Consider the following 57,157-nt stretch of genomic DNA (forward strand, 5'->3'; position numbering starts at 1 on the left):
CCCGCATGATCACTCCCGGGAACGCCCACGCCGACCTGTCCGCCGCATCCGCGGTTCCGCACCGCCTCGTGAGCCCGCCGGGTTCCGCCCGGTCCGCGAGCAGCAGATGCTGGACGCCGCCGTGCGCATCTTCGGGCAGCGCGGGTACATGGCGGCGTCGATGGACGAGATCGCCGAACTCGCGGGCGTGTCCAAGCCGCTGGTGTATCTCTACCTGAACTCGAAGGAAGACCTCTTCACCGCCTGCATCCGCCGGGAGGCGCGAGCGCTGACCGAGGCCGTGCGGGCCGGGGTGCGGCCGGGGCTGCCGGCCGACGGGCAACTGTGGTCGGGGCTGCGGGCGTTCTTCAGCCACACCGCCCGCCACCCCGACGCCTGGGCGGTGCTCCGCCTGCAGGCCCGCACCCACGGCGAGCGGTTCGCCGCGGAGGCCGCGGCGATGCGGGCGGAGATCGTCGCGTTCGTGACGCAGCTGATCGCCGCCGCCGCGCGGGACGCCCACCGGGATCCGGACCTGCCCGAGCGGGAGGTCGCCGGGCTCGCCGAGGCCCTGGTCGGGGCCGCCGAGTCGCTGGCCGACTGGGCGGGCGCCACCGAGGGCGTCAGCGCGAAGCAGGCGGCGGCGACCCTGATGAACTTCGCCTGGGCGGGCCTCGGCGGCCTGATGGCGGACCGGCCCTGGTCGCCCCCGGAAGAGGCGGAGGCGGTGGCTCAGGCCGCTGGGTAGGGAGTGACCTCGCCGGACAGGTGCAGTCGTCGGCCGTCGCCGCCGCGCAGCTCGAACCGTCCGCCGGCGGCCCCGTAGGTCACCGTCCCCGGCAGCAGCACGGGCGCCCGGAAGGCGGCCCGCACCGTGACCGCGTCCGGTGTGCCGTGTGCGGCGAGGCAGCGGGCGACGGTCCACATGCCGTGCGCGATGGCGCGGGGGAAGCCGAACAGGCGGGCGGTGAGCGGGTGGAGGTGGATCGGGTTGCGGTCGCCGGAGGCGGCGCCGTAACGCCGTCCGAGGTCGCCGGGCAGCCGCCACTCGGCCTGCGCGGGCAGCGGTGCCTCCTCCTCGCGCGGGGCGTCGGGGGAGGGGCGCTGTGCCCGGGTGCGGTGCCGGGCCAGGTAGGTGCTGCGGGAGTCCCACACCAGGGCGTCGCCGGCCCGCAGTTCGGTCACGACCACGGCCTCGGTGCCGCGCCGGTGCGGGTGCAGGGCGTCGATGCGCACGGCGAGGTCGTAGGTTCCGTCCGCCGGGAGCGGTGCGCGGCGGGTGAGGTCGATGGTCGTGTGGACGAGTCCGAGCAGCGGCAGCGGGAAGGCGCGGTCGCTCATCAGGCGCATGGCGAGGGGGAAGCCGAGGACGTGCGGGTATGCCGGCGGGAGTGTGTCCGTTCCCGCCGGGAAGCCGCACACCCGCTCGTAGGCGGCCGTGCGGGACGGGTCGACGCGCAGGCCGGGGACCGTCAGCCGGGTGCGGGGGAAGGCGGCGTCCGGGCGAGGACGTTTGAGGGGGGAGAGCAGGGCCCCGCGCGCGAGGAGCGGCGGGAGGGCGGGGAGGGCGGTGAGTGCCGTCGTGGGGGTGTCGGTGGTCATCACGCCCCCAGCAGGCTCTGGCCGCAGACGCGGACGACCTGGCCGTTGACGGTGCCCGAGGCCGGATGGGCCAGCCAGGCGGTGGTCTCTGCGACGTCGACGGGGAGGCCGCCCTGGGCGAGGGAGTTCATGCGGCGGCCGGCCTCGCGGATGAGGAGGGGGACGGCGGCGGTCATCCTCGTCTCGATGAAGCCCGGCGCGACCGCGTTCACCGTCACCCCGTGCTCGGCGAGGGCCCGGGGCGCGAGGGCGCGCACCAGACCGACGATGCCGGCCTTGCTCGCGCCGTAGTTGGTCTGCCCGGCGTTTCCGGCGATGCCGGCGATGGAGGCGGTGGCCACGATCGCGCCGCCCCGGTGGAGGGCGCCGGCGGCGAGGAGCGCGTCGGTGGTGCGCAGGACGCTCGCGAGGTTGACGTCGAGGACGGAACTCCACCGGTCGGCGGGCATGTTGACCAGGCGCCGGTCGCGGGTGACGCCGGCGTTGTGGACGAGGACGTCGAGGCCGCCGGGCAGGGCGGCGGCGATGCGGTCGCCCGCGTCGGCGGCGGTGATGTCGAGGGCGAGGGCGGTGCCGCCGAGGCGTTCGGCGACGTCGCGGGCGTCCTTCTCGGCCTGGGGCACGTCGAGGACGACGACGTGGGCGCCCTGTCCGGCGAGGGTCTCGGCGACGGACGCGCCGATCCCGCGGGCGGCGCCGGTGATCAGGGCGGTGCGTCCGGTGAGCGGGCGGTCCCAGTCGTCGGGGGCGGTGACCTCGCCCGGCCCGACCTCGATCACCTGGCCGCTGACGTAGGCGGAGCCGGGGGAGAGGAGGAAGCGGAGGGTCGATGCGGCGGCGTGGGCGTCGGTGAGCCGGACCAGGTTGACCGTCCTGCCCTGCCCGGTCTCCTTGCCGAGCGAGCGGGTGAAGCCCTCCAACGCCTGCTGGGCGGCGGCCTGGTGGTGGTCGGCGGCGTCGAGCGGGGCGCCGAGCACCAGGATCCGGCCGCTCGGGATGACGGACCGGACGACCGGGTGCAGGGCGGCGTGCACCTCGGCGAGCGCGTCGACGTCCCGTACGCCGGTGGCGTCGAGGACGACGGCGGCGGGGCGGCCGGTGTCGTCGGGGCCGAGGCCCGTGCCGGCGAGGACGGGCGCGAGGTCGAGGCCGGTCCTGCCGGCGGTCAGGTGCAGCAGGCCGCCGACGAGGCGCGGGGTGCCGGGCGTGCGGCGGATCAGCTCCGCGGGCCGGGGCAGGCCGAGCCTGCGGGTCAGGAAGCGGCCGGGCGCGGTGCCGGTGAAGGTCAGATAGCGGTCGGCCATGAATGGCTCCCAGCTTGCGTGAGGGACTCCGACAAATGCTTACTCTGGAGTAAGGTTACCGAAGGTAAGTCCTTGTCGTGCAGTCTTCCCGGGTGAGGAGCGGAACGAGATGAGCCCCCTGAAGCCGCCGTCGGTCCGGCGCGTCGCGGTCATCGGCGGTGCGCGTGTCCCCTTCGCCCGCTCGGACGGCCCGTACGCCACGGCCTCCAACCAGGAGATGCTCACCGCCGCGCTGGACGCGCTCGTCGAGCGGTACGGCCTGGAAGGGCCCGGCGCGGTGGGCGAGTTCGTCGCCGGCGCGGTGCTCAAGCACAGCCGCGACTTCAACCTCGCCCGCGAGACGGTCCTCGGCTCGGCGCTGGACGCCCGCACGCCCGCCTACGACGTCCAGCAGGCCTGCGGCACCGGGCTCCAGGCCGTGATCGCCGCCGCCAACAAGATCGCCCTCGGTCAGACGGAGTCGGCGGTCGCGGGTGGCGCCGACACCGCGAGCGACGCGCCGCTCGGCGTGAACGACCGGCTGCGCCGCATCCTGCTGGAGGCCCGCCGGGCGAAGTCGGCCGGCGCCCGCCTGAAGGCGCTGGCGAAGGTCCGTCCGGCGCATCTGGTCCCGGACATCCCGCGCAACGCCGAGCCGCGCACCGGCCTGTCGATGGGCGAGCACGCCGCGGTCACCGCCCGCGCCTGGGGCATCACCCGCGAGGCCCAGGACGAACTGGCGGCGACGAGCCACCGGCGCCTGGCGGCGGCGTACGAGCGCGGCTTCTTCGAGGACCTGGTGGTGCCCTTCCGGGGCCTGGAGCGCGACCAGAACCTGCGCCCCGGCTCCACGACGGAGAAACTGGCGGCGCTCAAGCCGGTGTTCGGTCTGTCCGGCCCCGGACCCACCATGACCGCGGGCAACTCGACGCCCCTGACGGACGGCGCGGCGACGGTGCTGCTGGCGAGCGAGGAGTGGGCGAGGGTACGGGGCCTGGAGCCGCTCGCATACCTGACGGCGTACGAGACGGCGGCCGTGGACTTCGCCGGCGGTGATGTCGCGGGCGGCGAGGACGGGCTGCTGATGGCGCCGGCGTACGCGGTGCCGCGCATGCTGGAGCGGGCCGGGCTCGGCATCGAGGACTTCGACCTGGTCGAGATCCACGAGGCGTTCGCGTCGCAGGTGCTGGCCACGCTGGCGGCGTGGGAGAAGCGGGGGCTGGCCCCGGTGGACCGCGCCCGGCTGAACGTGGCCGGGTCCTCCCTGGCCACCGGTCACCCCTTCGCGGCGACCGGTGCCCGGATCGTCGCGACGCTGGCCAGGCTGCTCGCCGAGCGGGAGGGACCGGGGCGCGGCCTCGTCTCCGTGTGCGCGGCGGGTGGGCAGGGGGTGACGGCCGTTCTGGAACGAACGTGACTTACCCGCCGGTAACCCCCGAGGCTGCACACGCCCGGCCCCGGACCGTCCCCGAACCCGCACCGACTCCCCACGCGAGGCCCGTACGATCCGGAGCCTGACCGCCGGTAACCCCTCGTCAGGGCCGCGTCCCCCCAGGGGCCGGCGATGAACGCCTCGGCGCGCGAGGCACGTACGTCATGCAGCTGAGCAAAGTCGCCGCTGCACGTCCCAGGAGCCGCCCGTGTCCACCCCGCTTCCCTCCTTCGCCCCCTCCGCCGCGTTCGCCGACTCGCCCGGCCCCACCCTGGTGGCGCCCGAGACGCGGCGCCTGGACGGGGCCGTGCGGGAGGCGTACGTACCGCCGTTCGCCCCGCCGGTGCGGCACGGCTCCCTCGCCGACCTGCCCTTCGAGAACGCGGCCGCGGTCCCCGACAAGGTGGTCCTCAGCCGCAGGTCCGCGGACGGGCGCTGGAGCGACGTGACGGCGGCCGCCTTCGCCGCGCAGGTGCTGGCGGTGGCCAAGGGCCTGATCTCCGAGGGCCTGATGCCGGGCGACCGGATCGCGATCATGGCCCGGACGACGTACGAGTGGACGCTGCTGGACTTCGCCGCCTGGGCCGCGGGCCTCGTCACGGTCCCCGTCTACCCGACCTCCTCGCTCTTCCAGGTCCGCTGGATCCTCCAGGACTCGGGTGCGGTCACCCTGGTCACCGAGACGGCCGCGCAGGCGGCGGCCCTCGGGCCGGAGCTGGAGCGCCTCCCGGACCTGCGGCACCTGTGGATCACGGAGAAGGGCCATGTGGACCAGCTCGCCGAGCTGGGCGCCCGGGTGCCGGACACGGAGGTGGACGTCCGCCGGGGCATGCTGAGCCCGAGCACCCTCGCCACCCTGATCTACACCTCCGGCACCACCGGCCGCCCCAAGGGCTGCGTGCTGACCCACGGCAACTTCTTCGCCGAGGTGGACAACGCCATCGAACTGCTCTACCCCGTCTTCAAGGCGCAGTCGGAGGAACCGTCGGTCCTGCTCTTCCTCCCCATGTCGCACGTCTTCGGCCGGATGGTCGCCGTGGCCTGCGTCCGCGCCCGGGTCCGCCTCGGGCACGCGCCGAGCCTGGCGCCCGAGGACCTGCTCCCGGACCTGGCCGCCTTCCGGCCGACCTGTCTGCTGACCATTCCGTACATGCTGGAGAAGGTCTTCAACGGGGCGCGCGCCAAGGCCGAGTCGGGCGGCCGGGCCACGGTCTTCGACCGCGCGGTCTCGGTGGCGGTGCGCTACGGCGAGGCCATGGAGGCCCGCCAGACCGGCGCGGGAGGCGGTCCGGGCCGTGCCCTGAGGACCGCCCGCTCCTTCTACGACCCCCTCGTCTACCGCAAGATCCGTAACGCGATGGGCGGCCGGGTCCGGCACGTCATCTGCGGCGGCTCCCCGCTCGGCCGCCGCCTGGCCGCCTTCTACGCCGGTGCCGGCATCGAGGTCTTCGAGGGCTACGGCCTCACCGAGACGACGGCCGCGGCGACCGTGACGCCTCCGCTGAAGCCGCGCCTGGGCACGGTGGGCTGGCCGCTGCCCGGCACCCGGATCCGGATCGCCGCCGACGGCGAGATCCTCGTCGCCGGCGACCAGGTCCTGCACGGCTACTGGGACCCCCAGGCGGGCGGCGTCGTCCCGGCCGCCCCCGACGGCTGGTTCCCCACCGGCGACCTCGGCAGCCTGGACGACGAGGGCTATCTGACGATCACCGGCCGCAAGAAGGAGCTGCTGATCACGGCGGGCGGCAAGAGCGTGGCCCCGGCCCCGCTGGAGAACTGGCTGCGCTCCCACCCCCTGATCTCCCAGTGCATCGTCCTGGGCGACCGCCGCCCCTACGTCAGCGCCCTGTTCACCCTCGACCTCGACGGCATCACGCACTGGCGGCGCATGAACGGCAAACACCCCGTGCCGGTGGAGCTGCTGACCGACGACGAGGAGGTCCGCGCGGTGCTCCAGCGGGCGGTCGACGAGGCCAACAAGCTGGTCTCCCGCCCGGAGTCGATCCGCCGCTTCGCCGTCCTGCCGAGGGACTTCACGGAGTGGGAGGGCCATCTGACCCCCTCGCTGAAGCTCCGGCGCGAGGCGATCATGCGCGACTTCGCCGAGGTCGTGGAGGGGCTCTACGCGGGATAGGCGGACGGCTCTACGAGGGGTAGGCGGACGCCGGCCTCAGCGGCGGGCGATCAGACACGCCTGCGGGACCTTCGCGGAGGTGTCCGCCTCCTGCACGCGCACCGTCCGCGACAGCACGGTGAACCCGGCCGCCTCCAGCAGCCCGGCCATCGCCTCCGGCCGCCGCCGCTCGAAGTCCAGGGCGACCGGGTGGCCGAAGGGCCGGTCGAGGCGGCTCGGCTCGTCGCCGACCTGGAAGGCGAGGAGCAGATGCCCGCCCGGGACCAGCACGCGCCGCACCTCCGTGAAGAGGTCCGGCAGCCGGTCCCACGGCGTGTGGATCGACGAGTACCAGGAGACCGCGCCCGCGAGCGCGCCGTCGGGCAGGTCCAGCTCCAGCATGGAGCCCTGCTCGAAGCGCAGGCCGGGGTTCTCGCGGCGGGCGATCGCGAGCATGGCGGCGGACAGGTCGAGGCCGAAGACCTTCAGGCCGAGCGAGGCGAGGTGGGCGGTGACCACACCGGGCCCGCAGCCGAGGTCGGCGACCTCTCCGTCCGGCCCCACCAGTTCGGCGAAGGCGCCCATCAGCGCCCGGTCCAGCGGAGAGTCGGCGAGCACGGAGCGGAAGCGCTCGGAGTAGTCCTCGGCGATGGCGTCGTAGAAGGTGCGGGCGGTGTCCAGGAAGCCGGTGTCGTGGGTCATGGCGGGACCCTAGGGGCCGGCACTGACAGCCGGGGCCGGCCGGCGTCCGGTTCCCGCCGCCTTCCGCGGCGGCCGGAATTCACGGGGAATTCACAGCGGGCTCCGGAAAGGGCAGGAGCCCCGTCGCCACAACGGCGCGGGGCTCCTTGGGTACTGCTGTCAATCAGACAGGAGTGACATTCTCCGCCTGCGGACCCTTGGGGCCCTGCGTGACGTCGAAAGACACCTGCTGGTTCTCCTCGAGGGACCGGAAGCCGGTCGCGTTGATCGCGGAGTAGTGGACGAAGACGTCGGGGCCGCCGCCTTCCTGGGCGATGAAACCAAAGCCCTTTTCGGCGTTGAACCACTTCACGGTTCCGGTAGCCATAAGCCCTCCTTGGGCTCAAAGGGTTGCCCTGCTCCAGAACCAGCAAGTGTGAAGACCACAACTGCTTATGTCTGAGAATGACGAGAGCCCGCGGTCACATGCTCCGCAGGCTCTGTACTGCAAGGGAAACCAAACTGCAACTTGCTGTGAGCCTAGCACGCAGCCCCCCGAGCGCAACAGAGGCCAAGATCACTTCACCCGGATGTTTGAACGGACGTGCCATTCGGCTGACGGCGGGGGGTGCCGCCGGGCGCCCGCCGGGGGAGGGCTAGCCTCGCGATGTGGACAATTCTCGCACCCGGCCGCGCGTCGGCCACATCCAGTTCCTGAACTGCATGCCTCTGTACTGGGGGCTCGCGAGAACGGGAACGCTCCTCGATTTCGAGCTGACGAAGGACACCCCGGAGAAGCTCAGCGAGCAGCTGGTGCGCGGCGATCTCGATGTCGCGCCGGTCACCCTGGTCGAGTTCCTCAAGCACGCCGACGAACTCGTCGCCTTCCCCGACATCGCCGTCGGCTGCGACGGCCCGGTCATGTCCTGCGTGATCGTCTCGCAGGTTCCGCTGGACCGGCTGGACGGCGCCCGGGTCGCCCTCGGCTCGACCTCGCGCACCTCGGTCCGGCTCGCCCAGCTGCTGCTGGCCGAGCGCTTCGGCGTCCGCCCCGACTACTACACCTGCCCGCCGGACCTGAGCGTGATGATGCAGGAGGCCGACGCGGCCGTCCTCATCGGCGACGCGGCGCTGCGCGCCAACATGATCGACGGTCCGCGCTTCGGCCTGGACGTCCACGACCTGGGCGCCCTGTGGAAGGAGTGGACGGGCCTGCCGTTCGTCTTCGCCGTCTGGGCGGCCCGCCGCGACTACGTGGACCGCGAGCCGGTCATCGCCCGCAAGGTGCACGAGGCCTTCCTCGCCTCCCGCAACCTCTCCCTGGAGGAGGTCGACAAGGTCGCCGAGCAGGCGGCGCGCTGGGAGGACTTCGACGAGAAGACCCTCGCGCAGTACTTCACGACCCTGGACTTCCGCTTCGGTACCCCGCAGCTGGAGGCCGTCGCGGAGTTCGCCCGCCGGGTCGGCCCGACGACCGGTTTCCCGGCCGACGTGAAGGTCGAACTGCTCGGGCCCTGATCGCCGCCGCGTCGGCCCACTACCCTGCTGGAAGGTTCCGGCGTACGGGGGAGGGGTGGACCGATGCGGCCGCTCGATGTCGACGAACCCACCGTCGTGGGGCCCTACCGGCTGCTCGGCCGGCTGGGCTCCGGCGGCATGGGCAGGGTCTACCTGGGCCGCAGCGCCGGCGGCCGCACGGTCGCCGTGAAGATCGTGCACCCGCACTTCGCGCTGGACGAGGAGTTCCGGGCCCGGTTCCGCCGTGAGGTCGAGGCCGCCCGCCGGGTGGGCGGTGCCTGGACCGCGCCCGTGCTCGACGCCGACCCGGAGGCGCGCGTGCCCTGGGTCGCCACCGCGTACGCGGCCGGACCCTCCCTGACCGCGGCCGTCGCGGACGGCGGCCCGCTGCCCGCCCACTCCGTACGGGCGCTCGGCGCGGGGCTCGGCGAGGCGCTGACCGCGGTGCACGAGCTGGGCCTGGTGCACCGTGACGTGAAGCCGTCCAACGTGCTGCTCACCCTCGACGGACCCCTCCTGATCGACTTCGGCATCGCCCGCGCGACCGGGGGCACCTCCCGGACGGAGTCCGGGGGAGGCACCGCCTCCCTGACCTCGACGGGCGTCTCGATCGGCTCGCCCGGCTACATGTCGCCCGAGCAGATCCTCGGCAAGGGCGTCACCGGCGCCGCCGACGTCTTCTCCCTCGGCGCGGTCCTCGCCTTCGCGGCGACCGGCCGGCCGCCCTTCCCCGGCGACTCCTCGGCCGCTCTGCTCTACCGGGTCGTCCACGAGGAGCCGGAGCTCGGCGCCCTGGACGGCGAGGTGGGCGACCTGGTCCGCGCGTGCCTGGCCAAGGACCCCGGCGGCCGGCCCGCCCCCGCCGAGGTGGCCCGACGGCTCGCCCCGGACGGCGCGGCCCGGCTGGTCGCGGGCGGCTGGCTGCCGGGGACGCTGGTGGAACAGGTCAGCCGGAGCGCCGTACAGCTGCTCAACCTGGAGGCGGCGGGGGAGGGCGGTCCGGCGTCCGAGCAGGGGTCGGGGCCGGTGGGCTTCAGCCGGCCCTCGGTGCCGGCGGACGCCGCGGGTGCGTACCCGGGCGGTGCCTTCGGGCCGCCGCCGGTCATGCCGGGGCCCTGGGCGCCGGCCGGGGCTCCCGCCTCTGCGCCCACGCCCCCGCCACCGAGCACACCCCCGTCCCCCACCGCGGTGCCAGGGCCGCGGGACGGTGACCGGAGTCCCGGAAAGCTGTCCGTCCAGGTGGCGGCGACCTCCACACGGGGGGACGGCGGGCGCGGGCGCCGGCTCAGCTGCACGGTGGCCCTCGCCGTGGCCGGTGCGCTGGCCGCGGTGACCGTCGGCTCGGTGTTCGTGTTCGACCTGCTGCCGGGCGAGCACCGGGACAGCGCCGGCGGCGGCGCCGACCACGGTTCCCACGCGCCGTCCGCCTCCGCCACGGCCCCGGGAAGCACCCAGGGCACCGTCCCGGCCGCCTACCTCGGCACCTGGGAGGGCCAGGGCCTCGCCCTCGGGGGCACCCTGCCGGCGGGCACCTTCCGCGTCACCATCAAGCGGGCCGGCGTCGGCCAGGAGCTGGGGCGGCTGAGCCAGACCGACCAGCTGGGCGGCGTCTGCGTGGACGTCCTGACGCTCAAGCAGGTGACGGACAAGCAGATCGTCGCCGCCTCGGTCGGCGCGAAGGGCAACCACAGCGGCTGCAACCAGGAGGCCACGACCGTCCGCTTCACCCCCGTCGGCGACGACCTCCGATACGCCTCCGAGAGCGCCGCGTCGGGCAGGCCCCAGGCCCGGATGTCCAAGGTCGGGTAGGAGTTCGGACGGAAGGCCGGACCGGCGGGAAGCACCACCGGCCGTGCGCCCGGCCCCCATAGGGTGTCCGCGTGCTGAGCGTCGATGTGCTGGTCCTCCTCGTCGCCGTGCTCTGGGGCGCCGCGGCGGGCGCGCTGCTGCCGCGGGCGGCCTACCGTTTCTCCGCGCCCCCGGGGGAGGCGTGGCGCGACGCGTGCCCGGCCGCGCACCCGGTGCGGGGATGGCTCGGGCCGGCCCGGTGCGGGCAGTGTGCGTCCGCGGTGCGGGAGGGGCCGGTCGCGGCGGCGTACGGCCCCGGTGCCGCCGTTCCCGCCGTCCTCACCGCCCTGGCCTGCGTCTCCCTCGCCGCCGCCACCGGGACCCGGCCCGAGCTGGCCGTCTGGCTGCTGCTGGCGCCGGCCGGCGTGCTGCTGGCCGTCGTCGACGTGCGGGTGCGGCGGCTGCCCGACCCCCTGACCCTCCCGCTCGCCGGCACCGCGCTCGCCCTGCTCGGCGTCACCGCGCTCGTGCCCGAGCACGCCGGCAGGTGGACCACCGCCCTGCTGGGCAGCCTCGCGCTGGGCGCCGGCTACTTCGTGCTCCATCTCATCAACCCCGCCGGCATGGCCTTCGGCGACGTCAAGCTCGCGCTGGGCGCCGGTGCCGTCCTCGGCTGGTACGGCTGGCCCACGCTGATGCTGGGCACCTTCGCCGGGTTCCTGCTCGGCGCGCTGTACGGGGGCGTCCTCGTCGTCGCCGGGCGGGCCGGGCGCGGGACGGCCATCGCCTTCGGCCCGTTCCTGCTCGCGGGCGCCTTCCTCGGCGTCCTCGCGGGCGCGTACGCGGCCTGAGCGCGGCCGGGGAAAAGGGCTGGCGTAGGCTGGTCAAGTCCGTCCACAACCCTGCCGAAAGGGACGCCGGTGACCGAGAAGGCCGACCTTCAGATCGTCCTCGACCGTGCCGCCGCCGGTGGGCGGATCACCCCCGAAGAGGCCCTCGTCCTCTACCGCGACGCCCCCCTGCACGCGCTGGGCGCCGCCGCCGACGCCGTCCGCAGGCGCCGGTACGCGGGCACCGAGCACATCGCGACGTACATCATCGAGCGGAACATCAACTACACGAACGTGTGCGTCACGGCGTGCAAGTTCTGCGCGTTCTACGCGGCCCCCAAGGACACGAAGAAGGGCTGGACCCGCGACCTCGACGACATCCTGCGCCGCTGCGCGGAGACCGTCGAGCTGGGCGGCACGCAGATCATGTTCCAGGGCGGCCACCACCCGGACTACGGCGTGGAGTACTACGAGAAGCACTTCGCCGCCATCAAGAAGGAGTTCCCCGAGCTCGTCATCCACAGCCTGGGGGCGAGCGAGGTCGAGCACATGGCGCGGATCTCGAAGGTGTCGGTCGAGGAGGCCATCACCCGGATCCACGCGGCCGGGCTCGACTCCTTCGCCGGCGCCGGCGCCGAGCTGCTGCCCGAGCGGCCGCGCAAGGCGATCGCCCCGCTGAAGGAGTCCGGCGAACGCTGGCTGGAGATCATGGAGATCGCGCACGGGCTGGGCGTCGAGTCGACGTCCACCATGCTGATGGGCACCGGCGAGACCAACGCCGAGCGCATCGAGCACCTGCGCATGATCCGGGACGTGCAGGACCGCACCGGCGGCTTCCGCGCCTTCATCCCGTACACCTACCAGCCCGAGAACAACCACCTGAAGGGCCGCACGCAGGCCACGCTCTTCGAGTACCTGCGGATGATCGCCATCGCCCGGGTGTTCCTCGACAACGTCGCCCACATCCAGGGCTCATGGCTGACCACCGGCAAGGAGGTCGGCCAGCTCTCCCTGCACTACGGCGCCGACGACCTCGGCTCGATCATGCTCGAGGAGAACGTGGTGTCGTCGGCCGGCGCCAAGCACCGCTCCAACCGGCTCGAGATCATCGACCTGATCCGCAAGGCGGGGCGCGTCCCGGCGCAGCGCGCCACGACGTACGAGCACCTCGTCGTGCACGACGACCCGGCGAACGACCCCGTCGACGAGCGGGTCGTCTCCCACATCTCGTCCACGGCCATCGAGGGCGGCACGGCCCACCCCGAGCTGAAGCTCCTCGCCTCCAACTGACGCCGCCGTGCTGACGATCCACGCCTGCGAAGCCTCGCCCGAGGCGGCCGTCCTGGTCGACGGCGCTCAACTCGCCGCCGTCGGCCCGTACGAGGAACTGGCCGCCGGTCATCCCCGGGCGCGGGTGCGCCGGTGGCCCGGCATCCTGACGCCCGGACTGCTCAACCCTTACGGCCCCGAACTGCTGGAGCAGGCGTACCACCCCGACCCGCGCGAAGCGGACCGGCTCGGCACCGAGCCGGTCTTCGGCGAGCGCGCGCGGGCACTCCTCGACGGCCACCCGTCCGCGCGGGGCGCCAGTGCCCGCCGCGGGGTGCAGCGGATGCTGGCGCACGGCACGGTCGCCGTCGCCGGTGAACTGCGCAGCCGCGCGGCCCTGGACGCGGTGCGCGGTGCCGGGCTGGCCCTGGCGGGGCGTCCGGCCTCCCTGCCCGGGCCCGCGTCGTTCTCCCCGGTGCCGCTCGTGCTGCTTCCCGGGCTCGCTCCCGGGAAGCCTGCGCGGTTCGCGGTGTTCGACGTGCCCGACCGGGCCGCGCTCGTGCGGGACGGCGCGTCCACGTGCGTGGCGACCGTCGTCGCGGGCCGCCTCGTGTACCGGCGGCGCTGAGCGCGCTATCCCGCGAACGCCCTCGCGAAGGCGCCGCTCTCCTGCTCCACCCCGCTGCAGCTGGTCAGTGCGTCGTCCGCGGAGGCGTCCTCCCCGCACTGCCGGTCCCGGAACGTCGCCCACATCGACACCCAGGCGATGCCGTTCCGCTCGGCGAAGGAGCGGACCTCCGCGGCGTCCGCGAGGGTGAAGGTCTCGCCGGCGACGTCGTTGACGCCCAGCATCGAGGTGAGCGCCATGCCCCGCCAGGCGTCCGCGTCCGATGTCCCGAAGACCTCCTTCAGCTGGGTGTGCGCGGCCTTCGCCGCCGTGAGGGCGTACCCGCCCATGTCGCCGGAGTAGGACTCGCCGTAGTTCATGGTCATGAGGTTGACCGTGGAGACCTGCACACCGTGGTCGTTGGCGGACGCCAGCAGCGCGAGGGAGTCGGCGTCCAGGCCCGAGGGCATCACCGGGAGCGTGAAGGAGACCTCCAGGTCGCTGCGCTCCTTCTGGAGCAGCGCGATCGCCTCGGAGCGCAGGGCCGCCGAGTCGGTGTCGGTCAGCTCGTCACCCTCGATGTCGAAGTCCGCCCGCGTGGCGCCCGCCGCGTCCAGGGCCGCGCCGTACGCCTTCGCCAGCGCGGCGGCGCTGTCGCAGGTGGCCGCCAGCTCCTCGCCGGAGGCGCCGCCGAAGGAGACCCGGACGGCGGCGCCGGACTCCGTCAGCTTCGCGATGCGGGCGGCGACCGAGGCGTCGCCGATCTCCTGGACGCCGTTCCAGCGCGGCTCGCAGCCGTCGCCGGAGGCGATGACGAACGCCAGGTTGTACGTCGCCGGGGAGCCCGCCGTGTCGTCGGCGGAGGCCGTGGTGGCGCTGACGTAGGGGGCGTAGGCGGTGCCCTGCGCGGATGCGGACGGTGTGGTGGTGGCCGACGGCGCCGTACCGGCCGCGTCGGTCGTACCGTCCTGCCCGGAACAGCCGGCGCCGGCCAGGGCCAGCAACAGGGCGCACCCGGCGGCCGCCTTCCGGTAAGCCCTCATGTGCGCACGCTCCCGTTCTCGTCGTCGGACGAGTGAATGTCTCACGGGCGGCTGGGGCTTTCCTGAGAGAAGTCCGAGCTTTTGCGGAGTTTCCCAGGGGACGGACAGGTTGCGCCCGGTTTCTTCGCGGACTCACAGAGAAGCCCCAGGACGCGACAGGCAAGGCTCCCTAACGTCCGGGGAATGCATTCCGAGCCTGCCTTCGAAAGCCGCGCCGCCCTGGGCGGAACGCCCGCGCGCGGTCGCCGCCGTAAACGCGGCAACGGGTCCGCCGAAGGGCCCGTGTTCGTCGACAACTCCGGACGCCGGGCCCGGCTGCTGCGCCGGCTGGGGCTCCTCCTCGGAGCCGTCTGCGTCGGCTACGCGGCCGTACTGGGCCTGGCCTTCATGGGCATCGGCACCTCGGTCAACCCGTCCTCGCTGCTGCCCTTCGGGGGCGGCCAGGACGGCCAGGGCCCGGGAGGCGGCGCGCGTCCGCAGGGCGGCCTCGCCCCCACGGGCGCCCCGCCGGGCGGCACCCCCGCCGGCGCCCCAGGCGCCACCCCGACCACCACCCCCACCACCCCCACCTCCGGCGCCTCCGCCGCCACCGACTGACCGGGACGCCGCCACCGCCATGACCACGACCACCCCGCCCACCCCCTCCCCGTCCCCACGGGGCCGTCGCAGGGCGCCCACCCGGATCGAGCGGGCCGCCGGCCGGGCCGCCGCCCTGCAACGGCCGCGGGTGCTCCTCGCCCTGCTGCTCCTGCTGGCGCTGACCTGCGTGATGCTGCTCGACGGCTATCTGCGCGCGGAGGTCGGCGGCGACCAGCGCGTGCGCACCGGGGCGAGCTCCAGCGACGTACCGGACGAGGTCCTCGACGGCGGGCCCGTCCTCACCTTCCCCGGCGGGCAGGCCACCACGGTCTCCGTCCCGGACAAGACGATCGCGCTGACCTTCGACGACGGCCCCGACCCGACCTGGACTCCGCAGGTGCTGGAGATCCTCGAGAAGTACGACGTGCCCGGCACGTTCTTCCTGGTCGGCTCCATGGTCGCGCGCTACCCGGACATCGTGGAGGACATGGTCGAGCAGGGCAACGAGGTGGGGGTCCACACCTTCACCCACATCGACCTGTCCTACCAGAGCGAGTCCCGCATCACGCGCGAGATCGAGCAGACCCAGCTCGCGCTCGCGGGGGCGGCCGGCATCACCACCACGCTGTTCCGCGCGCCGTACTCCTCCCAGACCGACGCCATCGACAACTACAGCTGGCCCGTCTACGAGAAGCTCGGCGAGGACGGCTACACCAGCGTTTTCATCGACACCGACAGCGACGACTGGAAACGGCCCGGCGTCTCGAAGATCGTCGACTGGGCCACGCCGGACGACGACGAGGGCGCCTCCGTCCTCTTCCACGACGCGGGCGGGGAGCGGTCGCAGACCATCGAGGCGCTGCCGAAGTACATCGAGAAGATGAAGGCGAAGGGCTACACCTTCACCACCATCAGTGGAGTCATGGCCGGGCAGCAGGCCTCCGGAGGTCCCGGCGGTATCGGTGCCCAGGCCTCCGGCGCCGAGGGCGGCGGGCTCCAGGCCGCCCACCACCGGGCCACCGGCGCGACCCTCTACGAGGGCAAGGCGCTCGTCGCGGCCGTCGCCGTCGCCGAGTGGACCGTGCCGGCGCTCTCGGTCGGGCTCATGGTCGTGGGCGTCGCCGTGATGGGCCGCTTCGGGATGATGCTGATCCTCGCCCGCCGCCACCACCGCCTGCGCAACGGACGGCGCTTCGGCTGGGGCCCGCCCGTCACCGGGCCGGTGAGCGTGATCGTCCCGGCGTACAACGAGAAGGAGTGCATCGAGAACACCCTCAGATCGCTGGCGGCGAGCACCCACCCGATCGAGATCGTCGTCGTGGACGACGGGTCGACGGACGGCACGGCCGAGCTCGCCGAGTCCCTCGGCCTGCCCAACGTCCGGGTCGTCCGGCAGGCCAACGCCGGCAAGCCCGCCGCCCTCAACAACGGCGTCCGGCACGCCCGGTACGACATCGTCGTGATGATGGACGGCGACACCGTCTTCGAGCCGGACACGGTACGGCACCTCGTGCAGCCCTTCGCCGACCCCGGCGTCGGCGCGGTCGCGGGCAACGCAAAGGTCGGCAACCGGCGCACCCTCATCGGCGTCTGGCAGCACATCGAGTACGTGATGGGCTTCAACCTCGACCGGCGCATGTACGACCTGCTGCGCTGCATGCCGACCATCCCCGGCGCGATCGGCGCCTTCCGGCGGGACGCGGTGCTGGAGGTGGGCGGCATGAGCGAGGACACGCTCGCCGAGGACACCGACATCACCATCGCCCTGCACCGCGCCGGGTGGCGGGTCGTCTACCAGGAGCACGCGCGTGCCTGGACCGAGGCGCCGGGCTCGCTCAAGCAGCTCTGGTCGCAGCGCTACCGCTGGTCCTACGGCACCATGCAGGCCCTGTGGAAGCACCGCGGGTCGCTGACGGACCGAGGGCCCTCGGGGCGCTTCGGCCGGGTCGGCATGCCGCTGGTCGTCCTCTTCCAGGTGGTCACGCCGGTCTTCGCCCCGCTCATCGACGTCTTCACCGTCTACTCGATGATCTTCGTCGACTTCCGGGCGGCGCTGCTCGCCTGGCTGGCGGTGCTGGGCGTCCAGCTGCTGTGCGCGGCCTACGCCTTCCGGCTCGACCGGGAGAAGTACCGGTACCTGCTGATGATGCCGCTCCAGCAGCTGGCGTACCGGCAGATGATGTACCTGGTCCTCATCCACTCCTGCGTCACCGCCCTCACCGGCGGCCGGCTGCGCTGGCAGAAACTCAAGCGGACGGGCGAGGTGGGGACACCGGCGGGGAACGGGTGATGGGGGCGCACAGCAAGGGCGCCGTGCGCGCCGCGCGCGTGGAGGCCGGTGCCCCGGAGCGGGACCGCTACTTCGACACCCTGCGCGCCGTCGCCCTGGTCCGGGTCGTCGCGTACCACGCCTTCGGCTGGCCCTGGGCCGGGCTGGTGCTGCCCTCCATGGGCATCATGTTCGGCCTGGCCGGCACCCTGATGGCCCGGTCGCTGCGGCGCCCGGCCCCGGCGGTGATCCGCGGCCGGCTGCGGCGCCTGCTGCCACCGTTCTGGTGCTGGGGCCTGTTCGTGACCGGCGCGATGCTGGTGCACGGCTGGATGCCGGGGTGGCAGGCCGTCTACTGGATCGTGCCGCTCGGCGACCCGCCGGGCAACGCGTGGGGCGAGCAGGCCTGGGAGATCCTCTGGTACCTGCGGACCTATCTGTGGTTCGTCCTCCTGTCGCCGCTGCTGCTGCGGGTGTTCCGGGCGGCACCCCTGCCCGTCCTGGTCCTGTCGCTCGTCCCCGCCGTCGCGCTCCGGTACCTCTGGCAGCCGCCGGACGACCGCTTCGGCAGCGCCCTGACCGACCTCGCCACGTTCCTCTTCTGCTGGCTGCTCGGCTTCGCGCACCACGAGGGGGTGCTGGCACGGCTGAGGCCGGCCGCCGTCGCCCTGCCGGCGCTCGCCGCGCTGGCGTACGGCGGGTGGTACGCGTTCGCGCACCAGGGCGAGTACGGCACCTACGACCTCGACGACATCCCCCTCGCCCAGACCTTCTGGTCGGCGGGATTCGTGACGCTGCTGATGTACACGAAGGCGCGGTTCGGCGTCGGCTTCGCCGGACTGGCCCGCTTCCGGCGCCTGGACCGGCTGGTGACCGTATTCAACGCCCGCGCGGTGACGGTCTACCTCTGGCACGAACTCGCCCTCGTCCTCGCGGTGCCGCTGATCGACCGCTTCTGGGACGTCCCCGCCTTCGAGGCGCATCTGCCGCTGGACAGCCAGTGGTTCCTGCTGGGCGTCGGCTGGGTCCTGATCGCGGTGTTCGTCGTCCTCTTCGGCTGGGTGGAGGATGTCGCCGCGCGGAAGAGGCCGCGGCTGGTGCCGTGACCCGGCCCTGCAACAATGGGCCCGTGACCCGCGCTTCCCTGAACAAGCAGCCGCACGAAGTCGCCTCGATGTTCGACCACGTCGCGGAACGGTACGACCTGACGAACACCGTGCTCTCGCTCGGCCAGGACCGGGCGTGGCGCAAGGAGGTCGCCAGAGCCGTCGACGCCCGGCCCGCGCAGAAGGTCCTCGACCTGGCCGCCGGCACCGCGACCTCGTCCCAGCCCTTCGCCCGCGCCGGCGCCTACGTGGTGCCCTGCGACTTCTCCCTGGGCATGCTCCAGGTGGGCAAGCAGCGGCACGCGTGGATGCCGTTCACCGCGGGCGACGCGACGCGGCTGCCGTTCCGGGACGACGTGTTCGACGCCGTCACCATCTCCTTCGGCCTGCGCAACGTGCAGGACACGGACGCGGCGCTGCGCGAGATGTACCGGGTGACGCGGCCCGGCGGCCGGGTGGTGATCTGCGAGTTCTCGCACCCGACCTGGGCGCCCTTCCGCACCGTGTACACCGAGTACCTGATGCGCGCCCTGCCGCCGGTGGCCCGCGCGGTGTCGTCCAACCCGGACGCCTACGTCTACCTCGCGGAGTCCATCCGTGCCTGGCCCGACCAGGCGGCCCTGGCGGAGCGGCTGCGCAAGGCCGGCTGGTCGAGGGTGGCGCACCGGAACCTGACGGGCGGCGTCGTGGCGCTGCACCGGGGCTTCAAGGAGAGCTGAGCCTCACCCGCCCGGGGCCCGCGCCCTCAGGGGCGGCCGAGCAGCACCGCCCGGGGCGGCCCGGCCGGCTCGGCCAGCTCCCGCCGGAGCCCGCCGGGCGGCGGGTCCGGCACGCGCGGCTCGCGGATGCCCCCGCCGCCCTCGCCCTCCCCGAAGTCGCACCACACGTACACCCTCGAACCGCGCGGCACCAGGGCCCCGGGCGGCGGATACTGGCGTACGACGTGGTCGACGACGGCGAGGCGCAGGTCGGGCCGGTCCGGTGAGGTGAGGGAGAGGCCCTCTCCCCGCGCCACCTCGTCCGCGTCCACGGTCATCAGGCCGACCAGGCGCGGCACGCACACGTCGGATGTCTTCGAAGTCAGGCGCACGGGCCTCACCTCCAGCGGTACGGGCACGGTAACTCCGCCGCGCACCGCCCGGAAGACGTCACGTCACCGACCGCGGCAGACCGTCCCCGGCGTCAGAGCCGGAGCCGGTAGCAGTGCCCCTGCTGCTCCTGCGTCGGGATCGTGAAGACCTCGGCGAGGCGCATCCCCAGCCGCTCGGTGACCGCGATGGAGCGCGCGTTGCGGGCGTTGACCATCGCCACCACCTCCGGCACGCCCGCCGAGCGCACCCGCTCCAGGGTCTGCCGGGCCGCCGCCGTGACGTACCCCTTGCCCCAGTGCTCCCGACCGAGCCGCCAGCCGATCTCGATCTCGCCCTTCGGGCCCCAGTCGCCCGGCCACGGCTGGGCGCCGGTGAAGCCGATGACCCGCCCGGACTCGTCCACCATGGTCCACAGGCAGAAGCCGTGCTCGGCGTCGTGCCGGCGCTGGCGGGCGGTGAGTTCCTCGTAGACGGACAGTTCCGCGGGCCTCCCGCCGTGGAACTCCATGACGTCCGGGTCGGCGAAGACCCGGTGCCAGGCGACGGCGTCCTCGTCGGTGGGGACGCGCAGCCGTACGACAGGCAGAGCTCGGTTCACGGGGCAGCCCTTCAGCCGGGTGATCGGTGACGCTGAATAGACTGCCCATGTCCAGTGCCCGTCGGCACGCAGATTCTCGAAACTCTGGGGAGATCCCGCCGTGACCGAGCCCCTCTCCGACAACACCGCCGATGTGATCGTCGTGGGCGCGGGGCCAGCCGGCTCCACGACCGCGTACTACCTGGCCAAGGCCGGACTCGACGTCCTCCTGCTGGAGAAGACCGCGTTCCCACGGGAGAAGGTCTGCGGCGACGGACTCACCCCGCGCGCCACCAAGCAGCTCGTGGCGATGGGCATCGACATCTCCGAGAAGGCCGGCTGGCTGCGCAACAAGGGCCTGCGCATCATCGGCGGCGGCTCGCGTCTCCAGCTGGACTGGCCGGATCTGGCCTCCTTCCCCGACTACGGACTCGTCCGCAAGCGCGACGACTTCGACGAGCAGCTCGCCCGGCAGGCGCAGAAGGCGGGCGCCCGGCTCCACGAGCGCTGCAACGTGGTCGGTCCGGTCGTCGACGAGCGCACCGGCCGCATCACCGGCGTACAGGCGAAGCTGGGGGAGGAGAAGCGGGAGGCCACCTTCCACGCTCCGCTGGTCGTGGCCGCCGACGGCAACTCCACGCGGCTGTCCCTGGCGATGGGCCTGCACCGCCGCGAGGACCGCCCGATGGGCGTCGCCGTCCGCACGTACTTCACCTCGCCGCGCCACGACGACGACTACCTGGAGTCCTGGCTGGAGCTGTGGGACCGCCGCGGCGCCCAGGACCGCCTGCTGCCGGGCTACGGCTGGATCTTCGGCATGGGCGACGGCACGTCGAACGTCGGCCTCGGCGTGCTGAACACCTCCGCCTCCTTCAAGGAGCTGGACTGGCGCGAGGTGCTGAAGGCCTGGTGCGCGTCCATGCCCGAGGAGTGGGGCTACACCCCGGAGAACATGACCGGCCCCATCCGCGGCGCCGCCCTGCCCATGGCCTTCAACCGCCAGCCCCACTACACCAAGGGCCTGCTGCTGGTCGGCGACGCCGGCGGCCTGGTGAACCCCTTCAACGGCGAGGGCATCGCCTACGCCATGGAGTCCGGCCAGATCGCCGCCGACGTCATCGTCCAGGCGCACGCGCGGGCCACACCGGCCCAGCGGGAGATCGCCCTCCAGCGCTACCCGCGCGTCCTCAAGGACACCTACGGCGGCTACTACTCGCTGGGCCGCGCCTTCGTGAAGCTCATCGGCAACCCGAAGGTCATGCAGATCGCGACCCAGCGCGGCCTCACCCACCCCGTCCTGATGAAGTTCACCCTCAAGATGCTCGCCAACCTGACGGACCCGACGGGCGGCGACGCGATGGACCGCATCATCAACGGACTGAGCAAGGTGGCCCCGAAGGCCTGATCACACCCCGCCGGTCATGCCCCGGTGAAGGCCGCGGCGTTGGCGGCCCGGCGCGCGAACACCTCGTCGCGCAGGGCCGCCGACTGCCGCAGCGCACGCTTCCGGTCGCGCGCGGAGAGCCGGTCCAGGTAGACGTGCCCGTTCACGTGGTCGGTCTCGTGGGCGAGGCAGCGCGCGAAGTAGCCGGTCCCCTCGACGAGAAGGGGCTCGCCGTGCTTGTCCAGGCCCCGCACGACGGCCCGGTCGGGGCGCGGTACGGCCATGACGGCGCCCGGCACCGACAGACAGCCCTCGCCCTCGTCGAGGAGCCGCCGCGCGGCCGGGTCGAGCGGTTCCAGCACCGGGTTCACGATGTGTCCGACATGCCGGACACCGTCGTCGTCGGGGCAGTCGTACACGAACAGGCGCAGATCGACCCCGACTTGGTTGGCCGCGAGGCCGGCGCCCTCCGCGACGTACATCGTGCGGAACATGTCGTCGATGAGCGCGGCGAGGTCGGGTCCGAACTCGGTGACGTCCCGCGACGGCCGGTGCAGCACCTCTTCGCCGAACTCGGTGACGCGTCGTACCGACCCGCGCCGGGACTCCGGTGCGAGCGGAGGGTAGGAGGCGGTGTGCCGCCCCTGCACGAACACGCTGGGCATGCTGTCTCTCCTTCGGTCTCGTGAACGGCCGGTGGGTGACCGGCCCGTGCCGAGCTTGCCAGGAGAGCGGCGCGTGCGCGGGGAGAGCGCCAAAGGCCGGGGCAGGAGAGCACGGAAGGCCCCGCGGGAGCGCCGAAAGGCCGCAGCCCCCGAGCGGCTGCGGCCTTTCGTGCAGATGTGTCCGAGGTGTCCGGACGCGAGCGTCAGAGGACGCGCACGGCACCGCTCGGCGGGTCGTACGACAGGGGCTTCAGCACGACGCCCGTCGACGGGTTCTGCGCGCCGACGAACATGCCGTCGCCGACGTAGACGCCCACGTGGTACGCGCTGCCCGCGCCGCCCCAGTAGAGGATGTCGCCCGGCTGGAGGTTGTCCAGCGACACCTGGGTGCCGGCGACCGACTGGTCCTGCGAGACGCGCGGCAGGTCGACGCCGACCTGCTTGAAGGCGGCCTGCACGAGACCGGAGCAGTCCCACGAGTTGGGGCCGGTGCCGCCGGAGACGTAGGCGTCGCCGACCTGGGCCTGCACGAAGGAGACCACGGCGGCGGCCGAACCGGTGGCCGAGGAGCTGACGCTGACCGAGGCGTCCGACGAGGACGAGGACGAGGAGCCGGTGTCCGCGGAGGCGCTCAGTGTGGCGCGCTCGGCGGCACGGGAGGCGCGCTCGGCGGCCTCCTTGCGGGCGGCCTCCTCGGCCTTCTTCTTGGCTTCCGCGGCCTTCTTCTTGGCCTCGGCGAGGTCCGCCTTGGCCTCCTTGGCCGCGGCGGCGGCGGCCGCGTCGCGCTGGGCGCGCAGCTCGTAGTTCGCGGCGGCCTGCTGCGTGGCGTCCGCGGACTGGGCGACCTGGGCGGCCAGGTCGGCCGTCAGGGTGGGCAGTTCGAGGGTCTGCGTCACCGGCTCGGCGGCGTTCGCCGAACCCGACGCCCCGGCCACTGCCAGGGTGCTGAGGACGCCACCGGCAACTCCGGCCCGCATCGCGAGTGTCGACGCGCTGCGGCGGGGCTTCCGGTGGCTGCGTATGTGAGCGGTGTGGGACATAGGGACAACCGGTATCAGGAGCTCCTCCATACCTTCAAGAAACGTGGGGTGCGCCACAGTTGTTCAACGCAGCCCCCGAATCCCGGGCGTGTCGCCCTTTTTTGACGCCCTGGCGAACATTGCGTCCCCTCCGTGACCCACCTGTGATCACGGTCTTTGATCGTTTCGCCCGAATTGCCCCGCGCTTACCACTCGTTGAGGTGGTTGGCCAAGCCCGGTTCTCAGCCGCCTCTCACGGATGTGACGGAGGTCACGGAACGGTTCCCGGGACGGCCGCGTCCCCCCGCGCGGGTCGCAACCCGCGGCGCTCGTGAACGCGTGCACACGTCCACATCGCGCCTCGTCCTCCCTCCGATGTGTGAACGCGGGCCACTATCAAGAGATCCGGTCCAGCGCCAATTTGCATGCACGCGAAGCATCTTGATATTGAGACGCCCGCCCTGAAGAGCCTCTGGCCAGCGGCGACGAGCGAAATTGTCACCTCTGGTGATCAGCTGAACGCTTCTTGTGTGAAGATCACCGCTCATCCGACTTCATGATCCTTCGTCAGGTGGTGGAGATCACAAAGCTTGTGCAATACCCCGTGTCGCAGATCACAGAGTCACGGGCATAAGATGCGAGGCAGTTGGGCTTGTGACCTGCTTCACATGTTCGCGATCTTCGCCGGGACGAGCGGGGTTCGTGGGGCTGTTGGGGCGGCTGTGAGTCCAGTGCAGTGCCAGTGCAACCGCCAGCAGTCAGTGCCGACTGAGAGGAGCGAGGAGCGGTGAACGCGTATGCGCCCATCCTCGTACTGGGAGCCCTCGGGGCAGGCTTTGCGATCTTCTCCGTGGTCATGGCCACGCTGATCGGTCCGAAGCGGTACAACCGGGCCAAGCTCGAGGCCTATGAGTGCGGCATCGAGCCGACCCCCACGCCGGCCGGCGGCGGGCGCTTCCCCATCAAGTACTACCTGACGGCGATGCTCTTCATCGTCTTCGACATCGAGATCGTCTTCCTCTACCCCTGGGCCGTCACCTTCGACGCCCTGGGGATCTTCGGGCTCGTGGAGATGCTGCTCTTCGTGCTCACCGTCTTCGTCGCGTACGCGTACGTATGGCGGCGCGGCGGCCTGGAATGGGACTGAGGGGCCTTTAGTCATGGGACTCGAAGAAAAGCTGCCGAGCGGCTTCCTGCTGACCACCGTCGAGCAGGCCGCGGGCTGGGTGCGCAAGTCGTCCGTCTTCCCCGCCACGTTCGGCCTCGCGTGCTGTGCCATCGAGATGATGACCACCGGCGCCGGCCGCTACGACCTGGCGCGCTTCGGCATGGAGGTCTTCCGCGGCTCGCCGCGGCAGGCGGACCTGATGATCGTCGCGGGCCGGGTCAGCCAGAAGATGGCGCCGGTGCTGCGGCAGGTCTACGACCAGATGCCGAACCCGAAGTGGGTGATCTCCATGGGGGTCTGCGCCTCCTCGGGCGGCATGTTCAACAACTACGCGATCGTCCAGGGCGTCGACCACGTCGTCCCGGTCGACATCTACCTCCCCGGCTGCCCGCCGCGGCCCGAGATGCTGATGGACGCCATCCTCAAGCTCCACCACAAGATCCAGAACTCCAAGCTCGGGGTGAACGCCGAGGAGGCGGCCCGCGAGGCGGAGGAGGCGGCGCTCAAGGCCCTGCCCACGATCGAGATGAAGGGGCTGCTGCGGTGAGCGACGCGAACAACACCCCGGGTGACGTGAACGGGCCCAACCCCGAGAAGGACCTGTCCGCGCAGAACCTCCCCGGCCAGCGCGGCCAGGGCGGCGAGGAGATCCGCGTCCAGCGCGGCATGTTCGGCGCCGACAACGGCGGCGACACCTCCGGCTACGGCGGCCTGGTCCGCTCCGTCCGCCTGCCCGGACCGGCGAGCCGGCCCTACGGCGGATGGTTCGACGAGGTCGCCGACGAGCTGGAAGGCGCGCTGGAGGAGCAGGGGCTGGTCCCCGAGAACGCCATCGAGAAGACGGTCGTCGACCGCGGCGAACTGACCTTCCACATCGAGCGCGAGCACCTGGTCCGCGTCGCGAAGACCCTGCGCGACGACCCGGCCCTGCGCTTCGAGCTGTGCACCGGCGTCAGCGGCGTCCACTACCCGAACGACAAGGGCCGTGAGCTGCACGCCGTCTACCACCTGCGCTCGATCACCCACAACCGGCTGATCCGCGTCGAGGTCAGCGCGCCCGACAGCGACCCGCACGTCCCGTCGCTGTTCGCCGTCTACCCGACGAACGACTGGCACGAGCGCGAGGCCTACGACTTCTTCGGCATCGTCTTCGACGGCCACCCGGCCCTGACGCGGATCATGATGCCGGACGACTGGCAGGGCCACCCGCAGCGCAAGGACTACCCCCTCGGCGGCATCCCCGTCGAGTACAAGGGCGCCCAGATCCCGGCTCCGGACCAGCGGAGGTCGTACTCGTGAGCACTTCCCACGCCTCCCCCAGGGAGACGACCGAAGGCACCGTCTACACGGTCACCGGCGGTGACTGGGACGAGGTCGTCCAGTCCGCGGCCCGCGCCGACGACGAGCGCATCGTCGTCAACATGGGACCGCAGCACCCCTCCACCCACGGCGTGCTCCGCCTCATCCTGGAGATCGACGGCGAGACGGTCACCGAGGCCCGCTGCGGCATCGGCTACCTGCACACCGGCATCGAGAAGAACCTCGAGTACCGGACCTGGACGCAGGGCACGACCTTCGTGACGCGCATGGACTACCTGACGCCGTTCTTCAACGAGACGGCGTACTGCCTGGGCGTCGAGAAGCTCCTCGGCATCGAGGACCAGATCCCCGACCGGGCCTCGGTCATCCGGGTCCTGCTGATGGAGCTGAACCGGCTCTCCTCGCACCTGGTGTGCATCGCCACCGGCGGCATGGAACTCGGCGCCACCACGATCATGATCTACGGTTTCCGCGATCGTGAACTGATTCTCGACCTCTACGAGCTGATCACCGGCCTGCGGATGAACCACGCGTACATCCGCCCCGGCGGCCTCGCCCAGGACCTGCCCCCGGGCGCGGTGGACCAGATGCGCGAGTTCGTGAAGAAGATGAAGAAGAACCTCCCGGAGTACGACAAGCTCGCCACCGGGAACCCCATCTTCAAGGCCCGCATGCAGGACGTCGGCTACCTCGACCTGGCCGGCTGCATGGCCCTCGGCGCCACCGGCCCGATCCTGCGCTCCACCGGCCTGCCGCACGACCTGCGCAAGACCCAGCCGTACTGCGGTTACGAGACGTACGACTTCGACATCCCGACCGCCGACACCTGCGACTCCTACGGCCGCTTCCTGATCCGGCTGGAGGAGATGCGCCAGTCGCTCAGGATCATCGAGCAGTGCCTGGACCGGCTCGAGCCCGGCCCGGTCATGGTCGCCGACAAGAAGATCGCCTGGCCCGCCCAGCTCGCACTCGGACCGGACGGTCTAGGCAACTCCCTCGACCACATCAAGAAGATCATGGGCACCTCCATGGAGGCCCTGATCCACCACTTCAAGCTGGTCACCGAGGGCTTCCGCGTGCCGCCGGGCCAGACCTACACGGCGGTGGAGTCGCCCAAGGGCGAGCTCGGCGTGCACGTCGTGTCCGACGGCGGCACCCGCCCCTACCGGGTCCACTTCCGCGACCCGTCCTTCACCAACCTGCAGGCCATGGCGGCGATGTGCGAAGGCGGCCAGGTCGCCGACGTCATCGTCGCGGTGGCGTCCATCGACCCCGTGATGGGAGGCGTCGACCGGTGACCACCTCTTCTTCGGAGCGGGGCGTCAGCCTGGGCATGCCGGAACTGCCCGCGCCCGCCTACCCGGACGACGTCCGGGCCCGGCTGGAGGCCGACGCGCGCGAGGTCATCGCCCGCTACCCCGACTCCCGGTCCGCCCTCCTGCCGCTGCTGCACCTGGTGCAGTCGGAGGAGGGACACGTCACCCGCACCGGCATGCAGTTCTGCGCGGACGTACTGGGCCTGACCACGGCCGAGGTCACGGCGGTCGCGACCTTCTACACCATGTACCGGCGCAGGCCGAGCGGCGACTACCAGGTCGGCGTCTGCACCAACACGCTGTGCGCGGTCATGGGCGGCGACGCGATCTTCGAGTCGCTCCAGGAACACCTGGGCGTCGGCAACGGCGGGACCACCGACGACGGCAAGGTCACGCTGGAGCACATCGAGTGCAACGCGGCCTGCGACTTCGCGCCGGTCGTGATGGTCAACTGGGAGTTCTTCGACAACCAGACGCCGGAAAGCGCCCGCGGCCTCGTCGACGACCTGCGCGCCGGACGTCCGGTGACGCCCACGCGCGGAGCGCCGCTGTGCACCTTCAAGGAGACCGCGCGGATCCTGGCGGGCTTCCCCGACGAGCGGGACGGCGCCGTCGCCGCCGGCGGCAGTGCGGGGCCCGCCTCCCTGGCCGGACTGAAGCTGGCCAAGGGCGAGGTGGCCGCGCCGCGCGTGGTGCACCCGCGGGACGGCGGGCCGCACGACGCGCCGCAGGACCGTGCCGGGCACGGCCCGTCGTCCCCGGCGCAGCACCTCAGCTCCCACGACGCCCCACAGGACACATCGGCCTCCGACCCGGCCCACCCCGCCGGGCCCACCGCCGAGGAGGGGGAGTGATGACCTTGGCAGCCGAGATCAAGGACCACAGCCCGGAGAAGCTGCTCGCACCCGTGCTGTCGGCCTTCTGGGACGAGGACGAGTCCTGGACCCTGGACGTATACCGCAGGCACGAGGGGTACGAGGGGCTCCGCAAGGCGCTCGCGATGTCGCCGGACGACCTGATCGCGTACGTCAAGGAGTCCGGTCTGCGCGGCCGCGGCGGCGCCGGCTTCCCGACGGGGATGAAGTGGCAGTTCATCCCCCAGGGCGACGGCAAGCCGCACTACCTCGTCGTCAACGCCGACGAGTCGGAGCCGGGCACCTGCAAGGACATCCCGCTCCTGTTCGCCAACCCGCACAGCCTCATCGAGGGCATCGTCATCGCGTGCTACGCCATCAGGTCGTCGCACGCCTTCGTCTACCTGCGCGGTGAGGTCGTCCCCGTGCTGCGGCGGCTGCACGAGGCCGTCCGCGAGGCCTACGCGGCCGGATTCCTCGGCCAGAACATCCTGGGCAGCGGACTCGACCTCGAACTCACCGTGCACGCGGGCGCGGGCGCGTACATCTGCGGTGAGGAGACCGCACTGCTCGACTCGCTCGAAGGCCGCCGGGGCCAGCCCCGGCTCCGTCCCCCCTTCCCCGCCGTCGCGGGCCTGTACGCGTGCCCCACCGTCGTGAACAACGTCGAGTCCATCGCCTCGGTTCCCGCGATCCTGAACAAGGGCAAGGACTGGTTCCGGTCCATGGGCAGCGAGAAGTCCCCGGGCTTCACGCTGTACTCGCTCAGCGGCCATGTCGCGAGCCCCGGCCAGTACGAGGCACCGCTCGGCGTCACCCTGCGCCAGCTCCTCGACATGAGCGGCGGGATGCGCCCCGGCCACCGGCTGAAGTTCTGGACGCCGGGCGGCTCCTCGACGCCGATGTTCACCGACGAGCACCTGGACGTCCCCCTCGACTACGAGGGGGTGGGCGCCGCCGGATCCATGCTCGGCACCAAGGCGCTCCAGTGCTTCGACGAGACGACCTGCGTGGTGCGGGCCGTCACCCGCTGGACCGAGTTCTACGCCCACGAGTCCTGCGGCAAGTGCACGCCCTGCCGCGAGGGCACGTACTGGCTCGTGCAGTTGCTGCGCGACATCGAGGCCGGCAAGGGCTCGATGGGCGACCTCGACAAGCTCGACGACATCGCCGACAACATCAACGGCAAGTCGTTCTGCGCCCTCGGCGACGGCGCCGCCTCGCCGATCCACTCCTCGCTGAAGTACTTCCGCGAGGAGTACGAGCAGCACATCACGGGCCGTGGCTGCCCCTTCGACCCGGCCCGGTCGACGGCCTGGGCCGACCACCGTACGGAGGTGAACGCATGACCGTGACCACGAGCGCACCCTCCGGCGGTGGAGACGCGGCGGTTCCGCCCGAGGACCTCGTGTCGCTGACGATCGACGGCGTCGAGATCAGCGTGCCCAAGGGCACCCTGGTCATCCGGGCCGCCGAGCAGCTCGGCATCGAGATCCCGCGGTTCTGCGACCACCCGCTCCTCGACCCGGCCGGCGCCTGCCGCCAGTGCATCGTCGAGGTCGAGGGCCAGCGCAAGCCGATGGCGTCCTGCACCATCACCTGCACCGACGGGATGGTGGTCAAGACCCAGCTCACCTCCCCGGTCGCCGAGAAGGCCCAGCACGGCGTGATGGAGCTGCTGCTCATCAACCACCCGCTGGACTGCCCGGTCTGCGACAAGGGCGGCGAGTGCCCGCTCCAGAACCAGGCCATGTCGCACGGCAACGCCGAGTCCCGCTTCGAGGGCAGGAAGCGGACCTACGAGAAGCCCGTGCCGATCTCCACGCAGGTGCTGCTCGACCGCGAGCGGTGCGTGCTGTGCGCCCGGTGCACCCGGTTCTCCAACCAGGTCGCGGGCGACCCGATGATCGAACTGATCGAACGCGGCGCGCTCCAGCAGGTCGGCACCGGCGAGGGCGACCCCTTCCAGTCGTACTTCTCCGGCAACACCATCCAGATCTGCCCGGTCGGCGCGCTCACCTCGGCGGCCTACCGGTTCCGCTCCCGCCCCTTCGACCTCATCTCCTCGCCGTCCGTGTGCGAGCACTGCTCCGGGGGCTGCGCGACGCGCACCGACCACCGGCGCGGCAAGGTCATGCGACGCCTCGCGGCCGACGACCCCGAGGTCAACGAGGAGTGGATCTGCGACAAGGGGCGGTTCGCCTTCCGGTACGCGCAGCAGCGGGACCGGCTGACGACGCCCCTGGTGCGCGGCGCCGAGGGCGAGCTGGAGCCGGCCTCCTGGCCGGAGGCACTCCAGATCGCCGCGCAGGGACTGCTCGCCTCACGGGGCCGCACCGGTGTCCTGACCGGCGGCAGGCTCACCGTCGAGGACGCCTACGCGTACAGCAAGTTCGCGCGCGTGGCGCTCGACACCAACGACATCGACTTCCGCGCGCGCGTGCACAGCGCCGAGGAGGCCGACTTCCTCGCCGCCCGGGTCGCCGGCCGCGGCCGTGACCTCGACGGCACGGGCGTCACGTACACGGCGCTGGAGAAGGCGCCCGCCGTGCTGCTGGTCGGGTTCGAGGCCGAGGAGGAGGCGCCCGGCGTCTTCCTGCGGCTGCGCAAGGCCTGGCGCAAGCACGGGCAGCGGGTCTTCTCGCTGGCCACCCACGCCACCCGGGGCCTGGAGAAGGCGGGCGGCACGCTGCTGCCGGCCGCTCCCGGTACCGAGACCGAGTGGCTGGACGCGCTCGCGAGCGGTGTCGGCCTGGAGGGCGGCGGCGCCCTGGCAGCCGAGGCCCTGCGCGCCGAGGGTGCCGTGATCGTCGTCGGCGAGCGGCTGGCGTCCGTGGCCGGGGGCCTCACCTCCGCCGTACGGACCGCCACCGCGACCGGCGCCCGGCTGGTGTGGATCCCGCGCCGGGCCGGGGAACGCGCCGCGATCGAGGCGGGCGCCCTGCCGTCGCTGCTGCCGGGCGGGCGCCCCGCGACCGACCCGCGCGCGCGGGAGGAGGTCGCCGCGGTCTGGGGCCTGGCCGACCTTCCGCACCGCTACGGCCGCGACACCGGCGAGATCGTCGAGGCCGCCGCGCGCGGCGAGCTCCAGGCGCTGCTGGTGGCGGGCGTGGAGGTCGCCGACCTGCCCGACCCCACGCGCGCGCGTGCGGCGCTAGCCGAGGCCGGCTTCGTGGTGTCGCTGGAGCTGCGGCCCAGCGAGGTCACCGGCCACGCCGACGTGGTCCTGCCCGTCGCCGCGGTCGCCGAGAAGGCCGGCGCCTTCCTCAACTGGGAGGGCAGGGTGCGCTTCTTCGAGGCCGCCCTCAAGCCCGACCAGATGACCCGGCGCCTCGCGCCCACCGACGCGCGCGTGCTCCAGATGCTCGCCGACGCCATGGACGTCCACCTGGGCCTGCCCGATCTGCGCACCACGCGCGCGGAGATCGACCGGCTCGGCGCCTGGGACGGGCCGCGGGCCGGTGAACCGGTGGGCACCTCGAGCGCGCTGCCCCGGCCGGCCGCCGGGGAGGCCGTGCTCGCCGGGCACCGGCTGCTGCTCGACCAGGGAGTCCTCCAGCAGGGCGACGAGGCGCTCGCCGGCACCCGGCACGCCGCCCGCGCGCGCGTGTCGGCCGCCACGGCCGCCGAGGCCGGCGTCAAGGACGGCGACGTCCTCGCCGTGACCGGCCCCGCCGGAGTCGTCGAACTCCCGCTGGAGATCACCGAGATGCCCGACCGGGTGGTCTGGCTCCCGCTGAACTCGGCCGGCCGCGGCGTCGCCTCCGACGCCGGGGTGCTGCCCGGAACCCTCGTCCGCATCGGCCCGGCCACGCTCGCGGGCGAGGCCCCCAAGGAGGTGGAGGCATGAGCCCGTACCTCGCCGCTGAAGACCTCTCGATGTTCGGCACCGACCCCTGGTGGCTCGTCGTCATCAAGGCGGTGTTCTGCTTCGCCTTCCTGATGGTGACGGTGCTGTTCTCCATCGTGTGGGAGCGCAAGGTCGTCGCCTGGATGCAGCTGCGCATCGGCCCCAACCGGCACGGCCCCTGGGGCATGCTCCAGTCGCTCGCCGACGGCATCAAGCTGATGCTGAAGGAAGACGTCATCGTCAAGCGGGCCGACAAGGCGGTCTACGTCCTCGCGCCGATCGTCGCGGCCATCCCGGCCTTCATGGCGATCGCGGTGATCCCCTTCGGGCCCGCCGGCAACGAGGTGTCGATCTTCGGTCACCGCACCGCCATGCAGCTCACCGACCTGCCGATCGCGATGCTGTTCATCCTCGCGGTCGCCTCGGTCGGCATCTACGGCATCGTGCTCGCCGGCTGGAGCTCCGGATCGACCTACCCGCTCCTCGGCGGTCTGCGGTCCTGCGCGCAGATGATCTCCTACGAGATCGCGATGGGCGCCGCGTTCGCCTCGGTGTTCCTCTACTCCGGCTCCATGTCGACCTCGGAGATCGTCGCCCAGCAGAACGACCGCTGGTACATCGTGCTGCTGCCGGTCTCCTTCATCCTCTACATCGTCACCATGGTCGGCGAGACCAACCGCGCCCCCTTCGACATGCCGGAGTCCGAGGGCGACCTGGTGGGCGGCTTCAACACCGAGTACTCGTCGATCAAGTTCGCGATGTTCATGCTCGCCGAGTACGTGAACATGGTGACGGTCTCGGCGGTCGCCACCACGCTCTTCCTCGGCGGCTGGCGGGCGCCCTGGCCGGTCAGCACCTTCTGGGAGGGCGCCAACCACGGCTGGTGGCCGCTGCTCTGGTTCGTCGTCAAGGTCCAGCTGCTGCTGTTCTTCTTCATCTGGCTGCGCGGCACCCTCCCCCGGGTGCGCTACGACCAGCTGATGAAGCTCGGCTGGAAGGTCCTCATCCCGGTCTCCCTGGTGTGGCTGATGCTCGTCGCGACCGTGCGGGCCATGCGGAACGAGAACTACGACTTCACCGACATCGCCCTCTACATCGGCGGCGCCGTCCTGGCCCTGCTGCTGTTGTCCTTCGTCGCCGACATCTACCGCGACAAGGGCAAGCGCGGTGAGGAGCCCGCCGGGGAACCGGCCGCCTTCGACCCGATGGCCGGTGGGTTCCCCGTACCGCCGATGCCCGGACAGGAGCTGCCCCCGGTACCGAGGCGCCGTCCGCGCCGGGACCGGGAGCTGATTGTCAGTGGTGGGGCCGATACTCACAGTGACGGATCTCTGGGCGGATCTACGGATGGAAAGGAGGCGTCCGATGGCTGAGGAACCCAAGGAGACCGACCCCGGTTTCCTGAACCCCGTGGCCGGCTTCGGCGTGACCTTCAAGGCCATGTTCAAGAAGCGGCTCACCGAGCAGTATCCGGAGCAGCACAAGACCACCGCTCCGCGTTTCCACGGACGGCACCAGCTCAACCGTCATCCGGACGGCCTGGAGAAGTGCGTCGGCTGCGAGCTGTGCGCCTGGGCCTGTCCCGCCGACGCGATCTATGTCGAGGGCGCGGACAACACCGACGAGGAGCGCTACTCGCCGGGCGAGCGGTACGGCCGCGTCTACCAGATCAACTACGCCCGCTGCATCCTGTGCGGCCTGTGCATCGAGGCGTGCCCCACCCGGGCGCTGACGATGACCAACGAGTTCGAACTGGCCGACTCCACCCGCGCCGACCTCATCTTCACCAAGGACCAGCTCCTCGCCGGCCTGGAGGAGGGAATGGTCGACACGCCCCACGCCATCTACCCGGGCACGGACGAGCAGGACTACTACCGGGGCCTGGTCACCGAGGCCGCGCCCGGCACGGTCCAGCAGGTCGCCCACTCCAAGGGCGAGGTCGTCCAGGAGGGCGACTCGACCTTCGGCGAGACCGAGCCGGCCTCGGAGGAGGTGATCCGCCGATGAGCGCCCAGCTCGCCGCCACGGCGACCCTCTCCGCCGGCACCTCCACCGGAGAGGCCGTCCAGTTCTGGATCCTCGGCACCGTCGCGGTGATCGGCGCCCTGTGCACCGTCTTCATGAAGAAGGCCGTGCACAGCGCGCTCTGCCTCGCCGGGACCATGATCGTGCTGGCGGTGTTCTACCTCGCCAACGGCGCCTACTTCCTCGGCATCGTGCAGATCGTCGTCTACACCGGCGCGGTCATGATGCTGTTCCTGTTCGTGGTGATGCTCGTCGGCGTCACCGCGGCGGACTCCCTGAAGGAGACCATCAAGGGCCAGCGCTGGCTGGCCCTGGCCAGTGGGCTCGGCTTCGGCATCCTGCTGATCGCCGGCATCGGCAACGCGTCCCTCACGGAGTTCGACGGCCTCGGCCAGGCCAACGCGAACGGCAACGTGGAGGGCATCGCGTCCCTCATCTTCACGAAGTACGTCTTCGCCTTCGAGATCACCGGCGCGCTGCTCATCACGGCCGCCGTCGGAGCCATGGTGCTCACCCACCGCGAGCGCACCGAGCGTGCGAAGACCCAGCGCGAGCTGTCCGAGCAGCGCGTCCGCGACGGCAAGTACCTGCCGCCGCTGCCCGCGCCCGGCGTCTACGCCCGGCACAACGCGGTCGACATCGCGGGCCTGCTGCCCGACGGCACCCCGTCCGAGCTCACCGTCAGCAAGACGCTGCGCGAGCGGGGCCAGGTACGCGACGTCTCGACGGAGGCGCTGAACGACCTCAAGGCCCTGGAGCAGCGCGCGGAGGAGCGCCTGGAGCGCAGGGCGGTCGGCCCGGCCACCTTCAAGCGGTCCGAGGAGGCGTCGAAGTGAACCCCGTCAACTACCTCTATCTAGCAGCCCTGTTGTTCACGATCGGCGCCACCGGTGTGCTGATCAGGCGCAACGCGATCGTGGTCTTCATGTGCATCGAGCTGATGCTCAACGCCTGCAACCTCGCGTTCGTCGCCTTCTCCCGGATGCACGGCAATCTCGACGGGCAGATCATCGCCTTCTTCACGATGGTCGTCGCCGCCGCGGAGGTCGTGGTCGGGCTCGCGATCATCGTGTCCCTGTTCCGTTCCCGCCACTCGGCCTCGGTCGACGACGCCAGCCTGATGAAGCTGTGAGGGGCTGAATCGTGGAGAACCTGATTGCGCTGCTGGTGGCGGCGCCCCTGCTCGGAGCGGCGGTCCTGTTGTGCGGCGGCCGCCGGCTGGACGCCGTCGGCCACTGGATCGGCACGCTGCTGGCCGCCGTGTCCTTCGTGCTCGGCGTCGTCCTCTTCACCGACCTGCTGGGCAACGGCGCCGAGGACCGCACCCTCACGCAGCACCTGTTCAGCTGGATCCCGGTCGAGGGCTTCCAGGCCGACGTCGCCTTCCGGCTCGACCAGCTGTCGATGACGTTCGTCCTGCTGATCACCGGCGTCGGCTCGCTGATCCACCTGTACTCGGTCGCGTACATGGAGCACGACGAGCGCCGCCGCCGCTTCTTCGGCTATCTGAACCTGTTCCTCGCGGCGATGCTGATCCTGGTCCTCGCCGACAACTACCTGCTGCTGTACGTCGGCTGGGAGGGCGTCGGTCTCGCCTCCTACCTGCTCATCGGCTTCTGGCAGCACAAGCCCAGCGCGGCCACGGCCGCGAAGAAGGCCTTCCTGGTCAACCGGGTCGGCGACATGGGCCTGTCGATCGCGATCATGCTGATGTTCCTCTGGTTCGGCACCTTCGCCTTCGGGCCGGTGCTCGGTTCGCTGGAGGAGCCCGGCCTCGCGGGGCAGGCGGGCGAGGGCAAGCTCACCGCGATCGCGCTGATGCTGCTGCTCGCCGCGTGCGGCAAGTCCGCCCAGGTGCCGCTGCAGTCCTGGCTCGGTGACGCGATGGAGGGCCCGACCCCGGTCTCCGCCCTCATCCACGCCGCGACGATGGTCACGGCGGGCGTCTACCTGATCGTCCGCTCCGCCGCCGTCTTCAACGGCGCGCCGGACGCGCAGCTGGTGGTCACCATCGTCGGCGCGGTCACGCTGCTGTTCGGTGCGATCGTCGGTTGCGCGAAGGACGACATCAAGAAGGCGCTGGCCGGCTCGACCATGTCGCAGATCGGCTACATGGTGCTCGCCGCGGGCCTCGGCCCCATCGGCTACGTCTTCGCGATCATGCACCTGGTGACGCACGGCTTCTTCAAGGCCGGGCTGTTCCTCGGCGCCGGCTCCGTCATGCACGGCATGAACGACGAGGTCGACATGCGCCGCTACGGCGGACTGCGCAAGTACATGCCGGTCACCTTCGTCACCTTCGGCCTCGGCTATCTCGCCATCATCGGCTTCCCGGGCCTGTCCGGCTTCTTCTCCAAGGACAAGATCATCGAGGCGGCGTTCGCCAAGGGCGGCACCGAGGGCTGGATCCTCGGCGCCTGCGCCCTGCTGGGCGCGGCCGTCACCGCGTACTACATGACGCGCGTGATGCTGATGACGTTCTTCGGCGAGGAGCGCTGGCGCAACGCCCCGACGCCGTCGCCGACCGAGCCCGACGTGGAGCCCGCCGCCGAGACGCGCGGCGCCTACGAGCCCCCGCACCCGCACGAGTCGCCGGGGCTGATGACCATCCCGATGATCGTGCTGGCCGTGGGTTCGGTCGCGGGCGGTGCCTTCTTCAGCATCGGCGACCGCTTCCTGCAATGGCTCGAGCCCGTCACCGGGCACAGCCACGGGGACGCGCCGATCAGCGCCGGGACGGTCACCTCGGCCACCGTGGCCTGCATGGTCGTCGGCGTGGCGATCGCCTGGGCGCAGTACGGACGGCGTCCGGTCCCGGCCGTCGCCCCGCGCGGTTCGCTGCTCACCCGGGCCGCCCGGCGCGACCTGCTCCAGGACGACTTCAACCACGTCGTGCTGGTCCGCGGCGGCGAGCACCTCACGCGCTCGCTGGTCTACGTCGACCACACCCTGGTCGACGGGGTCGTCAACGGCACGGCGGCCTCGGTCGGCGGCCTGTCCGGGCGGATGCGCAAGCTGCAGAACGGCTTCGCGCGCTCGTACGCGGTCTCGATGTTCGGCGGTGCGGCGGTCCTCGTCGCCGCGACCCTGCTGATGAGGGCGGTCTGATACCGATGTCCTTTCCCCTGCTGACAGTCACGGCGGCCCTCCCGGCCGTCGGGGCGATCGCCACGGCAGCCGTGCCGGCCGCGCGACGCACCGCGGCCAAGTGGCTGGCGCTGCTGGTCTCGCTGGCCACGCTCGCGCTGGCGGTCACGGTGCTGGTCCGCTTCGACCCGGACGGCGACCGCTACCAGCTCACCGAGTCCCACTCCTGGATCGCCGACTTCGGCGTCCGTTACGAACTGGGCGTGGACGGCATCGCGGTGGCGCTGATCGCGCTGACCGCGCTGCTGATCCCGTTCATCGTCCTGGCGGGCTGGCACGACGCCGACCCGCTGGAGACCGGCAGCAAGCGGTGGCGGCCGACACAGGGCTTCTTCGCCCTGATCCTGGCCGTCGAGGCGATGGTGATCATCTCCTTCGAGGCCACCGACGTCTTCCTCTTCTACATCTTCTTCGAAGCCATGCTGATCCCGCTGTACTTCCTGATCGGCGGCTTCGGCGACCGGGCCCACGAGCACGGGGAGAAGACGGCGGCCACGCAGCGTTCGTACGCGGCGGTGAAGTTCCTCCTCTACAACCTGGCCGGCGGTCTGATCATGCTGGCCGCGGTGATCGGGCTGTACGTGGTCGCCGGGAACTTCTCCCTCACGGAGTTCGCCGAGGCGCGGGCCAACGGCTCGCTGGACATGGCGACCAGCACCGAGCGGTGGCTGTTCCTCGGCTTCTTCTTCGCCTTCGCGGTGAAGGCACCGCTGTGGCCGCTGCACACCTGGCTGCCCAACGCGATGGGGGAGGCCACCGCGCCGGTCGCGGTGCTGATCACGGCGGTGGTCGACAAGGTCGGCACCTTCGCGATGCTCCGCTTCTGCCTCCAGTTGTTCCCGGAGGCGAGCAAGTGGGCGACGCCGGCGATCCTCGTCCTGGCGGTGATCAGCATCATCTACGGGGCGCTGCTCGCGGTCGGCCAGCGTGACATCAAGCGCCTGATCGCCTACGCGTCGATCTCGCACTTCGGCTTCATCATCATGGGCATCTTCGCGATGACCAGCCAGGGCCAGTCCGGCGCGACGCTCTACATGGTCAACCACGGCATCTCGACGGCCGTGCTGATGCTGATCGCCGGCTTCCTGATCTCCCGGCGCGGCTCGCGGCTCATCGCCGACTACGGGGGCGTGCAGAAGGTCGCCCCGGTGCTGGCCGGCACGTTCCTGATCGGCGGTCTGGCCACCCTGTCGCTGCCGGGGCTCGCGCCCTTCGTCAGTGAGTTCCTGGTGCTGGTGGGCACGTTCACGCGCTATCCGGTGATCGGCATCATCGCCACCTTCGGCATCGTCCTCGCCGCGCTCTACACCCTCGTCCTGTACCAGCGGACGATGACCGGTCCGGTGAAGCCCGAGGTGAGCGCCCTGCCCGACCTGCGGGTGCGGGAGCTGGTGGTCGTGGCGCCGCTGGTGGCGCTGCTGATCTTCCTCGGCGTCTACCCGAAGCCCGTCACGGACATCGTCGACCCGGCGGTGCAGCAGACCATGTCCGACGTACACAAGAAGGACCCCCAGCCCGAGGTGGAGGCGGCCAAGTGAGCGCATCAGCCGTCCACAGCCTGTGGACAACGGCGGCAACGGCGGCCGAACCGATCGCGAAGATCGACGCACCGAAGATCGAGTACGGGCAGCTCGCGCCCACGCTCATCGTCATCGGCGCGGCGGTCGTGGGCATCCTGATCGAGGCCTTCGTGCCGCGCAGGTCCCGCTACTACGTACAGATGTTCGTGTCCGTCGTCGCGCTCGTCGCCGCCTTCGCCGCGGTCGTCGCGCTCGCGGCGCGCGGATACGGGACGACCAAGGCGGGCATCGCGGCGATGGGCGCCATCGCCGTCGACGGACCGGCCCTCTTCCTGCAGGGCACGATCCTGCTGGCAGCGCTGGTCGCCGTCTTCACCTTCGCCGAGCGCCGGCTCGACCCCGAGACGCACGGCAACCGGGTCGACTCCTTCGCCGCGCAGGCCGCGGCCGTGCCCGGCAGCGAGAGCGAGCAGAAGGCGGTCAAGGCCGGCTTCACCACGACGGAGGTCTTCCCGCTCCTCCTCTTCGCCGTCGCCGGCATGCTGGTCTTCCCGGCGGCCAACGACCTGCTGACGCTCTTCGTCGCCCTGGAGGTCTTCTCCCTCCCGCTGTATCTGCTGTGCGCGCTGGCCCGGCGCAAGCGGCTGCTGTCGCAGGAGGCGGCGGTCAAGTACTTCCTGCTCGGCGCGTTCGCCTCCGCGTTCACCCTGTTCGGCATCGCCCTGCTCTACGGCTACTCGGGCTCGATGTCGTACGGAACGATCGCGAAGGTCGTCGACGGCACGGTGCAGAGCGTCACCCCGGCCCTCGCCGGGACCATGGGCAACGACGCGCTGCTGCTCGTCGGGTCCGCGCTGATCGTCATGGGCCTGCTGTTCAAGGTGGGCGCGGTGCCGTTCCACATGTGGACGCCGGACGTGTACCAGGGCGCGCCGACGCCGGTGACCGGCTTCATGGCGGCGGCGACCAAGGTGGCGGCCTTCGGCGCCCTGCTCCGCATCCTCTACGTCGTCCTGCCCGGCCTGCGCTGGGACTGGCGGCCGGTGATGTGGGCCGTGGCGATCGTCACCATGCTGGGCGGCGCGATCGTCGCGATCACCCAGACCGACATCAAGCGGCTGCTGGCGTACTCGTCGATCGCGCACGCGGGCTTCATCCTCGCGGGTGTCATCGCGACCACGCCGGACGGCGTCTCCTCCGTCCTCTTCTACCTGGCCGCGTACTCCTTCGTGACGATCGGCGCCTTCGCGGTGGTCACGCTGGTGCGCGACGCGGGCGGTGAGGCGACGCACCTGTCGAAGTGGGCGGGGCTCGGGCGCCGGTCCCCGCTGGTCGCGGCGGTCTTCGCGGTCTTCCTGCTGGCCTTCGCGGGCATCCCGCTGACCTCCGGCTTCGCGGGGAAGTTCGCCGTGTTCAAGGCCGCGGCGGAGGGCGGCGCGGCCCCGCTGGTCGTGATCGGCGTGATCTCGTCGGCGATCGCGGCGTTCTTCTACATCCGCGTGATCGTGCTGATGTTCTTCAGCGAGCCGCGCCCCGAGGGCCCGACCGTCGCGGTGCCGTCACCGCTGACGATGACGGCGATCGGCGTCGGGGTCGCGGTCACGGTGGTGCTGGGCGTGGCACCGCAGTACTTCCTGGACCTGGCCGGCCAGGCGGGGGTGTTCGTGCGCTGACGCGACGCTCGCCTCTTCCACGCCGACGGCCCGGCACCCTCGGGGGGTGCCGGGCCGCGCTGTGTGCCAGGTGGGCTACTCGCCGCTGCGACGTGCCTTGATGGCGGTCAGGTCCAGATCCATCGGGAAAGGCGCGCTCACCTTCATGCGCTCGCGGAAGATGCCGACGCTGGTGTAGGCCTCCACGGTGGGCTCGAGTTCGAAGGCGTGTACCACGGCAAAGCCCTTCTCGCTCTCGACACGCCAGTAGTGGGGGATCTTCGCCCTTGCATACTTCAGAGGCTTGGTCTCGCGGTCTCGTGAGAGCGAGTCGGTGGATACCACCTCGACCGCGAGCAGGACGGCCGATGACGGAAAGCGGGTCTGTGCCGACTCCGTCCAGGCGTCGGCCCGCAACACAACGACGTCCGGTTCGGGCCGGTTCTGCGCGTCGATGTCGATCGTGAACTCACGGAAGACCTCGAACTCGTCAGGTGCCAGCGACTGCAACTGCCACTTGAAGAAGTCGACAGCTCGTTCACGAAAGGCGGTCTGCGGACTCACGAAGACCAGGCTCCCGTCGATCAGCTCCGTATGCGGAGGCAGGTTCGGAAGCCGGTCCAGGTCGTCTGCGGTCCAGCCGCCCTCGGGCGGGAACGGCCAGGCGGGTGTGGACGCCTTCGGTGCGACGCTCATCAGTGCTCCCATGGGACGGAGTCTCGCGGGTGCAATCAGACTATCCGCCGGAAACGGGCGGGTCTCTCGCGAACGTGTGAACGACTGGCGTGTCCTTGACGGGGTCCCGCTGACAACCGGCCTGTGGATAACTCCGGGGCTGTCGGCGCGGGCCCCTATCGTTGAGGCAGTGGTCGGGACAGGACGGGCGCGGCAGGGTGTGCGGGGGACGGGACGATGGGCGTGAGCGGCGAGATGACAGAGACGGCAGAGGCAGGACGGCTGGACAGCGAGACGCTGGCCACGCTGCACCGGGTCTTCGGGTACGAGGCCTTCCGCGGTGAGCAGGAGGCGGTCGTCGACCACGTGGTGGCCGGTGGCGACGCCGTAGTGCTGATGCCGACCGGCGGCGGCAAGTCGCTGTGCTACCAGATCCCGGCCCTGGTCAGGCCCGGCACGGGCATCGTGGTCTCCCCGCTGATCGCGCTCATGCAGGACCAGGTGGACGCGCTGCGCGCCCTCGGGGTGCGGGCCGGGTTCATGAACTCCACGCAGGACTTCGACGAGCGGCGCGTGGTGGAGGCCGAGTTCCTCGCCGGCGAGCTGGACCTGCTGTACCTGGCGCCCGAGCGGCTGCGGCTGGAGAGCACGCTCGACCTGCTCTCCCGCGGCAAGATCTCCCTCTTCGCCATCGACGAGGCGCACTGCGTCTCCCAGTGGGGCCACGACTTCCGGCCCGACTACCTGGCCCTGTCCCTGCTCGGCGAGCGCTGGCCGGACGTGCCCCGCCTCGCGCTCACGGCGACGGCCACGCACGCCACCCACCGTGAGATCACCGAGCGGCTGAACATGCCGGCGGCGCGGCACTTCGTGGCCAGCTTCGACCGGCCCAACATCCAGTACCGGATCGTGCCGAAGACCGACCCCAGGAAGCAGCTGCTGGGCTTCCTGCGCGAGGAGCACGCCGGGGACGCGGGCATCGTCTACTGCCTCTCGCGCAACTCCGTCGAGAAGACCGCCGAGTTCCTCTCGCACAACGGCGTCGAGGCCGTGCCGTACCACGCGGGCCTGGACGCGGGCACCCGCGCGGCGCACCAGTCGAGGTTCCTGCGCGAGGAGGGCCTGGTGGTCGTGGCGACCATCGCCTTCGGCATGGGCATCGACAAGCCGGACGTCCGCTTCGTCGCCCACCTGGACCTGCCCAAGTCGGTCGAGGGCTACTACCAGGAGACCGGCCGCGCCGGCCGGGACGGCCTGCCGTCGACGGCCTGGATGGCGTACGGGCTCAACGACGTCATCCAGCAGCGCAAGCTGATCCAGTCCGGTGAGGGCGACGAGGCGTTCCGCCGCCGGGCCCAGTCCCACCTGGACGCGATGCTCGCCCTGTGCGAGACCGTCCGGTGCCGCCGCGGCCAGCTCCTCGCCTACTTCGGACAGGACCCGGATCCGGCGGGCTGCGGCAACTGCGACACGTGCCTGACCCCGCCCGAGACCTGGGACGGCACGGTGGCGGCGCAGAAGGTGCTGTCGACGGTGGTGCGGCTGAAGCGGGAGCGCGGGCAGAAGTTCGGCGCCGGGCAGATCATCGACATCCTGCTGGGCAAGCGCACGGCCAAGGTGATCCAGTTCGACCACGACCAGCTCTCCGTGTTCGGCATCGGCGAGGAGCTGACCGAGGGCGAGTGGCGGGGCGTCACCCGGCAGCTGCTGGCCCAGGGGCTGCTCGCGGTCGAGGGCGAGTACGGCACGCTGGTGCTGACCGAGGCCAGCGGGGCGGTGCTGCGGCGGGAGCGGGAGGTGCCGCTGCGCAAGGAGCCCAAGAAGCCGGCCGCGGCCAAGTCGGCGGGTGGCGGCCGCGGCGACCGCAAGGCCAAGGCCGCCGCGGCCGAGCTGCCCGCGGAGCTGCAGCCCGCGTTCGAGGCGCTGCGCGCCTGGCGCGCCGAGCAGGCCCGCGAGCAGGGCGTTCCGGCGTACGTGATCTTCCACGACGCCACGCTCCGGGAGATCGCCACCGCGTGGCCCACCTCGGTCGCGCAGCTCGGCGGGATCAGCGGCGTCGGCGAGAAGAAGCTGGCGACGTACGGGGAGGGTGTGCTGGCGGTGCTCGCCGGGCTGGCCGGCGAGCAGTCACCGGCCCCCGCCACCGGCGCCGGGCCCACCGCCGGCGCCGGGCCCGGCCCGCACGACTGGCCCGAGGACGAGCCGGAGCCGGAGCCCGACGACTGGATATGAGACGGGGCGCCTCCCCGTCACCGCGCCGTCCCCGTCACCGGGCCCGTGCCGCGTACGCCCTGACGTCGGCGTCGCTGTCGCCGGTCGCCGTGGCGAGCGCAGCCCGGGCGTCCGGCGTGGCGTCGGTGTGCCGGGTCAGGGACAGGACGGCCGCCTTGCGGACATCGGCGTTGGAATCGGCGAGGGCCTTGGCGAGGACGGGGACCGCGGCGTCGGACGCGGCGGCGGACAGCGCGGTGGCCGCGCCCGCCCGGACCTGCCAGGCGGGGTCGGACAGCGCGGCGACCGCCCGGGCCGCCAGCGGGACAGGGCAGCCCGTCTCCGCCAGCGCCGCGAAGGCCGCGCCGCGGACCAGGGCGTCGGGGTCCTCGGTGAGCCGGTCGTGGGCCCCGCCCGCGCGGGGGTCCGCCCGCAGCGTGCCCAGCGCCTTGGCGACGGCGACCCGGACCTCGCGGGACGGGTCCTCGGCGGCCGGTGAGAGCGCCTCGGCGGCGTCCAGGGAGACCAGCCCGCGTACGGCTTCGATGCGCACCGAGGTGTCCGGGTCGCCGAGGGCCCCGGTGAACGTGCCGGGGGCGCCCAGCCGCAGAACGCGCAGCAGGTCGAGGGCGGTGGCGCGGACCACGGGGTCGGACTGGTCCAGCGCCCGCGCGAGGGGCTCGCCCAGCGCCGGTTCGGGTGCCAGCGTCTCGGCCAGTTCGCGCAGCGAGGCCGCCGCGGCGGCGCGTACCTCGCCGTCCGGGTCGGACAGGGCGGCGGCGAGCGCCGGACCGGTGCCGGTGGGCACGGTCTCGGTCAGCACGGTGACCGCGGTGCGCCGGACGGCGGGTTCGGCGTCGGACAAGTACGGGCGGAGGGCAGCGAGTTCGGGTTCGTTATCGGCCAGGGCCAGCAGCTCCAGCAGCCGGGGCGAGGCCGTAGCGGCCGGTTCGGCGGGTGCGGGGCCGCCGTCGCCCGGCGCCACGGTGGCCGGCGCCCCCACGGCGCGGGGCGCGGCGTCGCGGGCGCCGGCCGTCGCCACCTGCTCCGGGTGCACCTCGCCGAGGTGCCGGGGCGTCCCGCCGACCGCCGTGAACTCGTCGACCGGCACCAGATAGGGAGCCACGGGACGGGCCGTGAACTCCATCGCACCGGAGGGGGACTTGTGCAGATCGAGGTGGTGGAACCAGGACGCGTCGTCGCGCTCGGGGATGTCGACGCGCTTGTGGTAGAGGCCCCAGCGGGACTCCGTGCGGGCCAGGGAGGCGCGGGCGGCCATCTCCGCGCAGTCGCGGATGAAGGAGACCTCGGCGCAGCGCATCAGCTCGTGCGGGGTCCGCGCGCCCATCGCGGCGATGTCGTCGCGCATCCGCTCGAACGCCTCCAGGGCGAGCGACAGCCGCGCGCCCGACTTCGGCGGGGCCACGTAGTCGTTCACGAAGCGGCGCAGCTTGTACTCGACCTGGGGCTGCGGCGGGCCGTCGGGGTTGCGCAGCGGGCGGTAGACCAGCTCGTGCGCGGCGTGCAGCTGGTCGGCCGGCAACTCGCCCTCGTACGGCCGGTACCGGGCGGCGTCCGCACCCGCGAGGTCGCCGAAGACGAACGCGCCGATCATGTAGTTGTGCGGCACGCAGGCCAGGTCGCCGGCCGCGTAGAGGCGGGGGACGGTGGTGCGGGCGTGGTCGTCGACGCGGACGCCGGAAGCGGAGTGGCCGCCGCACAGACCGATCTCGGAGATGTGCATCTCGACGTCGTGGGTGCGGTAGTCGTGGCCGCGGCCCGCGTGGAAGGTGCCGCGGGTGGGGCGCTCGGTGGAGTGCAGGATCGACTCCAGGGCGGAGACCGACTCCTCCGGGAGGTGGCTGAGCTTCAGGTACACCGGGCCGCGGTCGCTGGCGACCTCGGCGGCGAACTCGGCCATCATCCGGCCCGACCAGTAGTCGGAGTCGACGAAGCGCTCGCCGTGCCGGTTGACCTGGTAGCCGCCGAAGGGGTTGGCGACGTAGGCACAGGCGGGGCCGTTGTAGTCCTTGATCAGCGGGTTGATCTGGAAGCACTCGATGCCGGTCAGCTCGGCGCCCGCGTGGTAGGCCATGGCGTAGCCGTCACCGGCGTTGGTGGGGTTCTCGTAGGTGCCGTAGAGGTAGCCGGAGGCGGGCAGGCCGAGCCGGCCGGCTGCGCCGGTCGCCAGGATCACGGCACCCGCGCGGACGGTCACGAACCGCCCCGTACGGGTGTTGAAACCGGCCGCGCCCACCGCCCGGCCCTCCGCCGTGAGGACCCGCACCGGCATCACGCGGTTCTCGATGCGGATCTTCTCCCGCATCTCGCGTCGGCGGAGCTGCCGGTAGAGGACCTTCTTGACGTCCTTGCCCTCCGGCATCGGCAGCACGTAGGAGCCGGAGCGGTGTACCTGGCGGACCGCGTAGTCGCCGTGCTCGTCCTTCTCGAACTTGACCCCGTACGACTCGAGCCGCCGGACCATGCCGAAGCCGCGGACCGCGGTCTGGCGGACGGTGGACTGGTCGACGATGCCGTCGTTGGCGCGCGTGATCTCGGCGACGTAGTCGTCGGGTTCGGCGCGGCCGGGGATGACGGCGTTGTTGACGCCGTCCATGCCCATGGCGAGGGCGCCGGAGTGGCGGACGTGGGCCTTCTCCAGCAGCAGGACGTTCGCTCCGTGCTCGGCGGCGGTCAGCGCGGCCATGGTGCCGGCGGTGCCGCCACCGATGACGAGGACGTCGCAGGAGAGTTCTTCGGCGTCGGTGAGGGCGGGGATCTCCACCAGAGGGCCTTTCAGGTGCCGAGGGATGTCAGGACGTCGCGGCGCAGCGCCACGCGGGCCGGGTCGTCGTGCGCGGTCCGGTCCCGGGGGCGGGGCACGTCGCGTACGGCGGTGAGCCGGCCGGAGCCCAGCAGGGCGACGCGGTCGCCGAGGAACAGGGCCTCGTCCACGTCGTGGGTGACGAAGACGACGGTCGCGCCCGTGCCGTGCAGCACCTCGACCAGCAGGTCCTGCATGCCGGCGCGGGTCTGGGCGTCGAGGGCGCCGAAGGGCTCGTCCATCAGGACGGCGCGGGGACGTGCGGCGAGGGCCCTGGCCAGCTGGGCGCGCTGGCGCTGGCCCCCGGAGACGCGGCGCGGCAACTGCCGGGCGTGCGCACCGAGTCCGACCCGCTCCAGCCAGCCGGTGGCCTGCTCCCGGCGTGCGGTGCGGGGCAGGCCCTGGACGGCGAGAGGCAGTTCGACGTTGGCGCGCAGGGAGCGCCAGGGCAGCAGGGCGTCTTCCTGGAAGACCAGCGCGCGGTCCGCGCCCGGCCCGTCGATGCGCCGCCCGTCCTGCTCGGCGGTCCCGGACAGCGGGGGCAGCAGCCCGGCCAGGGTGCGCAGCAGCGTCGACTTGCCGCAGCCCGACGGGCCCACCACGGTGAGGATCGAGCCGGGGGAGACGTCGACGTCCACACCGGTCAGCGCGGGGGCGTCCGGGCGGCCGAGGACGGCGTCGCGCAGGGTGAGGCGGGTGCCGTGCGAGGCGGTCCGCGGGCCGGCCGCCGGGCCGGTCTCAGTCTCGGACGAGGTGCTCATGGCGTGCCTCCTCGGGCTCGGTGCCCTTGCGTGCGGCGGGTACGGCGGTGCGGGCGTCGGGCGCGGGCGTGCCGGTCGGCGCGGACCTGGGGCGGGCGGTGCCGGGGACGTACGAGGCGCGCGGCAGCCAGCGGGTCAGACGGCGGCCGAGCAGCTCCACGGCCGTGGAGGTCAGCCAGCCCAGCACGCCGATGGTGACCATGCCGACGAAGACGCCCGGGTAGTCGACGACGGTGTAGTCCTGCCAGGTGCGGTAGCCGACGCCGTACTGGCCGGAGATCATCTCGGCGGAGATCACGCAGATCCACGACACGCCGATCCCGACCGACAGGCCGCCGAAGACGCCGGGCAACGCGCCCGGCAGCACGACCGAGGCGAGGACCCGCCACCGGCCGCCGCCCATCGTGCGCACCGCCTCCTCCCACACGGGGGTCAGCGCGCGGACCGCGTGCCGGGTGGAGACCAGGACCGGGAAGAAGGCGGCGGTGCAGGTGATGAAGACGATGCCCTGTTCGTTGGAGGGGAAGAGGAGGATCGCGACGGGGACCAGGGCGATGGCCGGGATCGGCCGGATCACCTCCAGCACCGGGCCGAGCAGGTCCTCGGCGAGCCGGGACCGGGCCACGAGCACTCCGGTGGCCACGCCCAGGACGGCGGCGAGCAGGAAGCCGGTGAGGATGCGGGTGAGGCTGTCGGTGAGGTCCGTCCAGTAGTCGGGGCCGGCCAGCCGGTCGGCGAAGGTGCGGGCCACGTCAGTGACGGTGGGGAACTGCGAGAAGCGCAGCCAGAGGTCGGCGTCCCGGCTGGTCAGCAGCTGCCACAGGCCGAGGGCGGCGGCGAGCGAGACGACGCGCAGCACGTACCGGATCATGAGGCCCGCTCCAGGGCCTCGGCGTACGTGACGACGCGTGCTCCACCGTGTCCGCCGATGTACGCCTGCGCGGTCTCCGGGGTGACGAAGGGCAGCAGCCGGCCGCCGTCGGCCACCCACACCGAACGGTCGGCGAACCACAGGGTGCCGGTGGTGGTGTCGGGGACGTAGGCGGCCCGGACGTCGTCGCGGTGCGCGGCGACGTGCCGCAGCAGGGCGGTCGGGGTGGTGAAGGGGAGCGTCTTGCGCGCGCCCTTCGGCCAGACCTCGCCGGCCGGCTTCGGGGGTGCGGAGGCGAGCCGTTCGGCGTAGGCGGCGGGGCCGAGCGCCTTCTTCACGTACCGGTCGTCGACGAAGGCGTCCACGTCCACGTCGCCGGTCAGCTTCGCGTCCTTGAGCACCGCCACGTCCTCCTTCAGGGCCGCGACGAGCCGGGGCTTGATCGCCGGGTCGAACGTGGCGATGCCCTGCGCGCCGTTGTAGAGGTAGACGGCCTCGGCGGGCAGGCCGGTGGCCTTCGCGACCGACTCGGCGGCGTCCACGGGGTGGGCGTCGAGGTAGTCGGTGGCTTCGGTCTGCGCTCTGAGGAAGGCCTCCAGCACGGCCGGGCGCTTCGTCGCGAAGTCCTGGCGGGCGGTGACCCCGTGGAAGGTGGGCAGGTTGAGCTGCGCACCGTCGTACAGGGCCTTCGCCTTGCCCTGCTGGGCGAGCAGGCCGGGCCAGGCCACGAACTGCGACAGGGCGTCCGCGCTGCCCGAGGACAGGGCCGAAGCACCCACGGCGGGCTGCTGGTTGAGCTTCTCGATGTCCTCGGCCGGGTCGAGGCCGGCCCGCTGGAGCGCCCGTACGAGGGTGCCGTCGGCGGCCGAACCGACGCTGGTGGAGACCTTCTTGCCCTTGAGGTCCTTCAGGGAGGTGAGGGAGGAGCCGGGGGCGGTGACGATGGTGTTGAGGCCGCCGCGGAGGTTGTAGCCGGTGACCGAGACCAGGCGGGTCGGCCGGTCGAGCTGTTTGCCGCGGGCCGCGTTGATGAGCAGCGGGAAGTCGCCCATCGAGCCGATGTCGATCTTCCCGGCGGTCATCTGCGCGGTGATGGGGGCGCCGGTCGCGTAGTCCTGCCAGTCGACCTTGTAGGTGACGCCGTCCCCGAGGGAGGCGAGTTGCTTCTCGAAGTAGCCGAGGGAGCGCAGCAGGGTGCCGGCGGTGACGGTGTTGATGGTCCGGGACTGGTAGCCGACGGTCACGGTGACCGTCGAACCGTCGCCGTCGGCGGACGCGCTGCCGCCGCAGGCGGTGAGGGGGACGAGCAGGGCGACGGCGGCCGTGGCGGCCAGGACGGCGGAACGGGTGGGGTTGCGCTTCATGGGAGTCGGCCTCTCACCGGAGCAGGTAGGGCATGTTGACCGTGACGGCCCCGGTGGGGCACCGGGCGGCGCACGGGCCGCAGTACCAGCACTCGTCGACGTGCATGTAGGCCTTGCCGTTGCTCTCGTCGATGGCGAGGGAGTCCAGCGGGCACATGTCCACGCAGAGCGTGCAGCCGTCGATGCACTTCGACTCGTCGATGGTCACGGGCACGTCGGCCCGCTGGGGCGCCAAGGGCATGGCTGTCTCCAGGGATGTGCGCGAAGAAGGATGCGGTACGGGGGCTGCGGTACGGCGGGAGTGGTGCCGCGGGTGGCTACCGGGACCGGTGCAGGAGGCCGCTCATCGCGATGCGGTCACCGCGGAAGCGGATGAACTCCAGGTCGACGGGGCGGCCGTCCGCGAGGTGGGTGAGGCGTTCCAGCATGAGGACCGCCGTGCCGCGCGGGGCCTCGAGCACGGCGGAACAGTGCGCGTCCGCCGTGACCGCCTCGAGAGTGATCTCGGCGTGGCCGAGGGGCGTGCCGGTGAGCGACTCCAGGAGGCGGAAGACGTCGGTGTTCTCGAGGTCGGCGCCGAGCAGGGGGGTGCCGATGTCGAGGGGCAGGTAGGTGAGGTCGAGGGAGAGCGGGATGCCGTTCAGGCGGCGCAGGCGTTCGATGTAGAGGACGTCGGCGGCGGGTGGGACGTGCAGGCGTTCCGCGACGGGCGCGGGGGCGCGGACGGCGGCGGTCGTGCGGACCTCGTTGGTGATGCGGCCGTGTTCGTGCAGGGTCTCTGCGAGGCCCATCAGGCGGTCCAGGCCGTGGGCGTACTTGCGGGCCACGATCACGGTGCCGACGCCGGGCTGGCGGGCGACGAGGCCTTCGGCGCGGAGCAGGTCCAGTGCCTCGCGGACGGTGTTGCGGGAGGCGCCGTACTCGGCGGCGAGGGCGTCCTCGTGGGGGAGCGTGGTGTCGGGGAAGGCCTCCGTGAGGATCTGGCGGCGGAGCAGGTCGGCGAGCTGGCGGGCCCGGTCGGCGCGCAGCCGGCGCCGCGCACGGTGGGCGGCGACGGTGGTCGCGCCCTGGCCGGCGTGGTCTCGGATGCGGTCGGCGGGGGGCATGGCTGGAACCATACCTATGTGGTGGGGTTCGTGGTGTTGCTGGATTGTTGCGCCACCGGGGGCTCCGCCGGGTGGTGGGGTGAGCTGGGGTTTTGTGGGGGGTGGGGGGAGATGTGCCACCGGGGTGGGGTCGGGGTGGAGGTCGGCCGGGTGGCCCGGGGACGGCCGGTGGGCGGTGTCGGTGCCGGGTGGGGGCGGGTGTGCGTCGCCCGGCGCTGCGGGGTGCCTCCCCCAGAGGGGGGCCCGCAGCGCCCGCCCTCCCCAACGCTCGGCTTCTCCCCCACGCTCGGCTTCTCCCCCACGCTCGGCTTCGCTCGCGCGGGGGGACCCCCATGAGCGGGGGACCCCCATGCGCGGGGGACCCCCATGCGCGGTGGACCCCCATGCGCGGGGGACCCCCATGCGCGGGGGACCCCCATGCGCGGGGGACCCCATCGCCCCTGGGGGTACCTCCCAGGCGGCCGTTCAGGCACTGGGGGAGGCACGACTGCCCGCAGCTACGGTGGTGACGGCTGCACCGGCGCGGCTGCCCGCAGCGGGGGTGGCTTGGGGCGGCTGGGGGTTATGTCAGCGCCGTCAGGCCCGGGGCGAAGACGATCAGGAGGGGGACCAGGGGGACCAGGGCTGCGGTTGCCGTGGTGAGGGCGCGGTCACGGGGGGTGAGGCGGGGAGGGGGCGCCAGGAGGCGGTCGACCCGCTCGCCGAGGAGGCGGTGGCTGGAGGCGCAGGACAGGACGCCCCGGTGCTGGTTGAGCTCGATCAGGGCCAGCGCCGTGGTCAGGTGGCCGCAGCGGCGGGACGCGGTGTCGTCGGCGGCGAGTTCGACCAGGCGGTGTGTCTGGTCGCAGAAGTGCGCGAAGAGCGGCACTCGCGGGAAGCCCGTGGCCAGGGCCGTGGATAGATGCAGCAGCCAGTCGTGCCGGGCCCGGGCGTGACCGCGTTCATGGGTGAGCACGGCGTCGAGCTGATGGTCGGTGAGGCGGTGCAGGGCGCCCGTGGTGACGACCAGTTGGGCCGGGCTGCCGGGCATCCACCAGGCGTCCGGGTACTCGTCCTCCAGGACCAGCAGGGGACCGCGGGACCGGGGCAGGCCGGCCGGCAGGTCGGGGGCGCGTTCGCGCAGGTGAGCGCGGGACCGGGCGCGGCGCCTGCGGGCCTCGACCAGCTCGCGGGCCAGCATCGCCGTCGTCCAGGCGGCGCCGCCGGCCAGCAGCAGGGTGAAGGCGGCCGCCCAGGGCGGGTCGGCGGAGAGGTTGTAGGCGGCGGTCACCGCCGGCGGCGCCGGTGCGAACAACTGGGCGCGCACGGTGCCGAAGACGACGGTGGCCCCGAGGACGAGGGACGTCAGGCAGCACAGCAGCACGGTGGCGACCAGGCACTGCCACACCCACAGCGCGACGACGGGATCCCGCTCCGGCCACGAGGACCGGGTCAGCGCGCGCGGTACCGGCACGGCGGCGGTCACGGCGACGGCGAACAGCAGGAGCAGGCAGACGGTCATGCCACGGGCTCCGGATCCTGGTCGGAAGGGCGGCTCTGGCTGTGGTGCTGTGTGGTGCTTCGGTCGTGCTGTGGTGGTGCGTGAGAGTGCGTGGTGCGGCGCGGCGGCGCGCACCGCCCGACGCCAGTATGACGGGGTCGGGCGGTGCCAGTCAGCCGCCGAAGGACATCGGATCGCCGTACGCGCCTACCGTCCGACCACCCGGCCGGTCACCTCGCCCAGCCCCACGCGCAGGCCGCCCGGTCCCGGGGCCCACGCCGAGAGGGTCACCACGTCCCCGTCCTCCAGGAACGTCCGCTTGCCGTCGGGGAGTTCCAGCGGATCACGGCCGTTCCACGTCAGCTCCAGCAGCGACCCGCGCTCCCGCTCGGTGGGCCCGCTTACCGTGCCCGAGCCGTAGAGGTCGCCGGTGCGCAGGGAGGCTCCGTTGACGGTCATGTGGGCCAGCTGCTGGGCCGCCGTCCAGTACATGGTGGAGAAGGGCGGTTCGGAGACCACGTGCCCGTTGACCGCGACCGAGATCCGCAGGTCGTAGCCGCCCGGCTCCTCCCCGGCGTCGTCGAGGTAGGGCAGCAGCCCGTGGGTGCGCTCCGGCGGGGCCACCCTGGCCTCGTCCAGGGCGTCCAGCGGCGTGATCCAGGCCGACACCGACGTGGCGAAGGACTTGCCGAGGAACGGGCCCAGGGGCACGTACTCCCAGGCCTGTACGTCGCGCGCGGACCAGTCGTTGAGCAGGCACAGCCCGAAGACGTGCTCGCGGAAGTCGCCGAGCGCCACCGGAGCGCCCAGTGCGGAGGGCGTGCCCACCACGAAGCCGACCTCGGCCTCGATGTCGAGGCGCACGGACGGGCCGAAGACGGGAGCGGCGTCGGTGGGGGCCTTGCGCTGCCCGGAGGGCCGTACGACGTCCGTGCCCGACACCACGACCGTGCCCGAGCGGCCGTGGTAGCCGATCGGCAGGTGCTTCCAGTTCGGGGTGAGGGAGTCCTCGGCGTCGGGGCGGAAGATCCGGCCGACGTTCCGGGCGTGGTTCTCGGAGGCGTAGAAGTCGACGTAGTCCGCCACCTCGAAGGGCAGGTGCAGGGTCACGGACGACAGCGGGTGGAACAGCGGCTCCAGGGCCTCCCGGTGGGAGGGGACCGTCACCCAGGCCGTCAGCGCGCGCCGCACGTCCGACCACGTGGTGCGGCCGGCCGCCAGCAGCGGGTTCAGGGTCGGCTGCGCCAGCAGCGACGCGTACGGCGAACCCAGCGCGTGGGCCGCCGCGCCCGCGTCCAGGACGTGGTCGCCGAGCCGGACGCCCACCGTCCGCTCCTGTGCGCCGCGGATCGAGAACACGCCGTACGGAAGGTTGTGCGGACCGAAGGGGTCGCCCTCGGGGACATCGAAGGGGGGCATCGGGTGCTGCCTCGCTCTCGTGCTCGCTCGCCGTGCGCCACGTGATCCGTGGCCGGGCCACACGTTACGGGTGGCACCCCGGTCTTGGGCAGTGCCCGAAGCGGTGGGGGCGGCCGGCGGGCGTGGCGCTCCGCCACCGTCCGTGTGCGGGAAGTCGCGACGGGCCGGAACGCAATCTTGACGGAGCGGTGCGAACGGGGCGACTCTGGGCGGGTGCCGGAAGGCCTCGGGGAGGGGGCTTTCCGACGGCACTTCAGGGGGACGGATGGCCACAGGGGAGGCCGGTCCGGGTCCGGCGCGGTCCGGTTCGCAGCCGAGAGAGCGGCTCGAGGGGATCATGCGGCGCCGACTCGGCCGGGAATGCGTGTATGTACCGTCGTGCCGCTTCGGGCTGTACGCGGCACTGCGGCACTGGTGCCCGCCGGGCGGCCGGGTGCTGATGTCGCCGGTCAACGACGACGTCATCTTCTTCGTCGTCCTCGCCGCCGGGCTCCGGCCGGTGCAGGCGCCGCTGAATCCGCTGGACGCGTCCATCGACGTCGACGCCGTGCCGGAGGAGGTGTGGGGCTCCCTGTCCGCCGTCCTGACGACCAATCTGTACGGCAATCCGGACCCGGCGCCCCGGCTGCGGGAGCGCTGCGACGCGCTCGGCATCCCGCTGTTCGAGGACGCGGCCCATGCCATCGGCAGCGAGGTGGGCGGACGGCCCGTCGGCACCTGGGGCGACGCGTCCGTGTTCAGCCTGTCCAAGCACGCCGGCGCCAAGGCCGGCGGCATCCTCTCGGTCGCCGACCCGGGGCTGCGCCAGGCGCTGGCGAAGTCCTGCGAGGACCTCCTGCTGCCACGACGGGCCACGGCCGAGGTCGCCTACGCCGTACGGCCGTACGCGGAGGCCGCCGTGCGCGGGCTGCGGCTGAGACGCGCGGCCTGGGCCACGCTGCGGCTGCTGGGACGGATGGAGCGCGAGGAGATCCGGATGCCGCTCCGGCCCGCCGAGCTGGCCCGGGCGGTCGCCTCGGCGCCCGACCTCGAGGCGCACGACCCGTGGGTCCGCGTCGACATGCACGACTACCGACTGAGCCCGGGCCGGTTCCGGCTCGGCCGCGTCGGGCGCCGGCTCGACCGGCTGGACGAGGTGCTCGCGGGCTGCCGCGCGGGCACGGAGCTGCTGCTGTCCAGCCGGTGGGCACAGCCGGTGGGCGGCAGGCCGCCGGCCGGGGCGCAGCCGCTGTTCCGGGTGCCGCTGTTCGTCGCCGACCGGGACGCGGCGATCGCGGCGCTGGCCCGGCGGGGCGTCGTCGTCGGCTATCTCTACGATCCGCCGCTGGACGACTACGCGGGCGCCGAGTTCACCGACCTCTCGCCCAGCCCCGAGGGGGCGCGCTGGTTCGCCCGGCACGCGCTGCCCGTGGACCCCCTGCGCGCCCGGACGGTCGTCGGGGCGCTGGAGGAGTCCGGGGCACGGCCCGCCGAGGCGCCGGAGGAGGCGGGTACGTCCCGTGGCTGAGACGCGGGTGCAGGAGGCCGCCGCGGCACCCGCGGGCGGCGGACCCGAATCGCCCGGGAGCGGGCGCGGCTCCGACTCGCTGTTCAAGAACGCCTACTTCCTCATGCTCAGCACCGGCGTCTCCGCCGTGCTCGGCCTCGGCTTCTGGCTGGTGGCCGCCCGCTACTACTCGGAGGAGGCCGTCGGCCAGGGCTCGGCCGCCATCGCCGCGATGCGGCTGCTCGCCAGCATCACGGCGACCACGATGATCGGCGCCGTCGTCCGCTTCGTGCCGCGCGCCGGGCGGGCGACCGGGCCGCTGGTGTGGCGTGCGTACGTGGCCAGTTCGGTGGTCGTGGTCGTGGCCGCCGTGGTCTTCCTGCTCACCCTCGATCTGTGGGGCGCCTCCTACGCGCCGCTCGGCACCCCCGAAGCCGGTGCCCTGTTCGTCGCCGCGTGCGTGGCCTGGGCGCTGCTCACCCTCCAGGACGGGGTGCTGACCGGGCTGCGCAAGGCCGAGTGGGTGCCGGCCGGGAACGCGGTGTTCTCGCTCGGGAAGCTGATCCTCCTGGCCGTCTTCGCCTCCGCGCTGCCGGTGCTCGGCATCTTCGTGTCCTGGGCCGTGGCCATCGCCTTCTCCACGCTGCCGCTGGGCTGGCTGATCTTCCGGAAGCTGATCCCGCGCCAGGCCGCCGCCGACCACGACGTGGAGCCGCCGAAGCTTCGCGAGATGGGCCGCTTCCTCGCCGGGGACTCGCTGGGCGCGCTGTTCAGCCTGGCGATGATCAACCTGTTGCCGGTGATGGTCGCGGTCCGCTTCAGCGCCGCGGAGAACGGCTACTTCTACGTGGCCTACACCGTCGGCGGCACGATGGAGTTCATGGCCATCAACATGGCCTCCTCGCTCACCGCGCACGCCTCGCACGACCCCCGCCGCCTCGCCGACGGCGTCCGCGGGGCGCTGCGCCGGATGACCCTGCTGCTGGTGCCGGTCGTGCTGGTCCTGGTCGTGTGCGCCCCGCAGATCCTCGCCCCCTTCGACGCGGACTACGCCGAGCACGGCTCCACGGTGCTGCGGCTGCTCGCCGTCGGGGCGCTGCCGCGGATCGTCGTCGAGCTGTACATCGGCGTGCTGCGCGTCCAGGGCCGCACCGGCGTGCTCGCCGCCGTGCAGGGCGCCATGTGCACCCTCGTCCTCGCCAGCGCGGCGGCGCTGTTCGGCCCGGCGGGGATCTCGGGCGCCGGCTGGGCGGTGCTGCTGAGCATGACGCTGGTCGCCCTGGGCTGCGTGCCCGGGCTGCGGTCCGCCCTGCGCGGCGGCGACGGCACCGGCGGCAGGAGACCGCGCGGCGGCGGCCGGGACACCGAGGGGCCCGACTACGGCACCAGCTGGGCGCGGCTGAACGCGACCGCCGGGTACGGCACGACCTGGGCGCGCCGGGCCGCGTACGGGCAGAGGGACGCCGACGGGGACACGGCCACGCTGTTCATCGGCCGCCCCGGTTACGAACGCGAGGCGTTGCAGGCGGACACGCTGGCCCTGATCGTGCGGCCCGACGAGTCCGGCCGCCAGGACGACACCGGCGGCCACCACGGTCCGTCGCCCGCCGTCCCCGCCGTCCCCGCCGTCCCCGGCGTCCCCGCCGGCGTCGCCGGGGCCGGGGAACGGTGGCTGCGAGGGGCCCTGTGGTCCGTCCTCGCCGTCGCCACCGTGGTCTTCTGGGCGGCGCTGCGCGGCCTGCCCCCGTTCCACGGCGCGTCCGCGTACCCCGGCGGGACCGCGCTGACCGGGCGCCGGCTGCTGGAAGGGCTGCCGTCCCCGGCGCTCGTCGCGGGCGGCGCGCTGCTGGTGGTGTTCGTGGCGGCGGTGACGCTGTGCACGGTGCGCGACGTGTTGCTGCCCGGGGCCGCGCTGGGCTCGGCGCTGCTCGCGCTGCACGCCGCCCCCGCGGCCCTCGGCAGGCGGCCCCGGCCGGTCGACGGGGCGTGGTACGACGCCGTGGCCGGTTTCCTCGCGCCGGCGCTGGGCCTCGACAGCCCCGAGCCGCTGCTGCGCTGGGGACCCGCGGCCCTCCAGTTGCTGTGCCTGGTCCCGTTGTGGCTGCTGCTCGCCCACGGAGCCGGACGCCTGGGCTGGGCGACCCGCTGGAGCCTGCTGTACCTGGCCGCGATGGCCGGCTGGGCGGCGGGGGAGACGCTCGCCCCGGCCGCGCCGCCCGCCCTCGCCGTGCTGACGCTGCTCGCCCTGCTGGTGCCGCTGGGCCGCTCGGTCAGCGGGTCGGCACCGGCTGGTGGAAGTACCCGTTCCTCCCGGCCTCCCGGTAACCCTCGAGACCGGGACCGTCGTTGACGGTCAGGTCGCAGGCGGGATCCTCCGAGGTCGGCCGGTTCCAGTGGACCAGCGCCTTCACGTGGGGAAGCTTCTTCACGGCAGCCGGGATCTGCGTGTACCAGTCGCGCTGGCGGACCGGGCTGTCGGCGTCGGGCGCGGTCGCGAACTCGGCGAGCATCACCGGCTTGTCGTCGGTGACGTTAGCGCGCAGCCACGCGTAACTGGGCTGCTGGCTGCGCAGGAAGTCCTTCCAGTCGGTCGTGTCGTGGCACTGGTAGTAGTTGTACTGGTCCATGGCGATCCAGTCGACGTAGGCGTCCCCGGGGTAGAGCGCCTTCATCGTGTCCGCGCTGCCGAGGTAGCCGGAGACGGTCCACACCCACACGACGTTGTCGGCCCCCAGCTCCCGGAACCGGTCGTGCAGGTGCCGGTAGGCCGCGACGAACTCCTGCGGGGTGCCGGCGCCCTCCTTGACGCGGGCGTCGGTCTCCTGGTCGAAGGAGAGGAAGACGCGCTTGCCGTAGGCCTTGATGCGCCGGATCTGCGGGTCGAGGATCTCCTCGTCGTACGTGCCGGAGGCGATGTTCTTCCAGCCGAGCTGGGTCTCCGTCCAGTTCTCGTGGTGCGGCTCGGTCCAGACGGTGGACTCCCAGGCCAGCATGAGCAGCCGGTCCCGGCCGAGTTCCTGCTCGTCCGGCGTGAGCAGTTGTCCGTCGAGCTCGGTGCCCGACATGTCGTGGTAGTTGTAGACGAGGTCGAGCCGGCGGCCGATGCGCCTCTCGAAGCCGAGCACTGCGTCCTTGAGGGAGCCGTTGTCCGCGTACGGCACATAGGCGCCCCACCAGGCCCCGCAGGGCGGGACCAGCGTGCCGGTGGGGGCGCAGGCGCCGGTGGGCAGTGCGCCCGAGGCGGCGTTGTCGGGCAGGGCGTCCGCGGCGGGC

At 72.4% G+C, this 57,157-nt stretch carries 49 protein-coding genes (1 of these 49 cut by a window edge); 30 read left to right on the top strand and 19 right to left on the bottom strand.

The window, feature by feature from the left end:
* The first annotated feature begins 106 nt into the window (after positions 1-106).
* Positions 107-727, top strand: coding sequence for a TetR/AcrR family transcriptional regulator (locus AB0E77_RS28245; protein ID WP_361575999.1), 621 nt, complete (start codon positions 107-109; stop codon positions 725-727).
* On the opposite strand, the gene AB0E77_RS28250 is transcribed toward AB0E77_RS28245, so the two are convergent.
* The gene (locus tag AB0E77_RS28250) at positions 712-1,581 is read right to left on the bottom strand and encodes a MaoC/PaaZ C-terminal domain-containing protein (RefSeq protein ID WP_361575827.1); all 870 of its coding nucleotides are present in this window, start codon (positions 1,579-1,581) and stop codon (positions 712-714) included. The two genes, AB0E77_RS28245 and AB0E77_RS28250, sit on opposite strands and share 16 nt — an antisense overlap.
* A complete protein-coding gene (locus AB0E77_RS28255; protein ID WP_361575830.1) occupies positions 1,581-2,885 on the bottom strand; it encodes a 3-oxoacyl-ACP reductase in 1,305 nt (434 codons plus the stop codon). Before AB0E77_RS28255 ends, AB0E77_RS28250 begins: the two co-directional genes overlap by 1 nt.
* Before the next feature lie 109 nt (positions 2,886-2,994).
* On the opposite strand from AB0E77_RS28255, the gene AB0E77_RS28260 reads away from it, so the two are divergent.
* Complete coding sequence (locus tag AB0E77_RS28260; RefSeq protein WP_361575833.1) at positions 2,995-4,281, top strand: acetyl-CoA C-acetyltransferase; 1,287 nt, start codon at positions 2,995-2,997, stop codon at positions 4,279-4,281.
* Positions 4,282-4,504: 223 nt separating this feature from the next.
* Positions 4,505-6,430 carry an AMP-binding protein gene (locus tag AB0E77_RS28265; RefSeq protein WP_361575836.1) on the top strand — a complete coding sequence of 642 codons (1,926 nt, stop codon included), beginning with the start codon at positions 4,505-4,507 and terminating at the stop codon, positions 6,428-6,430.
* A gap of 36 nt (positions 6,431-6,466) precedes the next feature.
* On the opposite strand, the gene AB0E77_RS28270 is transcribed toward AB0E77_RS28265, so the two are convergent.
* Complete coding sequence (locus AB0E77_RS28270) at positions 6,467-7,111, bottom strand: methyltransferase domain-containing protein (RefSeq protein ID WP_361575839.1); 645 nt, start codon at positions 7,109-7,111, stop codon at positions 6,467-6,469.
* 163 nt (positions 7,112-7,274) lie between these two features.
* On the bottom strand, positions 7,275-7,478 hold the full coding sequence (locus AB0E77_RS28275) for a cold-shock protein (protein WP_004984723.1): 204 nt from the start codon (positions 7,476-7,478) through the stop codon (positions 7,275-7,277).
* Between the two features lie 281 nt (positions 7,479-7,759).
* Here AB0E77_RS28275 and AB0E77_RS28280 point away from each other — a divergent pair, with 281 nt between their 5' ends.
* The 5 genes from AB0E77_RS28280 to AB0E77_RS28300 all read left to right on the top strand — a co-directional run bounded on the left by AB0E77_RS28280 (position 7,760) and on the right by AB0E77_RS28300 (position 13,123).
* A complete protein-coding gene (locus AB0E77_RS28280) occupies positions 7,760-8,608 on the top strand; it encodes a menaquinone biosynthesis protein (RefSeq protein ID WP_361575842.1) in 849 nt (282 codons plus the stop codon).
* A 63-nt stretch (positions 8,609-8,671) separates the two neighbouring features.
* Complete coding sequence (locus tag AB0E77_RS28285) at positions 8,672-10,417, top strand: serine/threonine-protein kinase (RefSeq protein ID WP_361575845.1); 1,746 nt, start codon at positions 8,672-8,674, stop codon at positions 10,415-10,417.
* 74 nt (positions 10,418-10,491) lie between these two features.
* Positions 10,492-11,247, top strand: coding sequence for an A24 family peptidase (locus AB0E77_RS28290; RefSeq protein ID WP_361576002.1), 756 nt, complete (start codon positions 10,492-10,494; stop codon positions 11,245-11,247).
* A 69-nt stretch (positions 11,248-11,316) separates the two neighbouring features.
* Positions 11,317-12,516, top strand: coding sequence for a cyclic dehypoxanthinyl futalosine synthase (mqnC, locus tag AB0E77_RS28295; protein ID WP_361575848.1), 1,200 nt, complete (start codon positions 11,317-11,319; stop codon positions 12,514-12,516).
* Positions 12,517-12,523: 7 nt separating this feature from the next.
* The gene (locus tag AB0E77_RS28300; RefSeq protein WP_361575850.1) at positions 12,524-13,123 is read left to right on the top strand and encodes a hypothetical protein; all 600 of its coding nucleotides are present in this window, start codon (positions 12,524-12,526) and stop codon (positions 13,121-13,123) included.
* 5 nt (positions 13,124-13,128) lie between these two features.
* On the opposite strand, the gene AB0E77_RS28305 is transcribed toward AB0E77_RS28300, so the two are convergent.
* Positions 13,129-14,145 (bottom strand): chitinase, encoded by a 1,017-nt coding sequence (locus AB0E77_RS28305; RefSeq protein WP_361575853.1) that lies wholly within the window; start codon positions 14,143-14,145, stop codon positions 13,129-13,131.
* Positions 14,146-14,328: 183 nt separating this feature from the next.
* Between AB0E77_RS28305 and AB0E77_RS28310 the strand changes: the two genes are divergently transcribed.
* Genes AB0E77_RS28310 through AB0E77_RS28325 form a run of 4 tightly spaced genes read left to right on the top strand, consistent with a single transcriptional unit; the run spans position 14,329 to position 18,818 of the window.
* Complete coding sequence (locus tag AB0E77_RS28310; protein ID WP_361575856.1) at positions 14,329-14,742, top strand: hypothetical protein; 414 nt, start codon at positions 14,329-14,331, stop codon at positions 14,740-14,742.
* Between the two features lie 19 nt (positions 14,743-14,761).
* Entirely contained in the window at positions 14,762-17,014 is a 2,253-nt protein-coding gene (locus tag AB0E77_RS28315) for a bifunctional polysaccharide deacetylase/glycosyltransferase family 2 protein (protein ID WP_361575859.1), read from the top strand.
* Complete coding sequence (locus tag AB0E77_RS28320; protein WP_361575862.1) at positions 17,014-18,099, top strand: acyltransferase; 1,086 nt, start codon at positions 17,014-17,016, stop codon at positions 18,097-18,099. Before AB0E77_RS28315 ends, AB0E77_RS28320 begins: the two co-directional genes overlap by 1 nt.
* A gap of 23 nt (positions 18,100-18,122) precedes the next feature.
* Positions 18,123-18,818, top strand: coding sequence for a demethylmenaquinone methyltransferase (locus tag AB0E77_RS28325; RefSeq protein ID WP_361575865.1), 696 nt, complete (start codon positions 18,123-18,125; stop codon positions 18,816-18,818).
* Positions 18,819-18,844: 26 nt separating this feature from the next.
* Here AB0E77_RS28325 and AB0E77_RS28330 read toward each other — a convergent pair whose 3' ends face one another.
* Together AB0E77_RS28330 and AB0E77_RS28335 are read right to left on the bottom strand one after the other, a co-directional pair.
* The gene (locus AB0E77_RS28330; RefSeq protein ID WP_361576005.1) at positions 18,845-19,198 is read right to left on the bottom strand and encodes a PASTA domain-containing protein; all 354 of its coding nucleotides are present in this window, start codon (positions 19,196-19,198) and stop codon (positions 18,845-18,847) included.
* Positions 19,199-19,281: 83 nt separating this feature from the next.
* Complete coding sequence (locus AB0E77_RS28335; protein WP_361575868.1) at positions 19,282-19,788, bottom strand: GNAT family N-acetyltransferase; 507 nt, start codon at positions 19,786-19,788, stop codon at positions 19,282-19,284.
* Positions 19,789-19,888: 100 nt separating this feature from the next.
* Between AB0E77_RS28335 and AB0E77_RS28340 the strand changes: the two genes are divergently transcribed.
* A complete protein-coding gene (locus tag AB0E77_RS28340; RefSeq protein ID WP_361575871.1) occupies positions 19,889-21,172 on the top strand; it encodes a geranylgeranyl reductase family protein in 1,284 nt (427 codons plus the stop codon).
* 14 nt (positions 21,173-21,186) lie between these two features.
* Here AB0E77_RS28340 and def read toward each other — a convergent pair whose 3' ends face one another.
* Both def and AB0E77_RS28350 read right to left on the bottom strand, forming a co-directional pair.
* Positions 21,187-21,816 carry a peptide deformylase gene (gene def / locus AB0E77_RS28345; RefSeq protein WP_361575874.1) on the bottom strand — a complete coding sequence of 210 codons (630 nt, stop codon included), beginning with the start codon at positions 21,814-21,816 and terminating at the stop codon, positions 21,187-21,189.
* Between the two features lie 203 nt (positions 21,817-22,019).
* Positions 22,020-22,856 (bottom strand): C40 family peptidase, encoded by an 837-nt coding sequence (locus AB0E77_RS28350; RefSeq protein ID WP_361575877.1) that lies wholly within the window; start codon positions 22,854-22,856, stop codon positions 22,020-22,022.
* A gap of 766 nt (positions 22,857-23,622) precedes the next feature.
* Here AB0E77_RS28350 and AB0E77_RS28355 point away from each other — a divergent pair.
* The 14 genes from AB0E77_RS28355 to nuoN are packed head-to-tail and all read left to right on the top strand — an operon-like array spanning position 23,623 to position 39,708.
* Complete coding sequence (locus tag AB0E77_RS28355; RefSeq protein WP_003992243.1) at positions 23,623-23,982, top strand: NADH-quinone oxidoreductase subunit A; 360 nt, start codon at positions 23,623-23,625, stop codon at positions 23,980-23,982.
* 13 nt (positions 23,983-23,995) lie between these two features.
* On the top strand, positions 23,996-24,550 hold the full coding sequence (locus AB0E77_RS28360; RefSeq protein ID WP_161166212.1) for an NADH-quinone oxidoreductase subunit B: 555 nt from the start codon (positions 23,996-23,998) through the stop codon (positions 24,548-24,550).
* Positions 24,547-25,302, top strand: coding sequence for an NADH-quinone oxidoreductase subunit C (locus tag AB0E77_RS28365; RefSeq protein ID WP_361575879.1), 756 nt, complete (start codon positions 24,547-24,549; stop codon positions 25,300-25,302). Before AB0E77_RS28360 ends, AB0E77_RS28365 begins: the two co-directional genes overlap by 4 nt.
* Positions 25,299-26,621 (top strand): NADH-quinone oxidoreductase subunit D, encoded by a 1,323-nt coding sequence (locus AB0E77_RS28370; protein WP_361575882.1) that lies wholly within the window; start codon positions 25,299-25,301, stop codon positions 26,619-26,621. The genes AB0E77_RS28365 and AB0E77_RS28370 overlap by 4 nt, the downstream gene beginning before the upstream one ends.
* Positions 26,618-27,493, top strand: coding sequence for an NADH-quinone oxidoreductase subunit NuoE (gene nuoE, locus AB0E77_RS28375; protein ID WP_361575885.1), 876 nt, complete (start codon positions 26,618-26,620; stop codon positions 27,491-27,493). The genes AB0E77_RS28370 and nuoE overlap by 4 nt, the downstream gene beginning before the upstream one ends.
* Positions 27,490-28,842, top strand: a complete 1,353-nt coding sequence (gene nuoF, locus AB0E77_RS28380) for an NADH-quinone oxidoreductase subunit NuoF (protein WP_361575888.1) — start codon at positions 27,490-27,492, stop codon at positions 28,840-28,842. Before nuoE ends, nuoF begins: the two co-directional genes overlap by 4 nt.
* Positions 28,839-31,343 (top strand): NADH-quinone oxidoreductase subunit G, encoded by a 2,505-nt coding sequence (locus AB0E77_RS28385; protein ID WP_361575891.1) that lies wholly within the window; start codon positions 28,839-28,841, stop codon positions 31,341-31,343. Before nuoF ends, AB0E77_RS28385 begins: the two co-directional genes overlap by 4 nt.
* Entirely contained in the window at positions 31,340-32,716 is a 1,377-nt protein-coding gene (gene nuoH, locus AB0E77_RS28390) for an NADH-quinone oxidoreductase subunit NuoH (protein WP_361575894.1), read from the top strand. The genes AB0E77_RS28385 and nuoH overlap by 4 nt, the downstream gene beginning before the upstream one ends.
* Entirely contained in the window at positions 32,709-33,350 is a 642-nt protein-coding gene (gene nuoI / locus AB0E77_RS28395; protein ID WP_361575897.1) for an NADH-quinone oxidoreductase subunit NuoI, read from the top strand. Before nuoH ends, nuoI begins: the two co-directional genes overlap by 8 nt.
* Entirely contained in the window at positions 33,347-34,204 is an 858-nt protein-coding gene (locus AB0E77_RS28400) for an NADH-quinone oxidoreductase subunit J (protein WP_361575900.1), read from the top strand. The genes nuoI and AB0E77_RS28400 overlap by 4 nt, the downstream gene beginning before the upstream one ends.
* Complete coding sequence (gene nuoK / locus AB0E77_RS28405) at positions 34,201-34,500, top strand: NADH-quinone oxidoreductase subunit NuoK (RefSeq protein WP_003974374.1); 300 nt, start codon at positions 34,201-34,203, stop codon at positions 34,498-34,500. Before AB0E77_RS28400 ends, nuoK begins: the two co-directional genes overlap by 4 nt.
* Positions 34,501-34,511: 11 nt before the next feature.
* Positions 34,512-36,476, top strand: a complete 1,965-nt coding sequence (nuoL, locus tag AB0E77_RS28410; protein ID WP_361575903.1) for an NADH-quinone oxidoreductase subunit L — start codon at positions 34,512-34,514, stop codon at positions 36,474-36,476.
* Between the two features lie 5 nt (positions 36,477-36,481).
* The gene (locus tag AB0E77_RS28415) at positions 36,482-38,053 is read left to right on the top strand and encodes an NADH-quinone oxidoreductase subunit M (protein ID WP_361575906.1); all 1,572 of its coding nucleotides are present in this window, start codon (positions 36,482-36,484) and stop codon (positions 38,051-38,053) included.
* Positions 38,050-39,708 (top strand): NADH-quinone oxidoreductase subunit NuoN, encoded by a 1,659-nt coding sequence (gene nuoN / locus AB0E77_RS28420; RefSeq protein WP_361575909.1) that lies wholly within the window; start codon positions 38,050-38,052, stop codon positions 39,706-39,708. Before AB0E77_RS28415 ends, nuoN begins: the two co-directional genes overlap by 4 nt.
* Before the next feature lie 75 nt (positions 39,709-39,783).
* Here nuoN and AB0E77_RS28425 read toward each other — a convergent pair whose 3' ends face one another.
* Positions 39,784-40,383 (bottom strand): Uma2 family endonuclease, encoded by a 600-nt coding sequence (locus tag AB0E77_RS28425; protein ID WP_361575912.1) that lies wholly within the window; start codon positions 40,381-40,383, stop codon positions 39,784-39,786.
* A gap of 234 nt (positions 40,384-40,617) precedes the next feature.
* Here AB0E77_RS28425 and recQ point away from each other — a divergent pair, with 234 nt between their 5' ends.
* Positions 40,618-42,594: a DNA helicase RecQ gene (recQ, locus tag AB0E77_RS28430; RefSeq protein ID WP_361575915.1), complete on the top strand. Its 1,977-nt coding sequence runs from the start codon at positions 40,618-40,620 to the stop codon at positions 42,592-42,594.
* 34 nt (positions 42,595-42,628) lie between these two features.
* Here the strand turns inward: recQ and AB0E77_RS28435 are convergent, their stop codons facing one another.
* The 8 genes from AB0E77_RS28435 to fahA form a co-directional block, all read right to left on the bottom strand.
* Positions 42,629-45,358, bottom strand: coding sequence for a fumarate reductase/succinate dehydrogenase flavoprotein subunit (locus AB0E77_RS28435; protein WP_361575918.1), 2,730 nt, complete (start codon positions 45,356-45,358; stop codon positions 42,629-42,631).
* An 11-nt stretch (positions 45,359-45,369) separates the two neighbouring features.
* Positions 45,370-46,158: an ABC transporter ATP-binding protein gene (locus tag AB0E77_RS28440; RefSeq protein ID WP_361575921.1), complete on the bottom strand. Its 789-nt coding sequence runs from the start codon at positions 46,156-46,158 to the stop codon at positions 45,370-45,372.
* Positions 46,136-47,029 (bottom strand): ABC transporter permease, encoded by an 894-nt coding sequence (locus tag AB0E77_RS28445; protein WP_361575924.1) that lies wholly within the window; start codon positions 47,027-47,029, stop codon positions 46,136-46,138. Before AB0E77_RS28445 ends, AB0E77_RS28440 begins: the two co-directional genes overlap by 23 nt.
* Positions 47,026-48,393: an ABC transporter substrate-binding protein gene (locus AB0E77_RS28450; RefSeq protein WP_361575927.1), complete on the bottom strand. Its 1,368-nt coding sequence runs from the start codon at positions 48,391-48,393 to the stop codon at positions 47,026-47,028. Before AB0E77_RS28450 ends, AB0E77_RS28445 begins: the two co-directional genes overlap by 4 nt.
* Before the next feature lie 13 nt (positions 48,394-48,406).
* Positions 48,407-48,634: a ferredoxin family protein gene (locus AB0E77_RS28455; protein ID WP_010986276.1), complete on the bottom strand. Its 228-nt coding sequence runs from the start codon at positions 48,632-48,634 to the stop codon at positions 48,407-48,409.
* A 76-nt stretch (positions 48,635-48,710) separates the two neighbouring features.
* On the bottom strand, positions 48,711-49,499 hold the full coding sequence (locus AB0E77_RS28460) for a GntR family transcriptional regulator (RefSeq protein WP_361575930.1): 789 nt from the start codon (positions 49,497-49,499) through the stop codon (positions 48,711-48,713).
* Positions 49,500-50,061: 562 nt separating this feature from the next.
* Positions 50,062-51,000 carry a M56 family metallopeptidase gene (locus tag AB0E77_RS28465; RefSeq protein WP_361575933.1) on the bottom strand — a complete coding sequence of 313 codons (939 nt, stop codon included), beginning with the start codon at positions 50,998-51,000 and terminating at the stop codon, positions 50,062-50,064.
* A gap of 186 nt (positions 51,001-51,186) precedes the next feature.
* Complete coding sequence (gene fahA / locus AB0E77_RS28470) at positions 51,187-52,398, bottom strand: fumarylacetoacetase (RefSeq protein ID WP_361575936.1); 1,212 nt, start codon at positions 52,396-52,398, stop codon at positions 51,187-51,189.
* Positions 52,399-52,735: 337 nt separating this feature from the next.
* On the opposite strand from fahA, the gene AB0E77_RS28475 reads away from it, so the two are divergent.
* Together AB0E77_RS28475 and AB0E77_RS28480 are read left to right on the top strand one after the other, a co-directional pair.
* A complete protein-coding gene (locus tag AB0E77_RS28475) occupies positions 52,736-53,905 on the top strand; it encodes a DegT/DnrJ/EryC1/StrS family aminotransferase (RefSeq protein ID WP_361575939.1) in 1,170 nt (389 codons plus the stop codon).
* Positions 53,898-56,234, top strand: a complete 2,337-nt coding sequence (locus AB0E77_RS28480) for a lipopolysaccharide biosynthesis protein (protein WP_361575942.1) — start codon at positions 53,898-53,900, stop codon at positions 56,232-56,234. Before AB0E77_RS28475 ends, AB0E77_RS28480 begins: the two co-directional genes overlap by 8 nt.
* Here AB0E77_RS28480 and AB0E77_RS28485 read toward each other — a convergent pair.
* Positions 56,155-57,157, bottom strand: partial view of a glycosyl hydrolase gene (locus AB0E77_RS28485; RefSeq protein ID WP_361575945.1) — the 3' portion only. It continues 107 nt past the right edge of the window; 1,003 of the gene's 1,110 nt are visible here — the last part of the coding sequence; the start codon falls outside the window, past its right edge — the gene reads right to left on this strand; the stop codon is at positions 56,155-56,157. The two genes, AB0E77_RS28480 and AB0E77_RS28485, sit on opposite strands and share 80 nt — an antisense overlap.

The sequence above is a fragment of the Streptomyces sp. NPDC032940 genome (assembly GCF_040636935.1).
In the GTDB taxonomy this organism is placed as follows: domain Bacteria; phylum Actinomycetota; class Actinomycetes; order Streptomycetales; family Streptomycetaceae; genus Streptomyces.

What these genes read in the sequence shown, in the direction of transcription:
- nuoH (WP_361575894.1), top strand. Translation starts at nt 31,340, where the DNA reads ATGAGCCCGTACCTCGCCGCTGAAGACCTCTCGATGTTCGGCACCGAC.
- AB0E77_RS28270 (WP_361575839.1), bottom strand. Translation starts at nt 7,111, where the DNA reads ATGACCCACGACACCGGCTTCCTGGACACCGCCCGCACCTTCTACGAC.
- def (WP_361575874.1), bottom strand. Translation starts at nt 21,816, where the DNA reads ATGCCCAGCGTGTTCGTGCAGGGGCGGCACACCGCCTCCTACCCTCCG.
- AB0E77_RS28385 (WP_361575891.1), top strand. Translation starts at nt 28,839, where the DNA reads ATGACCGTGACCACGAGCGCACCCTCCGGCGGTGGAGACGCGGCGGTT.
- AB0E77_RS28360 (WP_161166212.1), top strand. Translation starts at nt 23,996, where the DNA reads ATGGGACTCGAAGAAAAGCTGCCGAGCGGCTTCCTGCTGACCACCGTC.
- AB0E77_RS28350 (WP_361575877.1), bottom strand. Translation starts at nt 22,856, where the DNA reads ATGTCCCACACCGCTCACATACGCAGCCACCGGAAGCCCCGCCGCAGC.
- AB0E77_RS28460 (WP_361575930.1), bottom strand. Translation starts at nt 49,499, where the DNA reads ATGCCCCCCGCCGACCGCATCCGAGACCACGCCGGCCAGGGCGCGACC.
- AB0E77_RS28415 (WP_361575906.1), top strand. Translation starts at nt 36,482, where the DNA reads ATGTCCTTTCCCCTGCTGACAGTCACGGCGGCCCTCCCGGCCGTCGGG.
- AB0E77_RS28310 (WP_361575856.1), top strand. Translation starts at nt 14,329, where the DNA reads ATGCATTCCGAGCCTGCCTTCGAAAGCCGCGCCGCCCTGGGCGGAACG.
- AB0E77_RS28455 (WP_010986276.1), bottom strand. Translation starts at nt 48,634, where the DNA reads ATGCCCTTGGCGCCCCAGCGGGCCGACGTGCCCGTGACCATCGACGAG.
- AB0E77_RS28260 (WP_361575833.1), top strand. Translation starts at nt 2,995, where the DNA reads ATGAGCCCCCTGAAGCCGCCGTCGGTCCGGCGCGTCGCGGTCATCGGC.
- AB0E77_RS28445 (WP_361575924.1), bottom strand. Translation starts at nt 47,029, where the DNA reads ATGATCCGGTACGTGCTGCGCGTCGTCTCGCTCGCCGCCGCCCTCGGC.
- recQ (WP_361575915.1), top strand. Translation starts at nt 40,618, where the DNA reads ATGACAGAGACGGCAGAGGCAGGACGGCTGGACAGCGAGACGCTGGCC.
- fahA (WP_361575936.1), bottom strand. Translation starts at nt 52,398, where the DNA reads ATGCCCCCCTTCGATGTCCCCGAGGGCGACCCCTTCGGTCCGCACAAC.
- AB0E77_RS28275 (WP_004984723.1), bottom strand. Translation starts at nt 7,478, where the DNA reads ATGGCTACCGGAACCGTGAAGTGGTTCAACGCCGAAAAGGGCTTTGGT.
- AB0E77_RS28400 (WP_361575900.1), top strand. Translation starts at nt 33,347, where the DNA reads ATGAGCGCCCAGCTCGCCGCCACGGCGACCCTCTCCGCCGGCACCTCC.
- AB0E77_RS28245 (WP_361575999.1), top strand. Translation starts at nt 107, where the DNA reads ATGCTGGACGCCGCCGTGCGCATCTTCGGGCAGCGCGGGTACATGGCG.
- AB0E77_RS28255 (WP_361575830.1), bottom strand. Translation starts at nt 2,885, where the DNA reads ATGGCCGACCGCTATCTGACCTTCACCGGCACCGCGCCCGGCCGCTTC.
- AB0E77_RS28320 (WP_361575862.1), top strand. Translation starts at nt 17,014, where the DNA reads ATGGGGGCGCACAGCAAGGGCGCCGTGCGCGCCGCGCGCGTGGAGGCC.
- AB0E77_RS28315 (WP_361575859.1), top strand. Translation starts at nt 14,762, where the DNA reads ATGACCACGACCACCCCGCCCACCCCCTCCCCGTCCCCACGGGGCCGT.
- AB0E77_RS28440 (WP_361575921.1), bottom strand. Translation starts at nt 46,158, where the DNA reads ATGAGCACCTCGTCCGAGACTGAGACCGGCCCGGCGGCCGGCCCGCGG.
- AB0E77_RS28475 (WP_361575939.1), top strand. Translation starts at nt 52,736, where the DNA reads ATGCGGCGCCGACTCGGCCGGGAATGCGTGTATGTACCGTCGTGCCGC.
- AB0E77_RS28250 (WP_361575827.1), bottom strand. Translation starts at nt 1,581, where the DNA reads ATGACCACCGACACCCCCACGACGGCACTCACCGCCCTCCCCGCCCTC.
- AB0E77_RS28465 (WP_361575933.1), bottom strand. Translation starts at nt 51,000, where the DNA reads ATGACCGTCTGCCTGCTCCTGCTGTTCGCCGTCGCCGTGACCGCCGCC.
- AB0E77_RS28285 (WP_361575845.1), top strand. Translation starts at nt 8,672, where the DNA reads ATGCGGCCGCTCGATGTCGACGAACCCACCGTCGTGGGGCCCTACCGG.
- AB0E77_RS28425 (WP_361575912.1), bottom strand. Translation starts at nt 40,383, where the DNA reads ATGAGCGTCGCACCGAAGGCGTCCACACCCGCCTGGCCGTTCCCGCCC.
- nuoI (WP_361575897.1), top strand. Translation starts at nt 32,709, where the DNA reads ATGGCTGAGGAACCCAAGGAGACCGACCCCGGTTTCCTGAACCCCGTG.
- AB0E77_RS28450 (WP_361575927.1), bottom strand. Translation starts at nt 48,393, where the DNA reads ATGAAGCGCAACCCCACCCGTTCCGCCGTCCTGGCCGCCACGGCCGCC.
- AB0E77_RS28305 (WP_361575853.1), bottom strand. Translation starts at nt 14,145, where the DNA reads ATGAGGGCTTACCGGAAGGCGGCCGCCGGGTGCGCCCTGTTGCTGGCC.